This window comes from Micromonospora sp. GCM10011542 (assembly GCF_042650685.1).
In the GTDB taxonomy this organism is placed as follows: Bacteria; Actinomycetota; Actinomycetes; order Mycobacteriales; family Micromonosporaceae; genus Micromonospora.
In genome coordinates, this window is record NZ_JBHSBO010000016.1 from 55,359 (window position 1) to 111,694 (window position 56,336).

The window sequence follows — 56,336 nt, forward strand, 5'->3', positions numbered from 1 at the left end:
GCGCCTGGTCTGCACCGGCACGAGCGTAAGTGGGCCTACGTGTTCGTGTCGATCGCGGCGCCGCTGTTCGCCGCCGGGGCGATGCTGGCATACGTGGTGGTCGACAAGGGTCTCGGGTTCCTGATGGAATCCGGGGTCGGTGGGCTTTCGAATCAGTTCGAGGTGAGCGCCTACATCGCGTTCATCACCAACATGATCCTGCTGTTCGGGGTGGCGTTCGAGTTCCCGCTCATCCTGCTGATGCTCAACTTCACCGGGGTCGCGAGCGCCCGGCGACTGTTGAGTTGGTGGCGGGCGGTGATCTTCATATCTTTCGCCTTCGCCGCCATCGCCACGCCAGATCCGGGCCCCTTCGGGATGACCCTGTTGGCCCTTGCGCTCTCCCTGCTCTACTTCCTCGCCGTCGGGGTCGCGTTCCTCAACGACAAGCGACGTGGGCGCGGCAAGGACATCTACGCCGGCATCGGTGACGACGAGGTGTCGCCGCTGGAGTTCGACGCCGAGCCGGTCGAGGCCGGGCAGCGCGTGGAGGCCACCGCCCCGATCGGGGCACCGGAGCCCATCGCCCGACCCGCGCCGATCGAGCGCCGCTACGACGACATGACCTGACGGCCCCGCGCCGCCCGGTCCGCCGACGCCGTCCCCGATCATCGGGGGCGGCGTCGCCCGTTCCCGGGTCGGACTGGGCGGATCTTCCCAGCGATACTCGTCCGGTGTCCGACGACCTCTCCCCGAACCGCCCCGGCCTCGCGTCCGGGCTGCGCTTCGCCACCGAGCTGATCGCGTGGGTGGCCACCCCCTGGGCCCTGTGGTCGGTGTCCGTGCCGCTGGCGGTCGCGTCGCTGCTCGTCCTGGTCGGGCTGCCGACCCTCTTCGCCACCCGCGGTGACAAGCCGTCGGTGCTGGTGGCGGTGCCCGGTCTGGTCACCATCGCGCTCGTGGTGCTGCTGTTGGTCGCCGCCATGGTGTCGGCCTGGCTGGTGTGGCCGAGCGTGGCGGCGGTGATGGTGACGGTGCTGGCGGTCGCCACGGTGGTCGCGGAGCTGCCGCGCTGGCGCTGGCTCGCCGGCCGGCGCGGCGACGGTGAGCGCTACACCGCGCCCGCCTGACCGCGCCCGCCCGGGTTCACCGTCCGCGCCGTGCCCGCGACCGATCGTGATGCACGCCACCGCAGGTGGGCGGGCCGCGACGGCCCGGTACGGTGCTCGCCGTGACCGCAGATGATCGCGGCGAACCCGGCCCCGTGGCCGTACTCGCCAACCCCACGGCCGGCCGTGGCCGCCACCGTGGTCTGCTGCCCCGGCTGCTGGAGGGACTGGCCACCTCGGGTCGGCGGGTTCAGGTCCTGACGGCGAGCAGTCCGGCCGAGGCCGAGGCGGCCTGCCACGCCGCGGTCGCCGACGGCGTCGGCGCGCTGGTCGCGGTCGGCGGGGACGGCACGGTGCACCGGGCGTTGCAGGCCGTCGCCGGCACGACCGTGCCGTTCGGGCCGGTGCCCGCCGGCACCGGCAACGACTTCGCCGTGGACACCGGCTTCCCCGCCGATCCGCTGCGGGCGGTCGAGGTGATCGCCGAGGCGCTGCGCGCCGGTCGTAGCCGGGCTGTCGACCTCGCCCGGATGAGCGGCGCCGACGGCGTCGACCGCTGGTACGGGGCGGTGCTGGCCGCCGGGTTCGACGCGATCGTCAACGAGCGGGCCAACCGGATGCGCTGGCCGCGTGGCCCGCGCCGCTACGACCTGGCCATCCTGGTCGAGCTGGCCCGGCTGCGGCCGCGCCGCTACACGCTGCGCCTGGACGGCGTGGCGCACGAGTTGGACGCGGTGCTGGTGGCGGTGGCCAACTGCCCCACCTACGGCGGCGGGATGCGGATCTGCCCGGCCGCCGACCCGACCGACGGGCTGCTCGACGTGGTCGTCGGCGGGCGGATCGACCGGCGCACCCTGATCCGGGTCAAGCCGCGCATCTACCAGGGCACCCACGTGACCCACCCGCTGGTGGCCAGCTACCGGGCCCGGACGGTGGAGCTGACCGCCGAGGGCATCACCACGTACGCCGACGGCGAGCGGGCCCTGGACCTGCCGGTGACGATCACCGCCGTGCCGGGCGCGCTGCGGCTGCTGCGCTGACCCGGACCGCCCCGATGCTGGCGACGATGACCAGGACGATGGCCAGGCACTCCAGCACGGTGAGCGCCTGCCCCAGCACCAGCCACCCGGCGAGGGCGGCGATGGCGGGGCCGAGGCTCATCAGCACCGCGAAGGTGGCGGTGGGCATTCGGCGCAACGCCAGCAGCTCCAGCGTGTAGGGCAGCCCGGAGGCGAGCACCGCCAGGGCCGCGCCCAGCGCCAGCACGCCGGGTTCGAGCAGGACGCGACCGCCGTCGAGGATGCCGGCGGGCAGGGTGAGCACGGCGGCGAGGGTCAGCGCGAGCGCCAGCCCGTCCGCGCCCGGGAACCGCCCGCCGACCCGGGCGCTGAGCACGATGTACGCGGCCCACAGGGCGCCCGCGGCGAGCGCGAGGGCCGCGCCGGTCGGGTTCAGCCGGTCGAAGCCGCCCTGCCCGAGCAGCGCCACCCCGGCCAGCGCCAGCCCGGCCCAGCACCAGCTGGCCGCACGCCGGGCGGTGAGCACCGAGAGGGTCAGCGGGCCGAGCACCTCCAGGGTCACCGCCGGGCCCAGGGGGATCCGCTCGATGGCCTGGTAGAACACCGAGTTCATGCCGGCCAGCGCGAGCCCGAACGCGCCCACCGCGACCCAGGCCGCCCGGTCGTGCCCGCGCACCCGGGGTCGGCACACCACGAGCAGCAGCACCGCCGAGATCACCAGTCGCAGGGTCACCGCGCCGGCCACCCCGGCACGCGGGAAGAGCAGGGCGGCCACGGCGGAGCCGACGTGCACGGACAGCGCCCCACCGAGCACCAGCCCCACGGCGACGCCGCCGCCTGCTCGGTCGGTCGGCGCCGCGCCGGGTGCCGGTTGGTCGGGCAGCAGGGTGTCGGTCACCCCGCTGACGCTATGCGGCGGGCCCGCTGGAAGGGAAATGCGGCCCGGCCAGGCATGGGCGGGCGCGCTGGATGCGGCGGGGGTCAGCTGGGCAGGGCGAGGTCGAGCACGGCGCCGAGGCCGTTGTCCCGGCCCGGGTCGGCGGCCGGCAGCACCAGCACGGCACAGCCGGCGGCGACCGCCCCGGCGTCGGCTGGTGTGTCGCCCACCATCAGCGTCTGCTCCGGGTCGACGCCGAGCATCCCGCAGGCGCGCAGGAAGATGCCCGGATCGGGCTTGCAGCGCCCCACCTCGTAGGAGAGCACGAACGCGTCGACCAGCTCGGTCAGCCCCCACGCCGCGAAGTGCGGCCGGATGTCGAAGCCGATGTTGCTGACCACGGCCACCCGCACCCCCGCCTCGCGCAGCGCGGCCAGCGTGGGCGCGGTGTCCGGGTACGGCACCCAGCCCTTGGCGGTCAGCACGCGCTCGTAGAGCGCGTCGGCGAACCCCTCGATGCCCGCGTCGACCGTCTCGGCCAGCCCGGTGTACGCACCCCGGTGGGCGTGCTCGTACAGGTCGCGGTCGGACCACAGCTCGGCCAGCCGCGGCGGCACCCGGGCCGGCAGCGGTCCGCCGGCCCGACCGGCGGTGAGCAGCCGGTCGGCCAGCGCGGTGGCCCGGGCCCGCTCCAGGGTGGCCCCGCAGGCCGCCGCGGCCTCCTGCACCCACTGCCGGGCCTCCTCGACCTGGGCCAGGGTGCCATGGAAGTCGAAGAGCACCGCCTTCACGGGCCGGCGGGACGCCCGCGGGGCAGCGGCGGCGTCGGCGCTGCCCGCGGTGCGGGTCTGGGGCGGTTCGGCATGGTCCGGCACGCCGTGCACCCTACCGACCGCCGCCGACGGTCCCGTCGCACGGCCTTGTCGGGTGCCGTGTCCCCGCACGCACTAATCTTGGAGGCATGTCGAGCCCCGCCGAGCGGTACGCCGCGGCGCGCCGCCGGGCCGCGCAGGCCTCACAGTTCCCGGCGCTGGACGAGTTCGCCCTTGACCTGGGATTCGATCTCGACGACTTCCAACGGGAGGCGTGCCAGTCCTTGGAGCGCGGCAGCGGCGTGCTGGTCTGCGCCCCGACCGGTGCCGGCAAGACCGTGGTCGGGGAGTTCGCCGTACACCTGGCGCTGCGCGGGCGGCCCGACCAGCCGGCGGCTGCCGACGGCGCGGCGCCGGCGCGGCGCAAGTGCTTCTACACCACGCCGATCAAGGCGCTGTCCAACCAGAAGTACCACGACCTGGTCGACCGGTACGGCGCCGAGCAGGTCGGCCTGCTCACCGGCGACAACGCGATCAACGGCGACGCGCCGGTGATCGTGATGACCACCGAGGTGCTGCGCAACATGCTCTACGCCGGCTCCAGCACTCTGGAGGGCCTGGCGTACGTGGTGATGGACGAGGTGCACTACCTCGCCGACCGCTTCCGTGGCGGTGTGTGGGAAGAGGTGATCATCCACCTGCCAGCCTCGGTCACCCTGGTCTCCCTGTCCGCGACGGTCTCCAACGCCGAAGAGTTCGCCGACTGGCTGGTCACCGTGCGCGGCGAGACGGCGGTCGTGGTCAGCGAGCACCGGCCGGTGCCACTGTGGCAGCACATGCTGGTCGGCAAGCGGATGTTCGACCTGTTCCACGACGCCGACGCGGCCCGCAAGCACGACGTGCACCCGGAGCTGCTGCGCTACACCCGCGACACCATGCGCCGGCTGGAGTTGGGCGAGGGGCGCAGCGCCGGCCCCGGTGCCGGTCGACGTGGCCCCCGCTGGCGGGGCCCGATGCGCCCGGACATCGTCGACCGGCTGGACCGCGAGGGGCTGCTGCCGGCGATCCTGTTCATCTTCAGCCGGGCCGGCTGCGCCGCCGCCGTACAGCAGTGCCTCGCCGCCGGTCTGCGGCTCACCTCGCCCGAGGAGCGCGCGGAGATCCGCCAGGTGGTCGAGTCGCGGGTCACCGCGATTCCCGGCGAGGACCTGACCGTGCTGGGCTACTGGGAGTGGCTCGACGGGTTGGAGCGCGGGCTCGCCGCCCACCACGCCGGCATGCTCCCGGTGTTCAAGGAGGTCGTCGAGGAGCTGTTCGTACGCGGCCTGGTCAAGGCGGTCTTCGCCACCGAGACGCTGGCGCTGGGCATCAACATGCCGGCCCGCTGCGTGGTGCTGGAACGGCTGGTCAAGTACAACGGCGAGGCGCACGTCGACCTGACCCCGGGGGAGTACACCCAGCTCACCGGACGGGCCGGCCGCCGGGGCATCGACGTGGAGGGGCACGCCGTGGTGGTGTGGTCCCCGGAGACCGACCCCCGGCACGTCGCCGGGCTGGCCTCCACCCGCACCTATCCGCTGCGCTCCAGCTTCCGGCCCTCGTACAACATGGCGGTGAACCTCGTCGGCACGGTCGGCGCGGAGCCGGCCCGAGCCCTGCTGGAGTCGTCGTTCGCGCAGTTCCAGGCGGACCGGTCGGTGGTCGGCCTGGCCCGGCAGGTGCAGCGCAACACCGAGACCATCGAGGCGTACGGCGCCGAGGCCGCCTGCCACCACGGCGACTTCGACGAGTACTTCGCGCTACGGGTGGCCATCGCCGACCGGGAGCGGGCCATCGCCAAGCAGGGGCAGACCCAGCGCAAGGCGGCGGCGGTGGAGTCGCTGGAGCGGCTGCGGGTGGGCGACGTGATCCGGGTGCCCTCGGGCCGGCGGGCCGGGTTGGCGGTCGTGCTGGACCCGGCGACCGGCGGGTTCGGCGAGCCGCGCCCGCTGGTGCTCACCCAGGACCGGTGGGCCGGGCGGGTCAGCCCCGGCGACTTCACCACCCCGGCCGAGGTGCTGGCCCGCATCCGGGTGCCCAAGCACTTCAACCACCGTTCGCCGGGTGCCCGCCGGGACCTCGCCGCCGAGGTCAGTGGCATGGGCCTGGACCGGCACGGCGGCCGCCGCGGTGGGCGCTCGCGGCAGGCCGTGGGCGAGGACCACTCGCTCACCCAGCTCCGCTCCGAGCTGCGCCGCCACCCGTGCCACGCCTGCCCGGAACGGGAGGAGCACGCCCGCTGGGCCGAGCGGCGCCGGCGGCTGGAACGCGACACCGAGGAACTGCGGCAGCGGGTTTCCGGCCGCACCGGCTCCCTCGCCCGCACCTTCGACCGGATCGTGGCGCTGCTGACCGAGCGGGGCTACCTCACCACCGACGGCACGGTCACCGACGCCGGGCGGATGCTCGGCCGGATCTGGACCGAGGCCGACCTGTTGGTCGCCGAGTGCCTGCGCCGGGGTGTCTGGGACGGGCTCTCCCCGGCCGAGCTGGCCGCCGCGGTGTCGGTCGTGGTCTTCGAGGCGCGCCGGGACGTGGACGAGCGGGCGTCGCTGCCCCGTGGGCCGGTGGCCGACGCGGTGGACGAGACGCTGAAGCTGTGGGGTGAGATCGAGGCCGACGAGGCGGCCCGCGGGCTGACCGTGACCCGGGAGCCGGATCTCGGCTTCGCGTGGCCGGTGTACCGCTGGGCTCGGGGTGAGGCCCTGGCCAAGGTGCTCGGCAGCGGACACGAGATCGACGGCGAGATGCCGGCCGGTGACTTCGTGCGCTGGGCCCGGCAGGTGGTCGACCTGCTCGGTCAGCTGGCCGACTCCGGCGGCGCCTCCGCCGAGCTGCGGTCCACCGCCCGGCAGGCGATCAGCGCGATCAACCGGGGCGTGCTGTCGTACCACACCACCGGCTGATCGTTCACCTCCCGGCGGCCGGCCCGCGGTCCTCGAACGCGTACGTGGTGGTCAGGGCCTCGGGTAGGTCGGGGACTAGGGCGTTGCTGCCGTCGACCACCTGGACGTAACGCCTGCCCTGGAAGATCGAGTAGCTGCCGTCGGCGACCCGATCGATCCGGAAGAGCTGGCTCTGCGCGGCGGGGTCGCACACCCGGGCGCGGACGCTGCCCGGCGCGGCGTCGTGCACGACGGTCATGCAGACCGGGCCGGCCCCGCCCGGCGTGGCCGACATGATCCGGTAGCTGTTCCCCTCGGGGTGCAGGACCCACAGCCGCCGGTCGTCGCTGGTCCGCTCGGTGGTGGCCCGCACCCGGTCGTCGTCGGGGCCGATCGCCAACGCGGCCCCGGCCGCGCCGGGCAGCACGATCAGCACCTGCCGCCGGCCGCCGAGGATCTCCCGCGGTCCCGCCGAGGGGGTGGCGGGCACGTCGATCGACGACGGAACCCCGGCCGCCGGGCCGACAACCCGCTCCGGTGTCTCGACGTGGTCCCGCGCCCGCGCCAGGGTGGTGCCGGCGGTCACCGCCAGCACGGCCAGCCCCGCGGCCGTGGCGACGGTCCGGCGCCGCCGGCGCTTGTCGCTGCGGTGGCGCAACGACTGCGCAGTGGGCAACGTCGTGACTCGCCGGACTCCGTCGGCGATGGTCCTGAGGTCGTCGCGCGGGTCAGCCATGGGAGGCCCCCTCCTGGTGCGTCTCGGCGAGCAGGGCGGCCATCGCTCTCCGACCGCGGGCGAGGTACGTCTTGACGGTCCCGACGGGCGCCTGCATCTCGGCTGCCACCTCGGCGACGCTGAGGTCGTTCAGGTGGTGCAGCACGACGGCACGGCGCTGGTTGGCGCTGAGCCGTTGCAGCGCCTGCAGCAGGGCGACATGGTCCTCGTTGAGCCCGGGCACGCTGCGGTCCACGGCGGCCCGATGGTGTGCGCGTATCCGGTTGAACGTCTTGCGCCAACTGCTCACCGCGGTTCGGGAGGCGACCCGGCGGACCCACGCCTCAGGGCTGTCCGCCTCCCGCACCGTCGGCCAGCGCTGCCAGGCCCGCATGAACGCCTCGGCGACGGCGTCCTCCGCCTCGCTCCGGTTGCCGGTCAACATGTAGACGTGACCCACGATCCGTCCGGCACAGGCGGCGTAGAGGGCGTCGAACTCCTCGTCGTACGCATCTGAGCGGAGCCCTCCGATGCCTGGTCCCGTGGTCACGGGCGAATGCAACCCGGCAGGGACACCGGGCCGCATCGGCGCGGTGCTTGATTGTGGTGAGCGTCACACCGCCAATGATCAACCCGGCGACCGGGTCAGGCGTCATCGTGCCGTCCCCGGGAGAGGCCCGTGGCGGAGAGGACGATGTGCGACGACGGCAACGACGCGCCCTGACGGCCGGAGTGCTCGCGACAGCGCTGGTCGCGGTGGGCCTGACGGCTCCTCCGGCGGACGCGCGGGACAAGCCGGCGCCGACGGCCTCCGGGCCGCGCGGCACCTTCACCCTGGTCACCGGGGACCGGGTGTCGCTGGACGCGGGCGGTCACCCGCAGATCCAGCGGGGACCGGGGCGGGCGGCCATGCGCTTCGTGAGCAGCCGGGAGGGCGGCCACCAGTACGTCGTGCCCGTGGACGCGCTGCCGTTGCTGCGCGACGGGATGCTCGATCGGCGGCTGTTCGACCTCACCGCCCTCGGCGAGTTCGGCTACGACGACCGGGCGGGAGAGCTGCCGCTGCTCGTCGCGTACCCGGAGAACAAGGCGGCGCAGGCGCGGTCCGCCACCGACGGGGCGGCCCGGGTGCGGTCCGACCTGCCCGCCGCCCACGCGCTGGCCGTGCGGGCCGGCCTGGACGACCGGGCCGAGCTCTGGTCGTCGCTGACCCGTGGCACGACGTCGCAGCGCACCCTCGCCGCCGGGATCACCCACGTCTGGCTCGACGGCAAGCGACGGATCTCCCTGGACCACAGCGTGCCGCAGATCGGCGCCCCGGCGGCCTGGCAGGCCGGCTTCGACGGCACCGGCGTCACCGTCGGTGTGCTCGACACCGGCATCGACGCCAACCACCCCGACTTCGCCGGACACCTCACCGAGGTCCGGGACTTCACCGGCGGCGACAACCCCGGGGACGACGTCGGCCACGGCACCCACGTGGCGTCGACCATCATGGGCAGCGGCGCCGCCTCCGGCGGCAGGTACCGCGGCGTGGCGCCGGGCGCGAAGCTGCTCGTCGGCAAGGTCTGCGCCACCTACGAATGCCAGGACTCGGACATCATCACCGCGATGCAGTGGGCGGCCCCGCAGGTCCGGGTTGTCAACCTGAGCGTGGGCGGCACCGACACGCCGGGTCTCGACCCGTTGGAGACGGCGGTCCAGGAGCTCAGCCACCGGTACGGCACGCTCTTCGTGGTCGCCGCCGGCAACGAGGGCAAGCCGAAGTCGGTCTCCTCGCCGGCCACCGCCGACGACGCCCTCGCCGTCGCCGCGGTCGACGCCGACGACGAGCGGGCGTACTTCTCCAGCCGGGGTCCCCGCCTCGGCGACAACCACATCAAGCCGGAGATCAGCGCGCCGGGCGTCGACATCGAGGCGGCGGCTCCCGGCGGCGGCTACGCCACCCTGTCCGGCACCTCGATGGCGACCCCGCACGTGGCCGGCTCGGCAGCGATCCTCGCCGGACAGCACCCGGACTGGTCCGGCCCGCAGCTCAAGGCGGCGCTGATGGACTCGGCCAAGCCGGCCGGCGACCCCAGTCGCTATGAGCAGGGCGCCGGCCGGCTCGACATCGGCCGCGCGGTGGCCCAGCCGGTCATCGCCGACATCGGCGCCATCGACTTCCCGGTACAGCGCTGGCCGCATGCCGACGACACCCCCACCACCCAGGTCGTCGGCTACCGCAACGTCGGCACGGCACCGGTCACCCTGACGCTGGCCGTCGGTCCGACCCCGCCCGGCATGATCACGGTCAGCCCGACCACCCTGGTGGTGCCGGCCGGTGGACGCGCCGAGGCGACGATCACCGTGGACACGCGGGTGGACGCCACCGACGGCGTGTACCACGGCGCGTTGACCGCCACCGGCACCGGCGACCTGCGGGTACGGACGCCGTTCGCGCTCAACCGGGAGATCGAGAGCTACGACATCCGGCTCGACCACACCGGGCGTGACGGCAAGCCGGCCACGGAGTACGAAACCACGGCGGCGAGCCTGAGCACCGGCGAGTTCTACAGCCTGACCGGGCAGCCGGGCGGTGGCACCCTGCGGCTGCCCAAGGACCGCTACGCGCTCTACAGCACCATCCACGAGGGCGACGCGTCGACCCTGCTCGTGCAGCCGGTCCTGGACGTACGCGGCCCGGTCACCGAGGCGGTCGACGCCCGCACGGCCCGGCCGGTCGCGCTGACCGTGCCGCAGCCCGACGCCGCGCCCCTGGCGATCAACGTGAGCGCGAACTGGAACGACGGCCTGCGCTACCCCGGCATCCAGCTCAGCGGGGTGTCGTTCACCGACGTCTTCTTCGGCCGGATCGGGCCCGCGGTCGCCGCCCCCGAGTTCACCGCGATGCTGGGCATCGGGCTCGCCCGACCCGGCCCGGATCGCAGCTTCCGGAACAGCCCCTACACCTACGACCTCGCGTACGTCGCGCAGGGCGACATGTTCACGGGTCTGACCAGGAAGCTCTCGCCGAAGAACCTGGCCACCGTCGAGGCGACCTACCGGAGCCAGTCGACCGCCGCGACCGCCGTCCGCTTCCACCGCGCGGCATCGCCCAACGGGGGCCCGATCGGGTCGAGCGCGTCGTTCGACCTGCCGTTCCATGCCACCGAGTACTACAACACCGACGGTGGAATCATCTGGACCTCCACGTTCATCGAGGGCGACAACCTCACCACGCAGGAGTCGACCTTCCAGCCGGGCCGCACGTACACCCAGACCTGGAACGCGGCGCCCTTCGGGCCCACGGTGGGCGGGGCGCCGGCCCTGGCGCCACTGGGGTACGCGGGCCGCGACGGCGACACCATCTCGATCGCTTCGCTGCCGCTGTTGGGCGATTCGACCGGCCGTCCCGCGGGCCGCGACGACCTGCCGGTCCACGTCCGGCTGTTGCGCGACGGCACGGAGATCGCCACCTCGGACAGCCCGTGGGCGGAATTCCCGGTGCCCGCTGAGAAGGCCGACTACCGCCTGGAGGCGACTCTCACCCGCGGCGCTCCGGACACCCTGTCCACGTCGGTCTCGGTGGCCTGGACCTTCAGCTCGGCGCACACGTCGACCCCGCAACGGCTGCCCCTGACGACCGCCCGGCCGATGCCCGCGCTCGACGACACCAACACGGCCCCGGCGGGCCGGACGATGACCATCCCCGTGGCGCTGGACCGGCAGGCGGGCTCGGACGCCGCGCCGGGGCGGACGCTCGGCGTCTCCGCGTCGTTCGACGACGGCCGGACGTGGGCGGCGTTGCCGGTCGTCCGGGGCGTCGCCCGCATCACCCACCCGCGGCAGCCCGGCTTCGTGTCGCTGCGACTGACCGCCACCGACACTGCCGGCAACACGGTGACGCAGACGATCCAGCGGGCCTACCGGATCGCCTGAACCACGGCCGGGTCCGGGGCGGCGGCACGCGCCGCCCCGGACCACGGGGGCCGCTTGTCGTCCGGTTGCTGGCCCGGTGCCGGGTTCACCGACCGTGACGGTCGTTGCACCGGCCCAACGACCAAGATGTGATCTAGGTACGGGTCGTCGAATCAGGTACCGTCGCCTGTCACACCGTCTTGCACCAACCTGGCTGCCCGCACACGGGGAGCCGAACCGGAGGGACACAGCCGTGAGGTTCCACAGCGCAGCCCGCAAGGCCGGCCTCGTCGTGGCGATCGCCGCCCTGTCGTTGAGCGCGGGATGCGCCAAGAAGGATGACAGCGAGGTCCAGGCGAGCGGGGTCAAGCTGGTCCAGGCGGGCAAGCTGACCGTCTGCACCCACCTGCCGTACGCGCCGTTCCAGTCGAAGGATGACAGCGGCAAGGTGGTCGGGTTCGACGTCGACGTGATGGACCTGGTCGCCAAGGAGCTGGGCGTCGAGCAGACGATCGTCGACACGCCGTTCGAGGGGATCAAGTCCGGCCAGGACCTGAACACCGGCAAGTGCGACGCGGCGGCCGCCGGCATGACGATCACCGAGGAGCGGCAGAAGGTGATGAACTTCTCCGATCCGTACTTCGACGCGACCCAGGCGATGTTGATCAAGACCGGCAAGCCGTACAAGTCGCTCGACGACCTCAAGGGCAAGAAGCTCGGCGTCCAGGCGGCGACCACGGGCCGCGACTACGCCCGGAAGTTCGAGAAGGAGAAGGGCCTCCAGCTCGTCGAGTTCGAGGATCTCGCCGCCCTGCAGCAGGCCGTCTCCAACGGCCAGGTGGAGGCCGCCATCAACGACCTGCCGGTCTGGACCGAGTACCTCAAGGAGAACCCGGGCGGCTTCGTGGTCGCGGCCGAGTTCGACACCGGTGAGCAGTACGGGTTCTCGGTGAAGAAGGACGGCAACCCGGAACTGCTCAAGAAGATCAACGAGGCGCTGGCCAAGGCCAAGCAGGACGGCACGTACGACAAGATCTACGAGAAGTGGATCGGCAAGCTGCCGAACGCCTGATCGACATCGTGACCGGAGGGCGCGCTCCTCGCGCGCCCTCCGCGTAGGCATACTCGCGTAGCAAGGAGCGTCTCGAACCGTGAAGCTGCGACGTCGCCAGCGAGAGCGGCTGTCCCTCTGGCTCCAGTACCTGGCCTTCATCGCCATCATCGCCGTGGTGATCTTCGCCGCGGACTGGGACAGGTTGAGAGAGGCCTTCTTCCGGGTCGACATCATCAAGTCGATGTTCCCGACGATCATCACCGTGGCGCTGCGCAACACGATCCTCTACACGTTGGGCGCGTTCGCCTTCGGCCTCGTGTTCGGCACCATCCTCGCGCTGATGCGGCTGTCCCGGGTGGCTCCGTACCGTTGGGTGGCGACGGCGTACATCGAGCTGTTCCGGGGCCTGCCGGCGCTGCTGGTGCTCTTCCTCGTCGGGTACGGCATTCCCATCGCCTTCCCGGAGCGGGAGATCCCGGGCGGCGTGTTCGGTTCGATCGCGATCGGTCTCGGTTTGACCGCCGCGGCGTACATGGCCGAGACCATCCGGGCCGGCATCCAGGCCGTGCCGAAGGGGCAGATGGAGGCGGCGCGCACCCTCGGCATGTCGCACTTCACCGCGATGCGCACCATCGTCATCCCGCAGGCGTTCCGGATCGTGATCCCGCCGCTGACGAACGAACTCATCCTGCTCACCAAGGACTCGTCGCTCGCCTACGTGCTGGGCGTGACGGCGCAGACCATCGAGGTCACCAAGTTCGGCCGGGACACGCTGAACGACCGGGTGAACGCCACCCCGCTGCTGGTGGCCGGCCTCGCCTACCTGGCGATCACCCTGCCCCTGTCCCAGGTGGTACGACGCCTCGAACTCCGCTACGCCAAGGCTCGGTGACCCACATGACGACGATTCCATCCCGCCCCGCCGTCGAGATCCGCGACCTGCACAAGTCGTTCGGGTCGCTCGAAGTGCTCAAGGGCATCGACTTCGAGGTCGGCCAGGGTGAGGTGGTCTGTGTGATCGGGCCCTCCGGGTCCGGCAAGTCGACTCTGCTGCGGTGCGTCAACCTGCTGGAGGAGCCGACCGCCGGCAAGATCTGGGTGGACGGCATCGAGATGACCGACCCGGACGTCGAGATCGACTCCGTGCGCCGCGGCATCGGCATGGTGTTCCAGTCGTTCAACCTCTTCCCGCACCTGACCGTGCTGGACAACCTCACCATCGCCCAGCGTCGGGTGCTCCGCCGCGGCCGTGGCGAGGCCGAGCGGATCGCGCGGGACAACCTGGAGCGGGTCGGCCTGACCGACAAGGCCGGGGCGTTCCCGGCGCAGCTCTCCGGCGGGCAGCAGCAGCGGGCGGCGATCGCCCGGTCGCTGTCGATGGAGCCCAAGCTGATGCTCTTCGACGAGCCGACCTCCGCCCTCGATCCGGAACTGGTCGGCGACGTGCTCACTGTCATGCGCAAGCTGGCCGAGGACGGCATGACGATGATGGTGGTCACCCACGAGATGGCGTTCGCCCGGGACGTCGCCGACCGGGTCGTCTTCATGGACGGCGGCGTGGTGGTCGAGCAGGGGCCGCCGCAGGAGGTGCTCGGTGCGCCGCAGCACGAACGGACCCGCTCGTTCCTCTCGCGGGTCCTCGACCCGACCCATGTCGCGCAGCTCGGTCAGCCCGACCAGTCTCCCGAGCCGCCGGAGCCGCCTCGCCTGCCGGTCGACGAGCGCCACAACCTGTGACCGCCTCCCGCGGCCACAGCGCGAGGTGGCGCGGGGGCGGTTTCAGCGCAGCGCGGTGACGGTCGAGTCGGCCCGTCCGCCGTCGATCGTGAGGGTGGCTACGAGCCCTGGATGGTCCGTCGCCCCGCGCAGGTCCACCGGCCTGCTGCAACAGATCGTGACGTCGGTTGTCGCGATGATGTGTTGCAGCGCGCCGTCGTCATCGCGCAGGTAGCCCGGCGGCACGCAGGACTGGACGTCGGGGGCGCCGCCGTGCCGGAGGTTGAGGTCGCCGATCAGCACGGTCGGCGCGTACCCGGTGCTCCTGCGGATCGCCGGTACGACCGTGTCGAGCAGGTGACCGCATTGGGCGAGCGCGACGGTGGCGCTGGTGGCCGCCAGGTGGGTGGTGCAGGCGTGCAGCGCCCCGGGGACGTGGACGCAGAGCCAGGCTCGTTCCTCGGGGTCGGTGACGTCCTGCGTCGGGTGGATCCCGCTTCGCACCGTGTGCCCCGCGTGCGGCGCCGGAAGGCGGGCCAGTAACCCGATGCCGTACGGCTGGCCGTCGCGACACCGGGTGACATCGCCGGTGGGGCGGTCACCGGCGGCCGCGAAGGCGGACACGACGGCGCCGCCGCGGTGGACGACCGCGAACGCGGGCTCCAACGCGGCCACGTCGTCCTGGCAGATCTCGTTGAGGGTGACCAGGTCGGGCACCTCGGCGCTGATCAGGACGGCGGCCTCGGTGACCGATCGGCCCGTGTAGCAGCCCGCGCGGCCGCTGTTGCAGAGGTTGAGCTGGAGCGCCCGCACGGTCGTGGGGCCGGTGGCGTCGGCCACCGACGACCCGGCCGGCAACCCGGCGGCGGCGACCAGACACACGACCGCCAGCACTCGGCGCAGACGTCGATACGGACGATCAGCCACGCGGACTCCGGGTGGGGGAGGCGATGGTCTTCGCCGGGGGTGCCCGCGAGTCTACTGCCGGCCACGTGTCGAGGGGCCACGCTCACTACCGCCCACGGGCCACCCGGAGGCCAGTTTCCCGGACCTGCGCCGCCAGGACGTCCGGTCGCGTCATCATGGCCGTTAGTCGCCGCGGAATCGGTCGGAGTGCCGGCGTGGGGAACGGGGGAGCGGACGTGCAGGACGTCGGTGTCGCACCGGTTGTCACTGGCGCCGAGTCGATGGGCCTGGCCGACATGGTGTGGGAGAACGCCCGTCAGGATCCCGAGGCCGTGCAGTTCGTGCGCCCGCATCCGGTTCCCCGGTCCTGGCCGGCGCGGCGGCCGGCACGCGGCGGGTCCGTGCCGGTGACCTGTCAGCGGTTCCGCGACGACGTGCTCATCCTCGCCCGTGGCTTCATCGCCGCCGGGATCAGGCACGGCGACCGGGTCGGGCTGATGAGTCGCACCCGCTACGAGTGGACCCTCGTCGACTATGCGCTGTGGTCGATCGGCGCGGTGACCGTCCCGATCTACGACACCTCCAGCTCCGAGCAGGTGGGCTGGATACTGGCGGACTCCGGCGCGGTGGGGTGCGTGGTCGAGACGGTCGCCCACGGCACGAAGCTCGCCGGCGTGCGCCAGCAGTTGCCGGCGTTGCGCCAGACCTGGGGGATCGACGGCGGGGACCTCATCGCGCTGGCCGGGCAGGGCCGCGCCATCGACGAAGCGTACGTCGAAGCCCGCCGTGCGGCGGTGTCGGGCGGAGACGTGGCGACGATCGTCTACACCAGTGGCACGACGGGACGGCCGAAGGGCTGCGTGCTGACGCACCGCAACATCTACTGCGACATCAGCAACGCCACCGCCGTGCTGCCGGAGCTGTTCCATTCGGGTGCGTCGACGGTGTTGTTCCTGCCCCTGGCGCACGCGTTCGCCCGCCTGGTCCAGGTCGGCATGGTGCAGACCCGCGCGACGATGGTGCACAGCGCCGACATCGCCGGTGTGCTCGATCAACTGCGGAGGTTCCGTCCGACGTTCATCCTCGCGGTGCCGCGGGTGTTCGAGAAGGTGTACGACCGGGCGGGGCGGACGGCCGCCGACGCGCACCGGGGGCGGCTGTTCGGTGCGGCGGATCAGGTGGCGGTGCGGTACAGCCGGGCGCTGGACGGGCCCGGCGGTCCGGGAGTGGTGCTCCGGCTGGCCCGTCTGGTGTTCGACGCACTGGCGTACCGGAAGCTGCGGGCCGCGCTCGGCGGGCGCTGCCGGCTCGCCATCGTCGGGGGCGCGCCGCTGGGCGAGCGGGTGGCGCACTTCTTCCGCGGCGCCGGCATCACCGTGCTGGAGGGGTACGGGCTCACCGAGACCTCGCCCGCGGTGACGTTGAACGTTCCGTCGGCGATGCGGATCGGTACCGTCGGCCGACCGCTACCGGGGGTGGACATCCGTATCGCCGACGACGGGGAGGTCCTGGTGCGCGGCGAGGTGGTCTTCTCCGGCTACTGGAACAACCCCGACGCCACCGGCAAGGCGTTCACTGACGACGGCTGGCTGCGCACCGGCGACCTCGGCAGCCTCGACGACGACGGCTACCTGCGCATCACCGGACGCCGGAAGGAGATCATCGTCACCGCGGCCGGGACCAACCTGGCTCCGGTGCCGATCGAGGAGAAGGTGCGGGAACATCCGCTCGTCAGCCAGTGCATGCTCGTGGGGGACGACCGTCCCTACGTCGCCGCGCTGGTCACCATCGACCCGCAGGCGTGGCAGAGTTGGCGCGCCGACCACGGGCACCCGGGCGCGACGGTGGCGGACCTGCGCGACGACGCGAAGCTGCGCGAGGAGATCCAGGCCGCGGTCGATCGCGCCAACCGCACGGTGTCCAAGGCCGAACAGGTCAAGACCTTCCGCGTCCTGCCCCGGGACCTCACCGAAGCCGACGGTGAGCTCACCCCGACCCTCAAGATCAAACGTGAGGTGGTGCGGGCGCGCTACGCCGCCGACATCGACGAGCTCTACCGTGGCCACTGACGACCTCACGCGTGGTTGCCGGTGCTGATCGGGAGGTCCTCTCCCGTGGAGTGCCGTCAGGCGTCGGCGCGGGCCGCGAGGGCGTCCACCAGGCGACGGACGGAGCCGGCCAGGTTCCACGTGCCGGCGAGTTCGAGCAGCCGGTCCGGGTCGGCGGGTGCGGTGGGCAACGCGGTGGGCAGCTCGGGCAACGGCACGTCCAGCGCGACCCGGACCACCGTCGGCGCCACGGCCAGGTAGTCGCGGGCGGCGACCAGCTTGGTGCGCAGGCCCGGTGCGAAGGACGAGTCGGAGTCGTCGAGGGCGGCCAGGATGCCGGCGATGCTGCCGTAGCGCTCGATCAGCCGGGCGGCGGTCTTCTCGCCGACGCCCGGCACCCCGGGCAGCCCGTCGCTGGGGTCGCCGCGCAGCGCCGCGAAGTCGGCGTACCGGTCGGCCGGGACGCCGTAGCGGGTGCGCACGGCGGTGTCGTCGCAGTCGTCGAGCTTGGCCACGCCACGCCCGATGTAGAGCAACCGGACCTTCCGCGCGTCGTCGACGAGCTGGAACAGGTCCCGGTCGCCGGAGACCACCTCGACGGGCCCGGGCTGGGTCACCGACAGCGTGCCGAGCACGTCGTCGGCCTCGTAGCCGGTCGCGCCGACGGCGGTGATGCCGATCGCCGCCAGCACCTCCAGGATCACCGGCACCTGGGGGGAGAGGGTGTCCGGCACGACCTCACCGCCCTGCGGGGCCACCCGGTGCGCCTTGTAGGACGGCAGCAGCTCCACCCGCCACGCCGGGCGCCAGTCGTAGTCGAGCGCGCAGACCATCCGGTCGGCGCCGCGCCCGCGGATCAGGGTGGCGAGCATGTCGAGGAAGCCGCGCACCGCGTTGACCGGGGTGCCGTCCTCGGCCCGGGCGGCGGATTCCGGGATGCCGAAGTAGGCCCGGAAGTAGAGGCTGGGTGCGTCGATCAGCAGGATCGGGGATCGGGTTGCCACGCCCGACAGCCTGGCACAGCCCTCCGACGATCGGGGGTACGCCCGGCCGCCGCCGGCGTCAGCGCGGCTCGTCGTGCCGGTAGACGGTCTCCCGCCGGGCCACGTACTGCACGACGTAGCTGGCCACCAGCAGCACGATCGCGACCAGCGCCTCGACCCAGGCCGCGACGCCGTCGGCCACGGTAAGGCCGATGAGCAGCAGGACCAGGCCGGCGAGCGCGAGGACCCCGGCCCACAGCTGCCGGCGGCGGCGCGTCGCCGCCCGGTTCGCCTCGTTCGTCGCCACGTCGGTCCCTCCCGTCGGGGCTCACCCCGACCAAGGCTATGACTCCCCGAGCCGCCCGGCCTGCGAAACGGCGGTGCGGGATCGTACCCGGGCGGCGCAGACTGCCGGAGTGGCGTTCCTTCCCGGTCTGACGCTGGCCCGTCGCTACCACGACGAGGCGGTCGCTCCGATCCTGCGTGACCGCTTCCCGGATCTGCGGTACGCGGCCGGGCTGCTGGACGGCGGCTCGGAGCTGCTGGGTCTGGACAGCGCCCGGTCCACCGACCACGACTGGGGGCCGCGCGTGCAGGTGTTCGTCGTGGCCGCCGACGCCGCCCGCATCTCCGGGCTGCGTGCCGCGTTCGACGCCGACCTGCCGACGGAGTTCCTCGGCTGGCCGACCCGATTCACCGCCGGCGACGGCCGGCTGGGCGTCGCCGACCCGGCGGGCACCCGGCACGGGGTCAGCGTCGACGAGCTGGCCGGTTGGTGGCGCGACCGGCTGGGATTCGACCCGGCGGCCGGTGTCACCACGGCGGACTGGCTGGCCACTCCGACGCAGCGGCTGGCGGAGGTGACCGGCGGCGCGGTCTTCCACGACGGGCTCGACGGCGCGCTGACGACCCGGCGGACGGCACTGGCCTGGTATCCGCCGGACGTGTGGCGGCACGTGCTCGCGGCGGCGTGGACCCGGATCGGGCAGGCGGAGCACCTTCCCGGCCGGTGCGCCGAGGTCGGCGACGAGGTGGGCAGCCGGATGGTCGCCGCCGGCCTGGCCCGCGATCTGATGCGGCTCGGCCTGTTGCTGCACCGACGTTGGCCGCCGTACGACAAGTGGCTCGGCACGGTCTTCGGTGAACTGGCCGGCGCGGCGCCGGTGGTCGCGGCGCTGACCGACGCGCTCGGCCCGGGCGACTGGACCCGGCGCCAGGCCGGGCTGATCGCGGCGCTGGAGGCGGTGGCCCGGTGGACCGACGAGACCGGCCTCGCGGCACCGGTGCACGCCCGCGCCCGACCGTTTCACCGGCGCCCGTTCCTGGTGCTGCACGCCGACCGGATCGCCGCCGCGCTGCGCGCCGCCGTGACCGACCCGGCGCTGCGCGACCGGCCGCCGCTGGGCGCGGTCGACCAGTACGTGCACAGCGTCGACGTGCTCACCCACGCCGGTCTGGTCCGCGGGCTGGCCGAGCGCCTCTGGTCGACCGGCGCGGTCCCCGATCCCCGAGGGTGACCGTCGGCGCCGCCGATGTTAGGAGGGGCCCCCTGCTATACCGCAGGCGTTAACAGGGGGCCCTTCCTTCATCCTCAGGCCGGCAGGGTCCAGCGCTGGTTGGCGCCGCCGAAGCAGTCCCAGATCTGCAGTCGGGTGCCGTCGGCGGAGTTGTTGTCGGTGACGTCCAGGCACTTGTTGGCCTGCGGGTTGCGCAGCGTGCCGTTGGACTGCGCCTGCCAGACCTGCGCGCCGGTGCCGTTGCAGTCCCAGAGTTGGACCTTGGCGCCGTTGGCGGTGGAGCCGCTGGTGATGTCGGCGCACTTGCCGAGGGCGCGCAGCGTGCCGTCACCGGCCACGGTCCAGTTCTGCGCGTTGGTGCCGTTGCAGCTGAACAGTTGCACGGCGGTGCCGTTGGCGCTGCTGGCGGCGGCCACGTCGACGCACTTGCCGGCCAGCCCGGTGATCCGGCCGGTACGACCGCTGGGCGGCGGGGTGGTGCCACCCATGATGGTGTCGTACATCGCGCTGACCAGTGAGGTCGAGCCGGTGGTGTCCTGCGACAGTTCCCAGTTCATCACGCCGCCGGCGTTGGCCAGCGCCCACTGCGTCTTGCGCTTGACCGTCGGGATGCCGTTGTAGCACTGCTGCACCCCGCCGACCGTGGTGCAGTCCCGGTTGGCGTTCGCCGGGTCCATGCCCACCAGCGCCGAGTAGGTGTAGTAGCCGGGGCGGCTGTAGAACGGGATGCCGAGCACGGCCTTGCTGGCCGGCAGGCCGCGCGACTTCCACAGGTTGACGCTGGCGATGGACCAGTCGTAGTTGGAGTGTGGGCTGCCGCCGTCGTAGGCCATGATGTTGAGCCAGTCCACCTGGGCGAACACCGAGGTGGGTACGCCCTGCACGTACGTGCCCTCGGAGACGACGGCGGCGGTGAGCAGCTTGCCCCGGCTGTGCAGGGCGCTGCCGAGCTGGGTCATGAGCTGGCTGTAGTTGCTGGCCGAGGTGCCCGGGTCGGGGTACTCCCAGTCCATGTCGACGCCGTCGAGGTTGTACTGGTTGACGAGGTTGACCAGGTTGTTGACGAACGCGGTCCGGCTGCCGGAGTTGGCGGCGAGCGCCTCGAAGGCGGAGTCGTTGCCGTCGTTCCAGCCGCCGACCGCGATGGAGACCTTGACGTTGTTGGCGTGCCCGCGCGAGACCAGCGAGGAGAGCTTGCTGGGGTTGTCCACCGGGCGCAGGCTGCCGTCGTTGTTGGGCAGCACGAACGCGTAGTTGATGTGGGTGAGCTTGCCGTACTGGACGGTGTCGACGCTGCCGGCCCAGGAGGGCAGGTAGCCGACGCTCTTGAAGTTGTTCGGCAGGACCACCGCCTGGGCGGCGGTGGGGACCAGGGTGACGGTGGCGGCGGCGGTGGCCAGCGTGAGCAGGCCGGCGGCGAGGGTGCGGCGCAGTGGTGAGGACATCGGGGGCCTTCCCGTGGGCGGGGGATGACGGCCCGCCGCGCACGGCGGCGCGGACGGGCGGGGTCGCAGGAACGGGTGGGCCTCGAGGCAGCCAAATCTTAAAGAGTGTTAACTATCGACGTCAATCGACGTCGGAGGAGTTTTGACGCGGACCCGGGCGGGTGCTCTGGCGCCCGCGCGAGCGCCTATCCTGCCCGCATGTCGATCACGGATGCTGAGCTCGCCATCGATGCCGCAATGGCCGGGGCCGTCGTGGTGCGCTCCCGCTACGGAATGGCGCTGGAGCGGTTCGAGAAGTCCGCCGGCGACTTCGCCACCGCCGCCGACGTCGAGGCCGAGCAGGCCATCCTGGACCTGCTGCTCGCGGCCCGGCCCGACGACACCGTCTTGGGGGAGGAGAGCGGGCGCACCGGCTCGGACGGCAACGGGCGGACGTGGCTGGTCGACCCGCTGTGCGGGACGCTGAACTACGCCGTACGCAGCATGCTGGTCGCGGTGAACGTCGCCCTGCGAATGGACGGGCGCACGGTCGTGGCCGCCTCGGCCGACCCGTTCACCGAGGAGGTGTTCTGGACCGACGGCGCCGGTGCGTGGGTACGTCGTGCCGGCGCGGACGAGCGCCTCGCGCCGTCGGCCGACTCGCGGCTGGTGGACGTCAACCTCGACCCACCGTTTCCCAACGATCCGGACTTCCGGGCGGTCCGGCTGCTGGCCGAGCGGGAGTTCGCGCGACGGTTCCGTCCGCGGGTGGTCTCCACGACGCTGGCCCTGGCGTGGGTCGCGGCCGGCCGGCGTGCCGCCTACGTGACCGACGGGCACCTGCGCGACAGCGTGCACTTCGCCAGCGGCATCGCGCTGTGCCAGGCCGCCGGCTGCGTGGTGACCGGCATCCAGGGCCAGCCGGTGCACAGCGGCGTGGGCGGGCTCGTCGTGGCGGCCGATCAGGAGACGCACGCCGCCCTGCTGACCGCGATCGGCACCCAACGCCGACGCCGGTAGGCCGTACGGCGGCCATGCCCAAACGAGCGTTAAGCTGAGGGGGTGGGAACCGACGAGCTGCACCCGCCCGGCCGGCTGACCGTCGCGCAGCGCGCCATCGCCGCAGCCGGCCTGGACGCCCTGCTGCTGACCCCCGGCTCCGATCTGCGCTACCTGACCGGCTACGACGCCCACGCCGGGGAGCGGCTGACCTGCCTGGTGCTGCCCGCCCAGGGCGAGCCCACGCTGATCGTGCCGACGCTGGAGCGACCCGCCGCCGAAGCGTCCCCCGCACCGGCGACCGGTGTGCGCCTCGTCGACCACGCCGACGGCACCGACCCGTACCCGCTGGTCGTCGCCGCCCTCGACGGCCCGGTCGCGGCGGTCGGGCTGGCCGACCGGATGTGGGCCGAGCAGGTCCTCGCGCTGCGCGCCGCGCTGCCCGGCGCCACCCAGCGGCTCGCCTCCGAAGTGTTGGCCGAGCTGCGGATCCGCAAGTCCCCGGCCGAGGTGGCGGCGCTCGCGGAGGCCGGCGCGGCCATCGACGCGGTGCACGAGCGGATGGGCCAGTGGCTGCGCCCCGGACGCACCGAGGCCGAGGTGGCCGCCGACATCGCCGCGGCGATCCGGGCCGCCGGGCACGTGAGCGTGGACTTCGTCATCGTGGCCGCCGGGCCGAACGGCGCCAGCCCGCACCACGGCACCTCCGACCGGCCGATCGGCGCCGGTGAGCCGGTGGTGGTCGACATCGGCGGCACCATGCCGTCGGGCTACCGCTCCGACTGCACCCGCACCTACGTCGCGGGCGGGCCGGCACCGGCCGACTTCGTGGAGTACTACGCGGTGCTGCGCGACGCGCAGCGCGCCGCGGTGGCCGCGGTGCGGCCCGGGATCACCGGCGCGGCGGGCGACGCCGCCGCCCGGGAACCCATCGCCGCCGCCGGCTTCGGGCCGGCGTTCCTGCACCGCACCGGCCACGGCATCGGCCTGGACGGGCACGAGGAGCCCTACCTGGTGGCCGGCAACGACCGGCCGCTGGAGGCCGGGATGGCGTTCTCCATCGAACCGGGGATCTATCTGGCGGGCCGGCACGGCGCCCGCATCGAGGACATCGTCGTCTGCACCACGGACGGCGTGCAACGGCTCAACACCACCACCACGGAGCTCATCGCGCTATGACGATCGACCGGATCCTCCCCACCGACGAGGCCCACGACCTGCTGGACCTCGCCACCGAGCTCGCCGACCGCGAGCTCGCGCCGAAGGCCGCCGCCTTCGAGGAGCGCGCCGAGTTCCCCCGCGAGGTGCTGCGCACCCTCGGCCGCGCCGGGCTGCTGGGCCTGCCGTACCCGGAGGAGCACGGCGGGGCCGCCCAGCCGTACGAGGTGTACCTGCAGGTGCTGGAGATCCTCGCCAGCCGCTGGCTCGCGGTGGCCGAGGCGGTCAGCGTGCACACCCTGTCCTGCTACCCGGTGGCCGCGTTCGGCACCGACGAGCAGCGCAAGCTGCTGCCCGACATGATCGGCGGCGAGCTGCTGGGCGCGTACTGCCTGTCCGAGCCGCAGGGTGGCTCGGACGCGGCCTCGCTGACCACCAGGGCCGTCCGTGACGGCGACGCATACCTGGTCAGCGGCACCAAGGCGTGGATCACCCACGCGCGCTCGGCGGACTTCTTCAACGTCTTCTGCCGTACCGGCGGTCCCGGCCCGAAGGGCATCTCCTGCCTGCTCGCCGACGCCGGCACCCCCGGCATCGCGCCGCAGGCGGCGGAACGCACGATGGGCCTCCGCTCCTCCCCGGTGGCGCAGATCGCCTTCGACGAGGCGCGGGTGCCCGCCGACCGGCTGATCGGCGGCGAGGGCAGGGGCTTCACCATCGCGATGTCCGCCCTGGACTCCGGCCGGCTCGGCATCGCCGCCTGCGCGGTGGGGCTGGCCCAGGCCGCACTGGACTACGCGGTGAGCTACGCCCGCGAGCGGCAGCAGTTCGGCCAGGCGATCATCGACTTCCAGGGGCTCGGGTTCCTGCTGGCCGACGCGGCCACCCAGATCTCCGCGGCCCGGGCGCTGATGCTCGCCGCGGCGCGGCTGCGCGACGCCGGCCGGCCGTACTCCATCGAGGCGGCCAAGGCGAAGCTCTTCGCCACCGACGTGGCGATGCGGGTGACCACCGACGCGGTGCAGGTGCTCGGCGGTGCCGGCTACGTGGCCGACCACCCGGTGGAGCGGTACATGCGCGAGGCCAAGGTGTTGCAGATCGTGGAGGGCACCAACCAGATCCAGCGCCTGGTGATCTCCCGGGCGCTCGCGAAGGGCTGACCGCGCCGACGTTGCGTCGCGGTGCGGCTGCGGTGGGTCCACCGTGGCCCACCGGCCGCCCCGCCCGGCGGTCACCTCGTCGCCGTCGGGCGGATTTACCGGTAGGTTGCTCGCCGTGGAGGAGATCGACCGTGCCATCGTCGCCGCGCTGACCGCTGACGGCCGGCTGTCGTACACCGACCTGGCCGAGAAGGTGGGGCTGTCGGTGTCCGCGGTGCACCAGCGGGTGCGCCGGCTGGAGCAGCGCGGCGTGCTCAAGGGGTACGCCGCCCGGGTCTCCTTCGAGGCGCTGGACCTGCCGCTGACCGCGTTCGTGGCGATCCGGCCGTTCGACCCGTCCCAGCCCGACGACGCGCCGGAGCGGCTGGCCCACCTGCCCGAGATCGACTCCTGCTACTCGGTGGCGGGGGAGGACTTCTACCTGCTGCTGGTACGGGTGGCCAGCCCGACCGACCTGGAGCGGGTTCTGCAGGAGATCCGTACGTCGGCGAACGTCACCACCCGCACCACGGTGGTGCTCTCCACCCCGTACGAGAACCGGCCGCCGAAGATCAGTGCCGGCCCGCCGAATCGGGGGCGGTCCCGGGCGCCGGAGGAGCCGGCTGGTTCCACCGCATGATGACCTGCCGGCCGTGCTCGTGACCCAGGGTGCTGACGGTGGCGGTCTCCAGCCAGAGTCGGGCGCCGGCCGACGGGGGCAGCCCGATCCAGCGGGCGCCGAGCACCCGCAGGCTGTGCGCGTGGCCCACCAGGGCCACGGAGCCCCGGTCCAGCAGGGGAGTGACCCGGGCCAGCACCCGGTCGAGGCGGTCACCCACCTCGCTGGGTGACTCTCCGCCGGGGCACCCGTCGGTCCAGAGGTTCCAGTGCGGATCGTCCTCGTGGATGTCGACGGTGGTGCGGCCCTCGTACTCGCCGTAGTTCCACTCGCTGAGGTCCTCGTCGACCGCGTCGACGGTGAGGCCGGCCAGCTGCGCGGTGCGCAGGGCCCGCGAGCGGGGGCTGGACAGTACGCGGATGAACTGCCGTCCGGCCAGGAACGCCGCGAGGGTGCGGGCCTGTCGCTCACCGTCGGGGGTCAGCTCCAGGTCGGTGTACGAGGTGTGCCGTCGAGTGGCGCTCCAGGTGGTCTCGCCGTGCCGGATCAGCAGGAGCTCTCCCATGCGGCCAGTTAACCACCCGGTGGCGCCGCACCACCGGCCGAGCTCGGATGCCGCCGTCCGGTTGGGCACTGGGTGATCGACTCGGGGCCGTGGATGTCCTCTTGCCTATCTTCCTAGGATGCCCTACGCGGTGTGCGGGCCGCGACAAGCGTTTCGGCCCCGGGGACACGGGCAAGCGACGCGGACAATCGGCAGACGGAGGAGGGCGCGATGAGCTTCACCGAGAAGGCACGCACCAAGGCCGAGCAGCTTGCCGGTGCCGCCAAGGAGCGGATCGGCGACGCGACCAACAACGAGCCGATGCGCGGCGACGGCGCCAGCCAGCAGCGCAACGCACGTACCAAGCAGAACGTCACGGAGGCCGGCAGCAAGATCAAGGACGCCTTCAACAAGTGACCCGAGCGGTCGACGGGTCCCCGGCGGGTGCTGCCCGGGGACCCGTCGCGTGCGGCCGGCTAGGGTCGGCGGGTGACGGTGCTGCGTTCGCTGCTGCTGTTCGTGCTGGCCGCGCTGGCCGAGATCGGTGGAGCCTGGTTGGTCTGGCAGGGCTGGCGGGAGCAGCGCGGCCTGTGGTGGATCGCCGCCGGCGTGGTCGCGCTCGGCTGTTACGGCTTCGTCGCCACGTTCCAGCCGGACGCGCACTTCGGGCGGATCCTGGCCGCGTACGGCGGGGTGTTCGTGGCGGGGTCGCTGGGCTGGGCGATGGTGGTGGACGGTTTCCGACCGGACCGGTGGGACGTGGCCGGCGCGGCGATCTGCCTGCTCGGCGTCGCGGTCATCATGTACGCGCCGCGCGGCGCCGCGGGGTGAGCGCCACCGCGTCCTCGAAGCCGGCCATCGGTGCTGCGCCGCCACAGGGGACAGTGAGTCGTCCTCGCGTCTGCCATGAACCGGCGTGCTTCGACCTCGGCCACGTTCGCTGTTCGGTGTGCTGATGGCGGCGGCTGCCGTCGGCGTCGCCGCGTCCGCGGTGGCGCTCTCCACGGCACCGGTGCCGCGCCGGTCGACCGCCGTCGCCGCGCCGACCCGGCCCGCCGCTGATCCCGAGCCGTCGGGTGGTGCCACTGAAGGGCCGAGCGCCCTGGTGGTCGGGGTTCCCGGTGCAACGCCGTTGGGGAGCCGGCCGCCGGTGGTGCGGCACGGACCGCGGGTCGGCAACCGCGTCGCGTTGACCTTCGACGCGGACATGACCGACGGGATGCTGGGCAACCTGCGGTCCGGTCGGGTGAAGTCCTACGCCAACCTGCGCATCCTCGATCTGCTGGAGCGGGAGGATGTTCCGGCGACCTTCTTCCTGACCGGCAAGTGGGTCGAGCGGTACCCGGAGGTCACCCGGCGGCTCGCCGGCAACCCGCGCTTCGAGTTGGCCAACCACACCTACGGGCACGAGGCGTTCACCGACGACTGCTACGACCTGCCCCGGGTGGCGGCGAACGGCATGACCGGCACCGTGGCGAGGACCTTCCAGGCGATGGAACCGTACGGCGGCCGGCAGACCCGGTATTTCCGCTTCCCGGGTCTGTGTCACGACCCGACGGCGTTGGCCGCGCTCGCGCCGCTCGGCGTGACGGTGGTCGACGGGGACGTGGTCAGTGGTGATCCCTTCGCCACCGCGTGGGAGCCGATCGTGCGGGCGGTGCTGGACAACGTGCGCCCGGGTTCGATTGTGATCATGCACGTGACCGAGGCGAACGCCGCGATGACCGACGAGGCGCTGCCGCACATCCTGGCCGGGCTGCGCGAGCGTGGCCTGGTCCCGGCGCCGCTGTCGGAGGTGCTGGCCGCCGCCGGAGCGGCCGGGACGAGCCCTGGGCCGGCGGGGCGATGACCTAACCGGTCGCCGGCCGGGTGCGGTGGCGACGGGGCGAACGGTCGCCGGCGAGGAGCATCAGCACCAGCACTGCGGTGATCGTGACGATCTGCACGGCGCCGGGAAGGGTGACGCCGATGGCGACGGTGGCGAGGACCAGCAGGGCCGCGACGGGTCGACTGGGCGCGATGGGCACGTGCAGCGCGCGGCGGGCGGCGGAGACGCCGGCCAGGTAGAGCGCGACGCCGCCGCTGAGGGCGAGGGCGGCGCCGGGGCTGGCCGGCTCGTCGGGGTGGGCGACGGCGGCGTGCAGGCCGGCGGCGGTGGGGATGACGCCGAGGAGCAGAAGGAAGTGCGGCAGGACGTAGGTGCGGGCGGCCATCCGCGTGCGTTCGGCGGGTTCGGTGTCGGTGAGGGCGGCTGTGGCGGGTCGGCTGTCGGCGAAGTAGGTCCACCACAGGGCGGCGGGCAGGGCGAGGGCGAGCACGACCGTGGCGGCGGTGCCGGCGGTGAGCTGGTCGGTGGGTACGCCGATGCCGATGGCGACGACGGATTCGCCGAGGGCGACGATGACGAGCAGGCCGTGTCGTTCGACGAAGTGATCGGGTCCGAGGTGGAAGGCGGCGGCGACGCCGATCCAGGAGTGGCGGGGGAGCAGGTAGGGCAGGACGGCCTGGGTGAGCACGGCTGCGGTCCAGAGGACGAATACGGCGGGGCCGGTGAACGCGGCGGCGGCGAGCACGAGCAGGGCGGCGGCGACGTTGTAGGGGGCGAGCCGGTGGACGCCGGCGCGGGCGTCGGAGCGCACGAACATGATCAGGTGTACGACGACGACGATCAGGTAGCCGAGGGCGAAGAGCAGGCCGGTGTCGGCGAGCGCGTCGGGTAGGGCGACGGCGGTGAGCAGGAAGCCGGCCATGCCGGCGAAGAGCAGCGCCTTGGCGGTGGCCGTGTGGGGTGGCACGTGGTTGGTGAGCCAGGCGTAGCCGGTGTAGAGGTACCAGAGCAGCCCGAAGATCAGCACGGTGTGGCCGAGGCCGGCCCAGGTGAGGTGGGTTTCGAGGACGTGGGTGAGCTGGGTGATGGTGAGGACGAAGACGACGTCGAAGAAGACCTCGACGGGCGTGACCCGGTCGGCGGGCCGCGGGTGTCCCATGGGGGTGGACGATAGTTGCCCGGCAGCCCCGGGAACCGGTGTTCCCGGGGCTGGGTGGGGTCAGTCGTCGCGGTGTGCGGCCCACCACTGCTGCCCGCTGTCGGGCAGGGTGTCGATCGGGTCGTAGTAGGCGTAGCGCTTGTTGAGCGCCTCCAGGTCGGCCGATTCGATGGAGGTGCGGTAGTTCTTGGTCCAGTAGGAGATGCCGCGCTCACGGTCGTAGTCGGTGAGCATGTGCACCCAGCGCTTGCCGACGAACGGCACGTCGCAGACGATGCGGGGGGTGGCGTAGCCGGGCAGGTAGCCCATGATGTCGTGCTGGAGCTGCTGGGCGTGCCAGACCGGGACCCGCCAGTGTTCGGCGTTGGGGATCATGTCGCACATGTAGAAGTAGTACGGCAGGATGCCAGCTTCGCCCTGTAGGGCGAAGCAGAGGTCGAGCAGGTCGGGGGCGGTGGCGTTGACGCCGCGCATGAGCACGCCCTGGTTGCGGACGTCGCGTACGCCGACGTCGAGGGCGGTCTGGGCGGCCTTCGCGACCAGCGGGGTGAGCGACTGGGCGTGGTTGACGTGGGTGTGGATGGCGAGGTTGACGCCGCGGCGGCCGGCGGTGCGGGCGACGCGCTCCAGGCCCTCGACGACGTCGGGTTGCAGCCAGTGCTGGGGCAGGCCCATGAGGGCCTTGGTGGCGAGCCGGATGTCGCGGACCGTCTCCAGTTCCAGCAGGCGCATGAGGTACGACTCGAGGTTGCGCCAGGGCACGTTGGCCACGTCGCCGCCGGAGACGACGACGTCGCGGACGCCGGGGTGGGCCTTGAGGTAGGCGATGTGGGCGTCGTAGCGGTCGACGGGCTTGAGGGTGAGCTTGAGCTTGTCGACGGCGGGGGTGGAGTTGCCGACGAGGTCCATCCGGGTGCAGTGCCCGCAGTACTGGGGGCAGGTGGAGAGCAGCTCGGCGAGGACCTTGGTGGGGTAGCGGTGGGTGAGGCCCTCGGCGACCCACATGTCGTGCTCGTGCAGCGAGTCACGGCTGGCGTAGGGGTGTGAGGGCCAGTCGGTGCGGCGGTCGGAGGCGACGGGGATCATGTAGCGCCGGATGGGGTCGGCGAGGAACGCCTCGGTGGTCATCGGCGCGAAGGGCACCATCGTGTTGATCATTTGTGGCGGCACCAGCATGGACATGGTGGCCAGGGCCTTCTGGTCGGCCTCGAGGTCGGCGTAGAAGGTGTCGTCGACGAGGTCGCCGAGGACGGCGCGCAGCTGCTTGATGTTCTTGACGCAGTTGACGCGCTGCCACTGGGCGGATTCCCACTGGTCGCGGGTGACGTGACGCCAGCCGGGGAAGCGGGTCCAGTCGGGTTCGACCAGGGGGTTGCGGCGGTACTCGTAGGGCTGCCCGGCGGTCGGCACCGCGACCGGGGCGTGACGAGGTTGAGGGATGGTCTCAACCGGTTGGGTCTGGGTCACGGCCCCTCCTTCGGTCTGCTTCGGTGATCAACGGAACCGAAGGCTACTGGAAAATATCCGGTGAAGAAATTAGTCTGCCGTAAGTTTTCCCGCGACGCGATCCCCCGACCGGGGCTTCGGGCGGCTGGACAGGGGAGGTCGGCGTGACGTCACCGGTGGGTCTGCACCGCGTCGTGCAACCGGCGGGGGTGCTGCCGCAGGCGGCCTGGCGGCTGGACGCGTCCGCCGCGATCGCGCCGAACGAGGTGCGCATCCGGGTGCAGCGGCTCAACCTGGACGCGGCGAGCTTCCGGCAGTTGTCGGAGAAGCACGGCGGCGACGGCGACGCGGTGCGCGCCGAGGTCCTGGAGATCATCACCACCCGGGGGAAGATGCAGAACCCGGTGACCGGCTCCGGCGGCATGCTGATCGGCACGGTCGAGGAGGCCGGGCGGCGGTCCCCGCTGGGGCTCAAGCCGGGCGAGCGGGTGGCCACCCTGGTGTCGCTGACGCTGACCCCCCTGGTGATCACCGATGGGCTCATCCGCTGGGACGGGCGCAGCGAGCAGGTGCCCTGCGACGGGTGGGCGATCCTGTTCGCCCGGTCGATCGCCGCGGTGCTGCCCGACGACGAGGACCCGCAGCTGTCCCTGGCGGTGCTCGACGTGTGCGGGGCGCCGGCGCTGACCGCGCGGGTGGTGTCGCGCTACGTCGACGACCGGCGGCGCGTGGGCGACCCGACGCCGGTGAGCGTGGCGGTGATCGGTGGGGCCGGCAAGAGCGGGTCGCTGTCGCTCGCCGCGGCGCGGCGGGCGGGCGCCGCGCGTACCGTCGGGGTGGTTCCGGTGGCCGCCGAGCGCGACGCGCTGAGCGCCGCCGGCCTGGCCTCGGCGGTCGCGTTGGCCGACGCCCGCGACCCGGTGGCGCTGTCGACGGCGGTGACCACCGCGTTGGGCACGCCGGCGGACGTGACGGTGGTCTGCGTGGACGTGCCCGGCTGCGAGCACGGCGCGGTCCTGGCCACCGCGGACGGCGGCACGGTGATCTTCTTCTCGATGGCGACCAGTTTCTCCGCGGCGGCGCTGGGCGCCGAGGGGCTCGCCGCGGACGTGACCATGCTGGTCGGCAACGGCTACGTGCCGGGGCACGCCGAGCTGGCGTTGGGGCTGCTGCGCTCCGAGCCGGGGGTGCGTCAGCTGTTCACGTCGCGGCTCGCGGCAGACTGAGGACATGACGAACCCCTCGACGTTGTACCGCGGCGGCGTGCTGCACTGCCCCGCCGACCCGAGCGCGACCGCGCTGCTGGTCTCCGATGGGCGGATCGCCTGGCTGGGCGCGGACGGTGACGCGCCGGCCGCGGACCGGGTGGTGGAGCTGGACGGGGCGCTGGTGACACCGGCGTTCGTCGACGCGCACGTGCACGCCACCGACACGGGGCTGGCGCTGTCGGGGCTGGAGTTGTCGCGGGTGCGCTCGGCGGGGCAACTGCTCGACGCGGTGGCGGGGTTCGCCGCCGGCCTGCCGGGCGACGCGGTGGTGCTCGGGCACGGCTGGGACGAGTCGAGCTGGCCGGACGCGACGCTGCCGGACGCGGCGGCGCTGGACCGGGCGGCCGGGGGCCGACGGGTGTACCTGTCGCAGGCGTCGATCCACTCGGCGTTGGTGTCGTCGGCGTTGCTGGCGGCGTGTCCGCAGGCGGCGGCCGCGCCCGGCTACGACCCGTCGGGGTGGCTGCGGCGCGACGCGCACCATGTGGTGCGGGCGGCGGCGCAGGGGTCGGTGACGCGGGCGCAGCGGGTCGCCGCGCAGCGGGTGGCCCTGCAACACGCGGCGTCGTTGGGTATCGCGGCGGTGCACGAGTGCGGTGGCCCGGACATCTCCGACGAGGAGGACTTCACCGGCCTGCTGGGCATCTCCGGTGCCGGGCTGCCCGAGGTGTACGGGTACTGGGGTGAGCTGGGTGGTGCGGCGCGCGCCCGGGAGCTGGGTGCGGTGGGTGCCGGTGGTGACCTGTTCGCCGACGGGGCGCTGGGGTCGCGTACCGCGCACGTGTCGCAGCCCTACGGCGACGGTGACGGGTGCGGGCACGGGTACCTCAGCGTCGAGCAGGTGCGTGACCATCTGCTCGACTGCGCGGCGCACGGCCTGCAGGGCGGCTTCCACGCGATCGGGGACGCGGCGATCGGCACGGTCCTGGACGGTTTCACGGCGGCGGCCGCGACGCTGGGCGTGGAGCGGCTGCGTGCCGCCCGGCACCGCGTCGAACACGCGGAGATCATGAGCAAGCGACTGATCGCCGGGTTCGTGGAGTACGGGATCGTGGCGAGCATGCAGCCGGCGTTCGACCGGTTGTGGGGCGGCGCGGGCCGGATGTACGAGGCCCGGTTGGGTCTGGACCGGTCGTTGGAGTCCAACCCGATGGGTGCCATGCACGGTGTCGGGGTGGCGTTGGCGTTCGGGTCGGACTCGCCGGTGACGCCGCTGGACCCGTGGGGTTCGGTGCGGGCGGCGGCGTCGCACCACAATCCGGCGCAGCGGATGAGCGTGCGGGCGGCGTTCGCCGCGCACAGCCGCGGCGGGTGGCGGGCGGTGCACCTGGACACCGAGGGGGTGTTGGCGCTGGGTGCGCCGGCGACGTTCGCGGTGTGGTCCACGCCGGCGGGCACCGAGCGGGGCCTGCCGGTGCTGCTGGCCGAGGACCCGGAGCTGCGGGGTCCCGACGATCCCACGCCGCTGCCGGTGTGCCGCAGCACGGTGCTGCGCGGTGAGGTCATCTATCAGGAGGGGTCCGCGTGAGCGAGCGGACCGTCGAAACAGCGAGGTGGCGGCGTGACCGGCAAGCTTGACCTTGATCCGGCGCTGGTGGCGCGGGCGCGGGAGTTGGCGCGTCGCGCCGGGCAACCGGTGGTGGACCTGGCGCGCAGCCACACCACCGTGTCGGTGGAACGGGCGGTGCTGCGGCTGGCCGGGGTGACCGGCGCCGACCCCGACGGCATTCCCTGGGTGAACCGTCTCGTCGACGCGGTCGTCGCGGACGTGGGCCTCGGGCACGGGGTGGCGGTGCCGGTGTTCGACGCCCTGGCCCGCGAGCAGATCAGCGACGTGACGTTGCTGGCGCAGAAGGCCGCGGCCGGGTCGGTGCGTTTCACCCAGCCCACTGGCCGGGACGCGACCGCCGCCCGTAAGGCGGCCCGGCGGGCCGTCGGCGCCGGCGTCCGCCGCATCGACCAGCGCCGCGCCGAGCGCGAGCGTCTGATCAAGCGGCACGGTGACCCGAAGCAGCGGCCGTGGATCTACCTGATCGTGGCCACCGGGGACATCTACGAGGACATCCCGCAGGCGCAGGCCGCGGCGCGCGCCGGCGCGGACATGATCGCGGTGATCCGCTCCACCGGGCAGTCGCTGCTGGACTACGTGCCCGAGGGCGCCACCCGGGAGGGTTTCGCCGGCACGTACGCCACGCAGGAGAACTTCCGGTTGATGCGCGCCGCGCTGGACGAGTCGTCGCGGGAGCTGGGCCGCTACGTGCGGCTAACCAACTACGCGTCCGGGTTGTGCATGCCGGAGATGGCGACCCTGGCGGGGCTGGAACGCCTCGACATGATGCTCAACGACTCGATGTACGGCATCCTGTTCCGCGACATCAACCCGATCCGTACGTTCGTCGACCAGCGGTTCTCCCGGCAGGTGCACGCCCGCGCCGGGATCATCATCAACACCGGTGAGGACAACTACCTCACCACCGCTGATGCGGTCGACGAGGCGCACACCGTGACGGTGTCGCAGCTGCTCAACGAGTTCTTCGCGCACGAGGCGGGGCTGGCGGACTGGCAGTTGGGGCTGGGGCACGCCTTCGAGATCAACCCGGACGTGCCGGAGTCGTTCCGGTTGGAGTTGGCGCACGCGCTGCTGGCCCGGGAGTTGTTCCCGGACGCGCCGCTGAAGTGGATGCCGCCGACCAAGCACATGACCGGCGACGTGTTCCGCGGCAACCTGCTCGACGGGTTCTTCAACCTGGCCGGCGCGCTGACCGGGCAGGGCATCCTGCTGGTCGGGATGATGACCGAGGCGGTGGTGACGCCGTGGCTGTCCGACCGTGACATCGCCCTGCAGAACGTGCGCTACGTGCTGGGTGCCGCCGGTGGGCTGCACGAGGACTTCGTGCCCGCGCCCGGCGGGTTCATCCGCCGCCGCGCCGACCAGGTCCTCGGTGAGGCCCTCGATCTGCTGGAGCGCATCGGTGAGCAGTCGTTGCTGACCGCCATCGCCGAGGGCACCTTCGGGATCATGAAGCGGCCGGCGGACCGCGGCAAGGGCCTGGCCGGGGTGGCGGCCCACGACGTCGACTACTACAACCCCGCCACCGAGATCCTGGAGGGGCCGGCCGCATGAGCACCGTCGAGATGGGCGCCGCCGGCGCCGAGAAGAAGATCGTCCGGCCGTACGGGGACACCACCGGCGACGGCATGGTGCAGGTGTCGTTCACGCTGCCGGTGCCGCACGACAAGCGGGCCGAGGGCGCGGCGATCCAGCTGGCCAACCGGATGGGCATCGACCCGGCGATGCTGGTGCACGCCAAACCGATGGGCGACGGGTTCACCTTCTTCGTGGTGTACGGGCGGGTGAACCACCTGGTCGACCTGGCCGCGGTGCAGGTGGTGGAGCGTGACTTCCCGCTGCTGTCGGCCAAGGAGGTCAACGCCGTGATCAGGGCGCGGCTGCGGCGCAAGCTGTCGGTGGTGGGGGCGTGCATCGGCACCGACGCGCACACCGTCGGCATCGACGCGATCCTCAACGTCAAGGGCATCGCCGGTGAGAAGGGCCTGGAGTACTACCGGGAGTTGAAGGTCACCAACCTGGGCGCGCAGGTCAGCGTGCCGGAGCTGGTGGAGGCCGCCCGGGTGGAGAAGGCCGACGCGGTGCTGGTGTCGCAGGTCGTCACCCAGCGCGACGCGCACCTGCACAACACCCGGGAGATGTCCGCGGCGTTCCGGGAGGCGATGCCGGCCGGGAAGCGGCCGCTGCTGATCGTCGGCGGGCCCCGCTTCGACGAGACGATGACCGCGGAGCTGGGCGTGGACCGGATCTTCGGCCGCGGCACCACCCCGGGCGAGGTGGCCAGCTACCTGGTGCACGCCCTGACCACGCAGAAGAAGGCGAAGTGATGAGTGACTCCCGGGTCGGTCTGACCGTCACCCACCGGCGGTACGTGCCGTACGCGCACGCCCACTACGCCGGCAACCTGGTCGACGGCGCGTACGCGCTGGGCCTGTTCGGTGACGTGGCCACGGAGGTGTGCATCCGCACCGACGGCGACGAGGGGCTGTTCGCGTCGTACTCCGACGTGCAGTTCAAGGCGCCGATGAAGGCCGGCGACGTGCTGGAGGTGACCGCCACGGTCACCCGGGTGGGCACCCGCAGCCGCACCATCGACTTCGCGGCGCGGGTGGTGTGCCGGGGCCGGCCGGAGCGCTCCGAGTCCGCCGCCGAGGTGCTGGACCCGCCGATCGTGGCGGTCACCGCGACCGGCACCGTGGTCGTACCCGCCGCGTCGTGACGCTCGCGGTCTGCGCGGACGTCGGCTCCACGTACACCAAGGTCGCGGTGGTGGACCTGGCCGCCGGGGCGCTGGTCGCGGCGGCGTCCGCGCCGACGACCGTGCGAAGCGACGTGCTGCACGGCCTGGACGCCGCGATCGCCGCGGCGACCACCGGGCTCGGCGGACGGGACCTGCCCTGCTACGTCTGCTCGTCCGCCGGCGGGGGGCTGCGGCTGGCCGTGATCGGCTACGAGCCGCTGGTCACCGCCCAGGCCGGCCGCCGCGTCGGGCTGTCCGCCGGCGCGCACGTGGTGCACGTGGCGGCCGGCCGGCTCGGTGCGGCGCAGGTGAGCGCGCTGCGGGCCGCCCGACCCGACGTGGTGCTGCTGGTCGGCGGCACCGACGGCGGTGACGCCGAGACGATCACGCACAACGCCACCCGGCTGGCCCGGGCCCGCTGGCGGGTGCCCGTGGTGCTCGCAGGCAACGCCGACGTCCGCGACGAGCTGGCCGCGCTGCTCGACGCGGCCGGGGTGCCCGTGACCGCCGCGGACAACGTGCTGCCCCGCATCGGGGTGCTCGCCCCCGCCGGAGCGCGGGCGGCGATCCGCGCGGTGTTCCTGCGCCACGTCATCGGCGGTAAACGGCTGTCCCGGGGCACCCGTTTCGCCCGATTGGTCCGCGCGGCCACCCCCGACGCGGTGCTCACCGGCGTGGAGGTGCTCGCCGACACCATCGGCGGGGACCTCGCCGTCGTCGACGTGGGCGGGGCCACCACCGACGTGTACTCGGTGCTGACCCCCGACGAGCGGGCCACCGGGCCGGGCCGGGAGGTCGCCGGCAACCTGTGGCGGGCCCGCACCGTCGAGGGTGACCTGGGCATGCGGTGGAGCGCCCCCGGGGTGGTACGCGCCGCCGCCGAGGAGCGGCTGCTCACCGCCGACGAGCAGGAACACCTCGCCGCGGCGGCGGCCCGACGCGCCGCCGACCCGGCGTTCCTGGCCGACGACGACGCCGAACGGGACACCGACGCCCGCATCGCCACCCTCGCGGCGACGGTCGCGCTGCGCCGGCACGCCCGCGGCGCCGCCACCGGCGAACGCGCCGGGCGGGACCTGCGCGACGTGCGGCTGATCGTCGGCTCCGGCGGGGTACTGCGACACGCGCCGACCGAATCCGCGGAGCGGATCCTCGCCGCCGTGCTCGCCGACCACGCCGGCGGGTGGCCGCTGCCGCGCGCCGCCCGGCCGGTGGTCGACGTCGACTACGTGCTGGCCGCCGGGGGGCTGCTCGCCGAGGAGCACCCGACCGCCGCGCGGGCACTGCTGCGCCACCACCTCTGCACGGATTGAGACACGCCGACCGACACGCCGTGGTACACCACACGACAGGCCGGGGGCGGGTTGACAGCAGCCGGGGTGCAACACGTACCGTCTTTGAGTCCTACTACGGGAAGCGGCTGTTGTTCGCTTCGTCCCTTCGTCCGCTGGCCGAGCGACATCTCAAGCGTCATCGTCGCGGCGGCCAGGTCCAGCGGGCGGGGGTCGGCGGGGCGGCGCGAACCGGTCGCGGTTACCGGTGTACGGGCAGGGTGAGGTGCACGGCCAGTAGACAACGGCCCGGCGGGGGCAGCCAGTCCGCGTCCGGTCGGTCCGAAGGTCGGCGTGCCCCATCCCGCCCCACCGGCCGGGGAGGGCCTGGGAGCATCGGGGCGCGGCGCGAGCCGCGCCCCGATTTCATTCCCGCCGGGTGGTCCGTTCCCGGCTGCCCGGTGCCACCGGCCGATCGCACCGCCGGCCGGGTAGCCTTCGCCACGTGATCGAGGTGAAGCTGCGGTGACGGCCGTGGACCAGGCCCAGAGCCCCGCGCCGGCGGCGCCCACCGCTGACGCCCCAACCCGCCGGCCGCTGCCGCTGCGGGTGGCCGCGCCGATGGCCGTGGTCGCCGGCCTGGCTCTGCTGGCGGCGTTTCCCCCGTACGGGGTGTGGCCGCTCGCGCCGGTGGGCGTGGCACTGCTGGCCGCCGCGGCGCACCGCCGCCGGTTGCGCGCCGGCGCCGGCCTGGGCTTCCTGACCGGGGTGGCGTTCTTCGCCCCGCTGCTGGCCTGGACGAACCTGCACACCGGCTACCTGCCGTGGGTGCTGCTGTCGCTGTTGCAGGCCGGCTACCTGGCGCTGCTCGGCGCGGCCAGCGCCTGGGTGTCGCCGCTGGCCGAGCGCAGCCGCTGGGCCTGGCCGGCGCTGACCGGCCTGCTCTGGGTCGGGCAGGAGGCGCTGCGCGACCGCACCCCGTTCGGCGGTTTCCCGTGGGGCCGGCTGGCCTTCAGCCAGGACTCCTCGCCGCTGCTGCGCCTTGCCGCGCTCGGCGGCGCCCCGCTGGTCACCTTCGCCGTGGCCGTCGCCGGCGGGCTGCTGCTCACCGCCGCCTGGCGACGAACCGGCGACCCACAACCGGGCGGGCCGGCGCGGCGCTGGCTGCCGGTGGCCGTCCCGGCCGCCGCCGCGGTCGCGCTGTGCGCGGCGAGCCTGCTGGTGCCCGTCGCCACCGGCGGCGCCGGCGCCCCGGTCACCGTGGCGATCGTGCAGGGCAACGTGCCGCGCCTGGGCCTGGACTTCAACGCCCAACGGCAGGCGGTGCTCAACAACCACGTCGACGCCACCCTCGAGCTGGCCGCCCGCGTCACCGCCGGCAGCCAGACCCAACCCGACCTGGTGGTGTGGCCGGAGAACTCCAGCGACATCGACCCGCTGCGCAACCCCACCGCCGGCGCCCGGATCTCCCAGGCCGCCGACGCGGTCAAAGCGCCCATCCTGGTCGGCGCCGTACTGCTCGGCCCCGGCGCCGGGCAGGTGCGCAACGCGGGCATCCTGTGGCACCCCGGCACCGGAGCGGACATGGCGCAGCTGTACACCAAGCGCCACCCCGTGCCGTTCGCCGAGTACGTGCCGCTGCGCGACGTCGCACGGATGGTCAGCAAGCAGGTCGACCTGATCCGCTCCGACTTCGTACCCGGCACCACCCCCGGCGTGGTCCGCGCCGGCCCGGCCGTGCTCGGTGACGTGATCTGCTTCGAGGTCGCCTACGACGAGGTGGTCCGCGACACCGTCACCGGCGGCGCGCAACTGCTGGTCGTGCAGACCAACAACGCCACCTTCGACGTGGCGGAGGCCCGCCAGCAGATGGCCATGGTGCGGCTGCGCGCGGTGGAGCACGGCCGACCGGCGTTGATGGCCTCCACGGTCGGGGTGTCCGGGTTCGTGTCCCCGGACGGCCGGGTAAGCGACGCCACCGGGTTCAACACCCGCGAGGTCGTGGTGCGGCAGCTGCGCCTCGACGACGGGCGCACCCTCGCCACCCGCCTGGGCTGGTGGCCGGAGGCGGCGCTGGCCGGTTTGGCCGTCGCGGCCCTGGCCGGCGCGGCGGTGCTGCGCCGCCGCGAGCGCACCACGCCCGGATAGCAGCAGCCGGTACGCCGGCGGGAGCGGAGGAACCGTGATCCAGGCGACCGAGACGACCCGGCCGGCCACCGGGGTGCCCGGAATCGGTCGGGTGCTGGTGGTGATCCCCACCTACAACGAGGTCGACAACGTCGCCGCGATCGTGGACCGGGTCCGGCGGGCCGCACCGCCGGTGGAGGTCCTCATCGCCGACGACAACAGCCCCGACGGCACCGGGGCCCTCGCCGACGCCCTCGCCGACGCCGACGCGCGGGTGCACGTGCTGCACCGTGAGGGCAAACAGGGCCTCGGGGCGGCGTACCTGGCCGGTTTCGCCTGGGCGCGCGAGCGCGGCTACCAGGCGGTGGTGGAGATGGACGCCGACGGGTCACACGCCCCGGAGGACCTGCCGGCGCTGCTGCAGGCCGCCCGCGACGCCGACGTGGTGATCGGCTCCCGGTGGACCAGTGGCGCGCGGCTGGTGAACTGGCCGCTGCGGCGGCTGCTGCTGTCGCGCTGCGGCAACCTGTACGCGCGCCTGGCGTTGGGCATGCCGGTCGCCGACGCCACCGGCGGCTACCGGGTGTACCGGCTCAGCGCCCTGGACGCCATCGACCTGGCGTCGGTGTGCTCGCAGGGTTACTCGTTCCAGGTGGAGCTGTCCCGGCTCGCGCACCGGGCCGGGGTACGCATCGTGGAGGTGCCCATCACCTTCGCCGAACGCGAGCGTGGGGAGAGCAAGATGAGCCCCCGGATCGTGGCCGAGGCGCTGTGGCGGATCACCGCGTGGGGGGTGCAGGACCGGCGGCAGGCGGTGCGCCGCAGCCTGCATGGCACCCCGACCGGTCAGGTGCGGTGGCCGTGAGCGCGGCCGTGTCATGCTGGATGGGCGCGACGTGGGCACGTGCCTGGATGAGCCGATGAGGTGAGATGCGCCGAGGACTGAGGTTCGTACCGCCGGCCATGCTGCTGGCGGTGGTGCTGGAGCTGGCGGTGTTCGTCCTGGTGGGGCGGGCGCTGGGCTTCGGCGCGGCGGTGCTGCTGGTGTTCGCCGCGTCACTGTTGGGGTTGGTGCTGCTGCGCCGCGAGGGAATGCGGGCGTGGCGCGGCTTCCGGGCCGCCGCCGCGGCCGGTCAACCACCCGGACGGCAGGTCACCGACGGTCTGGTGGGCCTGGCCGGTGCCCTGCTGCTGGCGATGCCCGGCCTGGTCAGCGGTCTGATCGGGCTGCTGCTGCTGGTGCCGCCGCTGCGTCGACTGGCCCGGCACGGGGTGCAACGCACCGCGGAGCGCCGGGTGTCGTCGATGGTCGCCGGTGACCTGTTCGGGCCCCGCACGGTGCGGGTGCGTCAGGGCGCCGCGCAACCGACGCCGCGCGCGCAGCCGCAGCAGCCGGTCGTCGACGAAGGCCGCGCCATCGAGGGCGAGATCGTCGAGCCCGGCCGCAGCTGACCCGCACACGACGAACGGCGCCCCCCGGGAGAACCCGGGGGGCGCCGTTCGTCGTGCGGTTGGTGTGGCTCAGGCCCGGCCGCGGCGGGTACGAACCTCCTGGAGCCGCTCTTCCAGGATGTCCTCCAGCTCGGCGATCGAGCGCCGCTCCAGCAGCATGTCCCAGTGGGTGCGCGGCGGCTTGGCCTTCTTCTGCTCCGGCTCATTGCCGTCGACGAGTCGCGCGACGCTGCCGTCGAACTTGCACTCCCAGGTCGTCGGGACCTCGGCGTCGACGGCGAACGGCACCTCGAACTGGTGGCCCTTGGCACAGAGGTACTCGCGGGTCTGACGCGGCGCGAGCTCCGTGTTGCGGTCGGATTCGTAGCTGACCGCGCCCAGGCGGCTTCCGCGCAGCATACGCTCGCCCATGATCGACTTCCCCTCGTTCGTGGTGCTGGTCTTCTGGGTGTAACGGCCTGTCCCCGCCGGGCCATTCCCACCCGAGGGCGCGAGGCACCCACGGGTGAGCCGCCCCAAGGGTAGCCGGCCAGAGCGGACACCCGGCGGGGTCGTCCCCGGCCGGGTCGAAACGGTGGAGTGTTTCGCCTGTCACCGGGGATGTTAACCGCCCGAGTGCAGCGGAGGTTGCGATGGCCCAGGACGTGCCGGTCGAGCGCCGAGACCCCGCCGAGCGGACGTTCTTCGGCCACCCGCGGGCTCTGTCCACGCTCTTCCTCACCGAGATGTGGGAACGGTTCAGCTTCTACGGGATGCGGGCCATCCTCGTGCTGTACCTGACCGCCGAGGTCGCCGACGAGGGGCTGGGCATCGGCGAGTCCAGCGCCAACGCGGTCTACGGCACGTACAACGCGATGGTGTACCTGATGGCGCTGCCCGGCGGGTGGGTCGCCGACCGGCTGATCGGCGCACGGCGCAGCGTGCTGTGGGGCGGCGTGGTGATCGCCGTCGGGCACTACGTGATGGCGGTGCCGGCGCGGTGGAGCGTGTTCGCCGGGATGACCCTCATCGTGCTCGGCACCGGCCTGCTGAAACCGAACATCTCCACCATGGTCGGCGCCCTGTACGACCGGGACTCTCCACGCCGCGACGCCGGCTTCTCGATCTTCTACATGGGCATCAACCTGGGCGCGTTCATCGCTCCGCTGATCACCGGCTTCCTCGGTGAGAAGATCAACTGGCATCTGGGGTTCGGCGCCGCCGCCATCGGCATGACCTTCGGCGTGATCCAGTACGCGCTGGGCCGGCGCAACCTCGGCGACGCCGGTGACCGCCCCGCCGACCCGCTGCTCGGCGCGGACCGCCGCCGCGCGCTGACCCGCGCCGGGGTGGTGGTGGCGGTGCTGGTCCTGGTCGTCGCGGCGTTGGCCGTCTTCGGCCTGTTCACCGTCGACACCGTGGTCAACCTGCTCACCGCGGTCACCGTGCTGGTCACCATCGGCTACTTCGCGCGGATCATGACCGACCGGGAGCTCAGCGCCACCGAACGCAGCCGGATGAAGGCGTACCTGTGGCTGTTCGTCTTCGCCGCCGCGTTCTGGCTGATCTACGACCAGGCCGGATCGGTGCTGAACATCTTCGCCGCCGAGCGCACCGACCGGGACGTGGCCGGCTTCACCTTCCCCGCGTCCTGGCTGCAGTCGGTCAACCCCATCCTGATCATCATCGCGGCGCCGCTGTTCGCGCTGCTCTGGCTGCGCCTGGGCCACCGGGTCTCCACCCCGGTGAAGTTCGCCGTCGGCCTGGTGCTCAACGGCCTGTCGTTCGTGCTGATGGCCGCCGCCGCGCAGGCCGCCGTGGGCGGTGACCTGGTCTCCCCGTGGTGGCTGGTGGCCGTCTTCGCCATCCAGGTCGCCGGCGAGCTGTCCCTGAGCCCGGTCGGCCTGTCCGCCACCACCAAGCTGGCGCCGGTGAAGTACGCCAGCCAGATGATGGGCCTGTGGTTCCTCGCCACCGCCGTCGGCGACGCCATCGGCGGTCAGGTGGCCCGGCTCGCCGAGACCTGGTCGGAGTCGACGTACTTCCTCACCTTCGGCCTGGCGTCGGTGGCCTTCGGGCTGGGCGCGGTGATGTTCGCCCGGCACATCCGCGCCATGATGGCCGGCATCCACTGACCGGCCGTGCTGACCTCAGCTCGACCCGTCGGGCGCCGCGCCGGCAACGTCACCGGCCGGGACCGGACCGAGCCGGGCCAACGCCAGGGCCAGGTCGCTGACCTGGTCGCCGAGCTGCGCCACCCGCCGCTGCGCCAGGTCACGGTCGGTTTCCGCAGCGCTGAGCCGTACCGTCAGCTCGGTGAGCCGGCCCTCGGCGGTGGCCGCGGCCCGCCGGGCGGCGGCCAGGTCGGCCGCGAGGGCGTCGCGCTGGGTCGCCGCGGCGGACAACTCCGCGCGCAGCTGCCCGGCCACGGCGGTGGCCTCCTGCCGGGCGGCGTCGGCCTCCTGGGCCGCGACCTGCGCGCGTTCCCGGAACCGCTCGGCCTGCTCCCGCGCCCGCACGGCGTCGGCCGCCTCGGCGCGGGCCCGGGCGGCGTCGGTGCGCGCCTGCTCGATCTGGCGCCGCACGTCCTGCACCTCGACGCGCCACCGCTCCGCCCGCTCGGTGGCCTCGGCGGCGGCGCGGGCGGCCCGGTCGGCGTCGGCGCGCACGGCGTCGCGTTCGACGCCGAGGTCGCTGACCCGCTGCCGCTGCGTGTCCAGCTCGGCGCGCAACTCCCGCAGCTCGTGCCGGGCCGCGTCGCGGTCCCGCTCGGCCTGGGTACGCAGAGCCTCGGCGGCGCTGACCTCGCGCCGCGCCTGGTCCCGGGCCGCCTCGGCGCGCTGGACCCGCTCGTCGGCCCCGGCGGCCCGCTGCTCGGCGCGCTCGGCCCGCTCCCGCGCCTGCTGCGCGTCGGCGAGCGCGGCGCGGGCCTCCTCGCGCGCCCGCGCGGCGTCGGCCGCCGCGTCCTCGGCCTCGTGGCGGGCCTCGTCGCGTTCGCCCTGCGCCGCCGCGACCTCGCTGGCCGCCTCGGCGCGGGCCTGGGCCAGCTGCCGTTCCACGCCGACCGGGGACAGCTCGGCGTGCAGCGCCTCGCTCAGCGTCTCCACGATCTGGTCGAGACGGTCCACCGCCTCCCAGGTACGGGCCACCTGACCGGTCAGGCCGGGGGCGTTGCGGTGACGCATCCGGCTGTTGCGCGAGGCGCGCTGGCAGGCGCCGTCATTGTCCCGGCAGTAGCGGAAGGGCCGGCCCGCGCCGACGCGCTGCGGCACCGCCCGTCCACAGTGGGCGCAGGGGCGGGTCTCGGTGGGGGTGGGCTGGGCGTCCATCGAGGGCGAAGTCTAGTCAGCGACCGAGGCGCCGGTCACCGGCCCGTCGGCCGCCCGCCCGGCGCCTCAGGGCGTGGCGATCGCGGCGCGGGAGCGGTCGGCGGCGATGCGGACGGCCAGCCCCGCCAGCGCCGTGCCCGTCACCCACCGCTGCACCCGCAGCCACGCCGGCCGGTGGGCGAAGAACCCGGCCAGCGCGCCGGCGCTGAGCACGATCAGCGCGTTCACGCTCAGGGCGACGGCGATCTGGGTCAGGCCGAGCAGGAGGCTCTGCGCCGCGAGGTGCCCCCGTGCCGGGTCGATGAACTGCGGCAGCAGCGAGACGTAGAGGATGGCGATCTTCGGGTTCAGCAGGTTCGTGACCAGGCCCATGGTGAACAGCCGCCGCGCCGGATCCGGCGGCAGCGGCGCCGGCGCGAACGGTGACCGCCCGCCCGGGCGCAGCGTCCGCCAGGCCAGCCAGAGCAGGTAGCCCGCCCCGGCCAGCTTCACCACCGCGTACAGCGCCGGCACCAGGACGAAGACGGCCGCGAGACCGGCCACCGCGGCGGCCAGGTAGACCCCGAACCCGGCGGCCACCCCGAGCAGCGAGATCAACCCGGCCCGGCGGCCCTGCGCCACCGACCGGGAGATCAGGTAGACCATGTTCGGGCCGGGCGTGAGCACCAGCCCCAACGCCACCAGTGCCATGCCCAGCACCGCACCCGCAGTGACCATCTCCGACCCCCACGTCCCCGATTTTGTGATCACCTCGACGCTACGGGCGCAGCGGTGCCCGGTGGAGGGCCAACCGCACGGTGGTGGCCCCCGGCCCCCGGACGGGTACGCCCGGCGGCGCGAAGAGCGAAGCCGGTCACACGGGCGGCACGAGACGAGCCACCCGGGGAATGCTCCGCCCGGCGGGCGCGCTGTGCGTCGGGATCGGCGGGTTACGGTGGGCCAGGGGAGGTGCCGGCAGGTGACCGAAGCATGGGAAGCGGCCGTGGAGGCGCAGATCCACGGTGCCGTGCAGCGCGGCGAGTTCGACAACCTGCCGGGCATGGGCAAACCGATCCCAGGCCGGGGCATGCCCTACGACGAGTCGTGGTGGATCAAGAGTTTCCTGGAGCGTGAGGCGCTGCCCAGCGACCTGCTGCTGCCCACGCCGCTGCAACTGCGCCGCCGCATCGAGCAGGTCCCCGACGAGGTCCGTGACCTGCCCACCGAGCAGTCCGTACGGGACTTCGTCGGCGCGCTGAACGCGCAGATCGTCGCCTGGCTGCGCAACCCCACCGGCCCGCAGGTGGTGGTACGCCCGGTGAACGCCGACGAAGTGGTCCGCCGCTGGCGCGACGAGCGCCGCCCCTCCGGCGACCCGTCCGGCAGGCCCGCCGCCACACCGGCCCCGCCGTCGAGCACCACACGCCGGCCACGCCGTGGCTGGCGGCTGCCGTGGCGCCGCCACCGGCAGGACTGACCCGACCGCCCGACCGGCCCGCGGCGGCGAAAGGGACACTGGGTAGATGATCGACCTACGCGCGCCGGCCACGCCCTCGGCACCGGAACTGGTGCTGCGGCCCTGGCGCGAAGACGACCTGGACGCCCTGCTGGAGGCCTACCGGGACCCGGTGCTGCGGCGGTGGACCCGCCAACCGGTCACGGATCCGGCGCAGGCCCGGCAGTGGCTGGACCGGGCCCGGCAGGACTGGGACAGCGGACGCCGGCTCAGTTTCGCTGTGCTGACCGATGACGACGACGGTCCGCGGCTGGTGGCGAACGTGGCGCTGAAGAAGGTCGCGCCGGGACGACCCGCCGCCGAGGTCGGCTACTGGACCGCGGCGCCCGCACGCGGTCGGGGCGTCGCCCCGCGGGCGGTGACGGCGGTCAGCCGGTGGGCTTTCGACCGGTTCGCCGCCGACGGGCTGCGCCGGCTGGAACTGCTGCACCAGGTGGACAACCCGGCCTCCTGCCGGGTGGCGGAGAAGTCCGGCTACCGGTTCCAGGAGGTGCTGCCGGCGCAGCCGCCGTACCCTCGCGACGGCCACCTGCACGTGCTCACCCTCGCCCAGGTGTGACAGCCGAGCTGGCGACGAAGCGGTCCCGCTGGGCGTGCAGCATCTGCTGACGCCTGCCGTCCCTGACCCACCAGGTGCGCTTACCGGGTCTGCGGGCCTCGTACGCCAGCTGCCAGACGATGGCCCTGCAGATGAACTCCTTGAGCTTCGCGCCCGGGCGTCCGCCGAGACCGAGGCTCACCGCGGTGTCGTTCCTGCGGGCGAACTGGAACAGACCGTGACGGCGACCCAGGCTGAGGCACTGGCCGGCGAACCCGACGCTGACCGGCGCCGGCTGCCGACCCGCGAGCCGGCTGAGCACCGTCTCGGCGGCCTGCGGGCCCAGTTGCATCGCGGCCTGACAGCTCATCCGGTACGGCAGGCCAGAAGGCGCCGCCGAGTCGCCGGCCGCCACGACGCGCACGTCGTCGACGCTCGTCAACGTCTCGTCGGTGAGCAGGCGGCCCAGGGCGTCGGTGCGCAGCCCGCTGCGCTCGGCCAGGTCCGGCACGCCGAACCCGGCGGTCCAGATGGTCACCGCGCTGGGCAGCTCACGGCCGTCACCGAGCCGCACGGCGTCGCCGGTCACCGCCGTCACCGTCGCGTCGGGGCCGTCGACCACGGTGACGCCGAGGTCGGCCAGCCGCCTGGCGAGCCCGCGTCGGCCCCGCGGGTGCAGGTACGGACCGAGTACCTCCCCGCACACCAGCGTCACGGTACGACCCGCCTCCGCCAGCTCGGCGGCCGTCTCGATGCCGGTCGGACCCGCCCCGACCACCGTCACCGGGGCCGTGTCGGGGGCGGCGTCGAGCACGGGCCGCAACCGCGCCGCCTCCTCGATGGTGGCGATCGGGTAGGCGAACTCGGCCGCTCCGGGGACGCGCGGGTCGGCGCTGCCGCTGCCCACCGCGTAGACCAGGTAGTCGTAGTCGGCCGTGCCGCCCGCCGCGAGGCTCACGCGCCGTTCGGCGGCGTCGATGCGTGTCACGGTGTCGACGACCAGCCGAACGCGTTCGGCCAGGACGTTGGAGTAGTCGACCACCGCGTCGTCGGTCCCGCCCAACAGTTGGTGCAGGCGGATCCGCTCGACGAAGGTCGGACGCGGGTTGATCAGGGTCACGGTCACGTCGTCGCGCTGGGTCAGGCGATTGGCCGCCATGACGCCGGCGTATCCGCCGCCGATCACGACGACATCGGTGTTCCCGGTCATGGTGTCTCCTTCGCTTGCGGTATGCGAGGAAGACACCGCAGCACCGGTCGTTGTGACGTGAGACGGCTCACTCCACACGGGAGTCGGTGCGCGCCCGGCTGTGGCGGCTCAGTTCGGTGCCGGGTGCCAACTCCACGAGGTACGCCGCGTGCGTCCGGGCAGCTCACCGCGTCCGGTCATCCAGAGCAGCACCTCGGGTGCGCCGCCGGGCGGGGCCTCCGGGAAGAGCCGCCGCAGCACGAGGGCGCTCAACCGCGGCGGCGGCAGCCACGGCACGCCCAGGCCGAGGGTGATGTCGTGCGAGTGCAGCACGATCTCCGCCACGCCCATCGCGGCGAAGCCGGCCGGGTCGCACGGCCCGAAGTGCCAGGCCCGCGCCTGCGGTGGCGCGGCGTCGACCGCGGCGGCGAGCAGCCCGGCGCAGGCGCGCACCACGCTGAGCACCTGCGTGGGGCTGGCGGTGGGGGAGACCCGCAGGTCGTAGGGCAGATAGGCATCGTCGGGCCGGCCGGTGACCTGACCGGCGTACGCCAGCAGGTCGTGCGCCACGTGCGCGGCGGTGGTCCAGCAGCTCCAGGTCAGCGCACCGGCCGGCACCGACCAGTCCTCATCGCCGTGGGGGCGCAGCGCCCGGGTCATCTCATCGGCCGCGTGTGTCACGTCGGCGCCTTCCGCGGCGGGCATCCGTCGACCCTGGCAGCGACGGCCGGGCCACGCAACCGTGTTGGCGGTCGTTCAGGACGCGCGGATCTGCTCGCGGAGCCACTTGCGGTCGGGGTTGACGAACGCCTGCCCCGCGATCACGACGGTGGGCACGGTTTCGTTGCCGTCGGCGACTGCTCGCACGGTGGCGGCGCCCGCCGGGTCGCGCCAGATGTCCACCCAGTGCAGCCGGCGCGCGTCATGGCCGAGGTGGATGCGCAGCTGCAGGCAGTAGCGGCAGCCGGGGCGCCAGTAGACGATCGGCCGGCCGTCGCGCAGGCTCGCCGCGTGTGCCTGCGCGGCGCTCACCGAGCGCGGCAGCGCCCACGGCGACATCAGAAGTGCCAGCGCCAGGAAGGCCAGCAGTCCGGTAACGCCGTCGCCGACGGATCCCCTGGCCACCTGCGCCGCCGCGAGGAGGACACCACAGACCGCCATCAGGATTGCCGTATTCCACCGACGCAGCACGAGGCGGAACGCTACCGCATCCGGGCACGGGGTCGAGGAAGAGCGGTACGGCGGTGAGCGCTGAGAATGATCTTGCGAACTGCTTGACGTCGACGGCGTCGTCAACGCGTTTGGACTCGCTGTCGCTTCTGTCCAAGACGGCCGCCGCGGCCGCGATCTAGCGTGGACCCAGCAGCCCGCCCGAGCATGAGGAGACAGCACAATGCGTAACCTGGTCTACACCGGCTTCATGTCGCTCGACGGCGTCGTGGACTCTCCCGGCGGCGGGCCGGGGGAGGGGCACCGCAGCGGCGGGTGGGTGTTCAAGGACCTCGAGTTCGTCCCAGAAGCCTGGTCGCTGAAGGGCGAGGAACTCACCGACACGACGGCGCTGATGTTCGGCCGCCGCAGCTACGAGGCGTTCGCACCGGTATGGCCCGGCTCGGAGGACCACGCCGACTACAAGCTGCTGCCCAAGTACGTGGTGTCGAGCACGCTGCATGACGACGCCCTTGTCGACGGGTGGGGGCCGACGACGATCCTGCGCTCGACCGAAGACGTCGCTGCACTCAAGGACAGCGAGGGCGGCGCGATCTTCATCCACGGAAGCGCGGAGCTGGCCCGGCGGCTCTCGGAAGCGGGCCTGATCGACCAGTACAACCTGCTCGTCTTCCCCGTGCTGCTGGGTGCCGGGAAGAGCCTGTTCGGCCGAGCCGACCGAGACAAGGACATGCTGACGTTGCGGGAGTCGGAGAGCTACTCGAACGGGATCCTGAAGCTGATCTACGACGTCAAGCGCTGATCCAGATCAAAGCGCGACCAAGGAGTACGGGGCGCTGCGCCGCACCGTCTACGCCGCCCGCTATCTCGCTGATGAGACGTACCGGCGGCGCATCTCCCGGCAGCTGAACAAGGGCGAGAACCTGCACGCCCTGCGCCGATCCCTTGCGTACGCCGGCGAGGGAGCGCTGCGGCGCCGGCACCACGAGCAGCAGACCGAGCAGATGTGGTGCCTCACGTTGGCCATTAACGCGATCGTCTGCTGGACCACCGAGTACCACCGTCTCGGCGTGGCTGCCCTGCGCCGCGACGGTCGCAACGTCGACGACGAGGTCCTGGCGCACATCTGGCCCACCCACCACGAGAACGTGCACCTCTACGGCACCCACTCCGTTGACATCGACGGCGAGCTCGCCCAGCTCGACACCGACGGCTACCGGCCGCTGCGGCTGGCCCAGGCCCCAGCCTAGGGCTTCGAACGGTCCTGACTCAGGCGTGTCAGCAGCGTGCGCAGCTGCGCGGACTCGGCGTCGTCGAGTTCGGAGAGGAGCTGCCGTTCGGCCTCGGCCGTTGAGGAACATCGGTACGGGACGTAACGCTAAGGATGATCTTGACGACTGCGTCGGGGTCGGCTGTAGTTCCAGCTCGAAACAACTCCAAGCAGGGGACAGCGCGAAGCCCTCAGCCACGCTTCCTTTGTGAAGGCAATGGCTGAAGGCTTCCGCCGTGTCAGGCCGCGGCGTGGCCGGTTATCGCAGCGGCTTGGGATCGCGATGGGTGCTTCGCGGGTACGGCGAGCGGGAGCAGACCCGTACCGATCATCTGCGGGAGGTGGCCGGCTACGCCGGCTGGCGGTCGGTGGACACCGGCAAGTGGAAGGACCTGTGCGTATCTCAGACCGGTGTTACACGGCGACGGTGTCGCTGGTCGAGTGCGATCCGGGTGCCGGTGCGGTGGGCACGGCCCGTTGAGGGCCCCGGGCCAGGACGTAGACGAACAGGATGGTCATGACGGCGACTCCTGCCCACATGGCTTGTTGCCAGCCGTCGACGAATGACTCCTGGGCGGCGTGGATGAGGGCGGGTGCCTGGCTGCCGGCGGTGTCGGCGGTGGCGATGGCGTTGGCGATGCCTTCGCGGGCGGTGTCGGCGGTGTCGGCGGGGATCGTGTCGAGGCGACTGTTGATGGCGCTGCGGTAGCCGGCGGTCAGGACGGCTCCGAGCAGCGCGACGCCGAGGGCGGTGCCGAATTCTCGGGTGACGTCGTTGAGGGCGGACGCGACGCCTTGACGTTCGCGGGGCAGGGCGGAGGTGATGGCTCCGGTGGAAGGGGTTTGGGTCAGGCCCATGCCGAGTCCCATGGCGAGCATGCCGGGCAGGATCTCCAGGTAGCCGCCGTCGACGGAGACGAGGGTGGCCATCAGTGCCAGGCCGGCGCCGCCGAGCAGGATTCCGGCTGCCATCGTCGCGCGGGCTCCGGCGCGGGCGGCCACGAGCGGGGCGAGTCCGGAGGCGAGCATCATCATGGCTGCCATGGGCATGAGCGCGAGGGTGGAGCGCAGTCCGGACCAGCCGAGCACAGCCTGGAAGTAGGGGAACAGCACGACGAAGATCCCGGCTTGGACGCCGAACAGTGCCAGCAGTGCCAGCGAGCCGCTGGCGAGGCGCCGGTCGCGGAACAGGCGCACGTCGAGCAGGGGTGCCGCCCGGCATAGTTCCCAGGCCACGAATCCGATGGCGGCGATGACGCCGACGAGCAGGCTGGCCAGGGTGATAGGTGAGGTCCAGCCGTTGACCGGGCCTTCGTGCAGGAGGTAGATGAGCGCGATTACGGCGATCACCGACGTCAGTGATCCGACCAGGTCGAAACTGTGTTGTGACTTCTCGCGGGAGTTCGGGACGGCTCGCAGGGCCATGGCGGTGGCCGCGGCGACGAGCACGACCGGCAGCAGGAACAGCCACCGCCAGTTCGCCCAGTCGACGAGCACCGCGGACAGGTACATGCCGAGGATGCCGCCGCCGCCGGCGACACCGGTCCAGATACCGATCGCTTTGGAGCGCTGCTCGTCCGGGAACGTCGAGGTGATCACGGCCAGGGTGACCGGCATGATCATCGCGGCGCCGACGCCGGCGAGCAGCCGGGCGGCGATCATCATCTCCGATGAAGTGGCCAGGCCCGCTGCCGCACTGGCTACGCCGAACAGGGCCAGGCCGGCGAGCAGCATCGGTTTGCGGCCCCACCGGTCACCGAGGGCGCCGAGCGGCAGCAGCAGCGCGGCCAGACTGAGGGTGTAGACGTTGATCATCCAGAGGACGGTGCTCTGCGAGGCGTCGAACGCGACGGCCACCTGCGGCTGGGCGACGTTGAGCCCGGAGACCGAGGCGATGACCGCCATCAGGGCGATACACACCGCGATCAGGATTGCACGGCGCTGGCGCGGGTCGTGGATCGTCGCGTCGGGGACGCTCACGCTCGGGGAGCTGTCGGGGGCGGGCATGCGCGGGGTTCCTTCCAAAGGGCGCGATGGGGTACGGCGCCGGGGGTAGACCTCGGTCCCGGCGTCGCAGAGAGGTGGGTTCAGCGGCGGCGGGTGGCGCGCACGACGACGTCGTGCAGCGAGACCGTCTGGCCGCCGGGGCCGGGAACCGGGCGCTGGTGCTCCTCGGCGGTGACGATCTGCCAGTCGGCCGTATCGAGGCCGGCGGTGATGTCGGCGAGGGTGACCGTCGCCTCCGCGGGATGGTGGTGCCCGAGCCCGAGCCCGAGCCCGTGGTCGGTGTGTAGGTGCCCGACGATGAGCAGGATGCCGCCGGGCGTCACCCAGTCGCCGATGCGCTGGTAGAAGGCGAGTTGCGGCATCGCGGGGTGCGCGTAGTGGGTGGTGACCAGGTCGAAGCGCATGCCGGGTTCCCAGGCGGTCAGGTCCGCCTCCACCCACCGGATGGACTCCGCCAGCCCGCTGGCGGTGGCGCGGTCGGCGGCGCGGGTGAGGGCGTCGGCGGAGATGTCGGCGGCGGTGACCTGCCAGCCGTGGGAGGCCAGCCAGATCGCCTCGGCGCCCGCGCCGCACCCGGCGTCCAGGGCGGTGCCTGGTGCCAGGCCGGCGGTTTCCTGGGCCAGGTAGGGGTTCGGTGGGTTGCCGGCCATGGAGCCGGGCCGGTCGCCGTGGGTCTGCTGCCAGTGCTGCTGCCAGTAGGCCTTGTCGAAGCTGTGCGTCATCGCAGGCTCTCCGCGTTCGTCAGGCGGGCGACCGCCCGGTCGGTGTCCTCGGCGACGAGGTCGGCGTTGAGATGCGCTGCGGCGCGGGCGCCGTCCGCGGCGGCCGCACCGACCTGGGCGGCCAGATCGGTGGCGTTACCGGCCACCCAGACCCCGGGCACCGAGGTCCGGCCGGTCTCATCAGCAGCGATGAAGGAACCCACCGGGTGCTGCGTGGCGGTGATGCCGATACCGGCCAACACTTCGGCACGGGCGACCATCCGCGACGCCGCCGCCACCGTCTCGACGGGCACGACCCGGTCGTCATCGAGGCGGACACCGGCCAGGCGGTCCTCGACGATCTCCAGCCCAGCGACGCCGCCAGCGATCACCGCGATGCCGAGCGCCTGCAGCTTGACCCGGTCCTGGTCGCTGAGGTCCTGGTCGCGGGTGAAGTACCGCACGTCGTTGCTCAGCTGCCGAAACAGCAGCGCCTGGTGCACCGACATCGGCCCCGTAGCGAGCACACCGATCGCGTGGTCGCGGACCTCCCACCCGTGGTGGTATGGGCAGTGCAGCACGTCGCGGCCCCACCGTTGCCGCAATCCGGCGATGTCCGGCAGCTCGTCGACCAGGCCGGTGGCGATCAGCAACCGGCACGCGTGCACAACAGCACCGTCGCGCATCATCACCGCAAACCCCAGCGACGTGCACGACACGTCAGCAACCTCCGCGGAGATGATCTCGCCGCCGTAACGGGTGACCTCGTCACGGCCCCGCTCGAGCACTTCAAGCGGGCTCAGCCCGTCCAGCGCCAGCAGACCGTGCACCGCCTGCGCCGGCGCGTTACGCCGCGCACCGGCGTCCACGACCGTCACCCGCCGCCGCGAACGCGCCAGGATCAGCGCCGCGCTCAACCCGGCCGCGCCGCCACCGACCACGACCACGTCCCGCACGATCTCTGCCTGCTCCACCATCTAACCTGCCCTTTCACCCTCGTCGCCGGTCATGACTCGATCCTGAGCGGCCTGGCGAAAATGTGCAAAGATCTTTGCCGAATGGCAAAATGGGGGTGTGGACGAGAACCTGGACCGCACCCTCGACGCGGTCGGCCCGCGGCTGAAGCAGTTGCGGCAGCGCCGCAACATCACCCTCACCGATCTGGCCGAGGAGACCGGCATCTCCGTCAGCACCCTCTCGCGACTCGAAGCGGGCCTGCGGCGCCCGACGCTCGAGCAGTTGCTCCCGCTCGCTCGCGCCCACAGCGTCACCATCGACGAACTCGTCGACGCTCCGTTGACCGGCGATCCGCGGATCAACCTGCGCCCTATCGCCGCCGGCGACGGAGTGACGATCCTCCCGCTGACCCGCAGACCCGGCGGTATCCAGGCCTACAAGTTCGTCCTGCCCACCGGTGACGACAACCGCGTACCCGACCTGCGCACCCATGAGGGCTACGACTGGGTCTACGTCCTCAACGGCACCCTGCGCCTGGTCCTCGGCGACGACGACCTCACCCTGCACCCCGGCGAAGCCGCCGAGTTCGACACCCGCATCCCCCACTGGTTCGGCGCCACCAGTGCCGGGCCCGTCGAGTTCCTCAGCCTGATTGGCAGACAAGGCGAACGCGCACACGTACGCGCCACACCAAAATCAGGCACGTCCCAATGAGCAGCAGAACTGCCGCCCACCTCCCCTCCAGACTCCGGCAAGTGGCACGCCCTGCTCTCACATAGACCCTGCCGACCAATGAGATGAAACGCCTCGGCCGCGACGCCGCCGAACTCACCGCCCTCGCCGACCACCTCGTCGCACACGGCCTGGTCCTGGAGATGCTCGCCGGACCCCTGCCCGGCATCTACGACCCGACCGGGCCGGGCCGGATCCTGTTCGCCTTCTTCGCCGCCCTCGCCGAGACCGAACGCGACAACATCCGCGAAGGCACCCTCGAAGGCCTCGACGCTGCCGCCCGGCAAGGCAAACACGGCGGCCGGCCGCCGGTGATCACCGAAGACATGCTGCACACCGTGCTGCGTCGACGGGCCGCCGGCGAGACCGTCGAGCAGATCCAACCGGACCTGATCATCCCGACCGGCAAACGCAAAGGCCGCAGCCCTAGCGTCGCCAGCATCTACCGCGCGCTCGCCGCGCACGAGAAGGCCCAGGCGTACCCGGGCGCGGTCGAGCAAGCCCAAGCCCAGCATGCGGAGCGCGCCAGCGACGGCCTTCCAACGATCGTGCGCCCCCGACCTGCCCGCGTCCTCGACCCGATCAACACCGAGCCGGCCGCCCGAATCCAAGGCCGCCCCCTCGACCGGCCCGAGTAGCCCGCTCTTCGCACATCCCACATACCGGAAGCACGGGAACACCACGAAGAGCTCTCCGGCCGGCTGCCCCCGTGAGGCACTTGCCGCAGGTACAGGCCTAGATCAACTGCTTAGCGTTGTTTTTGGTCCGGAAACTACGGACGGGCCACTTCGACGTCGAGCCCGAACATCGTTGGCAGCTGATTATCGGATTACCGGTAACTACAATCCGATAATTCACGCCACAAAACGGGCATACCGGCACTGCATCATAATGACAGTTCTTGGGTATCAGCAGAAAGGACTATTGTTGTGAGATGGTCAAGATGTGCCTCCGCTGTTACCAGGAACGCCCCCTGGACAGCTTTCGGAAGGGTGACCGCGAACTGGTCTCCTGTGCGCCCTGCCGGGAGTACGCCCGCGGCAACAGCTACAAGAACCGCCGAGCTCAACCAAGCAAGGTTCGGGCGGACAATCTCTGGGCCCTGTATCGCATCCGGCCTGAGGAGTACGACGCGCTGCGCGAGGCCCAGGCCTACCGGTGCGCCATCTGTGGGATCCACGAAAGCGAGATCACTGTGGGCTCACGAGGGCGGCCGCGCCTGGACGGCACGCCAAACGCCGAACCGTTCCGACTGGTCGTCGACCACTATCACGCTTCCAAGAGGGTTCGTGGACTACTGTGCGGCCCCTGCAACGCCGGCCTCGGCGGATTCCGCGACGATCCGGCGCTGCTGACAGCGGCGGCGCGTTACCTGCTCAATTAGGAGAGATCGACGCCTGCGGGCGGATGGCAGGGCACCCTCGACGCCGCCCCTGGTGAGATGAGCATCGAATTGACGCGAAGGACTTCGCTGGCTGTCACGCCGGCGGTCGGGCGGGTCGATGAGTTACCAGACCCGACCTTCCTCAACCCAGAGCAAGTCGTCCGCGGCGCGCGGACCGGTCGATCCCATCGTCCGGCACCGATAGGGTGATCGCGTGGAACAGGACGAACGGCTCCGGCACGCTTCGTCGTTCGGCGCGGCGGCTACCGCGTACGCCGAGCACCGTCCGGACTATGCGCAGGCCGCGGTGCGCTGGGCGCTCGAACCCGCGCCCGGCTTGCGAGTGCTCGACCTTGGCGCCGGAACCGGCAAACTCACCGCCACGCTGGTCGCGGTGGGCGCCGACGTCACCGCGGTCGAGCCCGACCGGGCGATGCTGACCGAATTGCGCCGCGCGCTGCCGACGGTCCGTGCCCTGCCGGGTAGCGCCGAGGCGATACCGCTGCTGGACGCGTCCGTCGATGCCGTGCTGGCCGGCAACGCCATGCACTGGTTCGACATGGCCGTCGCGGGACCCGAGATCGCCAGGGTGCTCGCACCCGGCGGCATCCTGGCCGGCCTGTGGAACGTCATGGACGACCGGGCCGACTGGGTTGCCGGGCTCGCGCGGGTCAGCGGGAGCGCGGCCATCGGCCCGCGTGACACGCCTACCAGCTGGCGCGCCCAGACGGCAGACATGCACCTTCCGAAGACCGGTGTGGCCGCCCGGTTCGGCTCGCCGGAGCAGGCCGAGTTTCCGCACGGACAGCGCCGCACCGCCGACTCCCTCGTGGCGACACTTGCCACCAGGGCGGGGATGCTGGTCATGCCGGAACCGGAACGCGAGGCCACGCTCGGTCGCATCCGCGCCTTCCTCGCGAGCAGGCCGGAGACCGCGGACGGCGAGTTCACCCTCCCGATGCTGACCTGCGTGCTGCGCGTCCGGCGGCTGTGAGAGGCACCCGCAGCGAAACGTCTTGACCTGCCCGGGCGATCGCGTCCCGTCACGACCCCGCACTCGCGGTGGACCGGTGCGGGAGCGCGACGAGGGACGGCGTTGAGCTTCGACGCGTCGGTGGCGCCGCCGCCAAACTGCGCGACCAGATCAGCCAGGTGGCCCGTCTGGCGGCGTCGCCACCGTGCGCGGTGTCGTCTCTGATCGGCTCATCGCAACTGCCGCAGACCGTCGTCGACGGGAACCTCGGGTCGGCCCGGCACCGGCGCCGTGGTCGCGTAGAGGGTG

The 56,336-nt window shown here is 72.7% G+C and carries 55 protein-coding genes and 2 pseudogenes (2 of these 57 cut by a window edge); 36 read left to right on the forward strand and 21 right to left on the reverse strand.

Going from position 1 to position 56,336, the window contains the following annotated elements; genetic code table 11:
• The 3 genes from tatC to ACFOW4_RS05170 all read left to right on the forward strand — a co-directional run.
• Positions 1-609 carry the 3' portion of a twin-arginine translocase subunit TatC gene (gene tatC / locus ACFOW4_RS05160; RefSeq protein WP_377524987.1) on the forward strand. The gene continues 345 nt to the left of window position 1, outside the view, so the window shows 609 of its 954 coding nt (coding positions 346-954); its start codon lies off the left edge, out of view; its stop codon occupies positions 607-609.
• A gap of 104 nt (positions 610-713) precedes the next feature.
• Entirely contained in the window at positions 714-1,109 is a 396-nt protein-coding gene (locus ACFOW4_RS05165) for a hypothetical protein (RefSeq protein ID WP_377524989.1), read from the forward strand.
• 101 nt (positions 1,110-1,210) lie between these two features.
• Positions 1,211-2,128 carry a diacylglycerol kinase family protein gene (locus ACFOW4_RS05170; protein ID WP_377524990.1) on the forward strand — a complete coding sequence of 306 codons (918 nt, stop codon included), beginning with the start codon at positions 1,211-1,213 and terminating at the stop codon, positions 2,126-2,128.
• On the opposite strand, the gene ACFOW4_RS05175 is transcribed toward ACFOW4_RS05170, so the two are convergent.
• On the reverse strand, positions 2,091-3,005 hold the full coding sequence (locus ACFOW4_RS05175) for a DMT family transporter (protein ID WP_377524992.1): 915 nt from the start codon (positions 3,003-3,005) through the stop codon (positions 2,091-2,093). The genes ACFOW4_RS05170 and ACFOW4_RS05175 overlap by 38 nt on opposite strands.
• A gap of 83 nt (positions 3,006-3,088) precedes the next feature.
• A complete protein-coding gene (locus ACFOW4_RS05180; RefSeq protein WP_377524993.1) occupies positions 3,089-3,859 on the reverse strand; it encodes an HAD family hydrolase in 771 nt (256 codons plus the stop codon).
• A gap of 86 nt (positions 3,860-3,945) precedes the next feature.
• Between ACFOW4_RS05180 and ACFOW4_RS05185 the strand changes: the two genes are divergently transcribed.
• On the forward strand, positions 3,946-6,741 hold the full coding sequence (locus ACFOW4_RS05185) for a DEAD/DEAH box helicase (RefSeq protein ID WP_377524995.1): 2,796 nt from the start codon (positions 3,946-3,948) through the stop codon (positions 6,739-6,741).
• 4 nt (positions 6,742-6,745) lie between these two features.
• Here the strand turns inward: ACFOW4_RS05185 and ACFOW4_RS05190 are convergent, their stop codons facing one another.
• Positions 6,746-7,456, reverse strand: a complete 711-nt coding sequence (locus ACFOW4_RS05190) for an RICIN domain-containing protein (protein ID WP_377524996.1) — start codon at positions 7,454-7,456, stop codon at positions 6,746-6,748.
• Entirely contained in the window at positions 7,449-7,985 is a 537-nt protein-coding gene (locus ACFOW4_RS05195) for a SigE family RNA polymerase sigma factor (protein WP_377524999.1), read from the reverse strand. The genes ACFOW4_RS05190 and ACFOW4_RS05195 overlap by 8 nt, the downstream gene beginning before the upstream one ends.
• Before the next feature lie 182 nt (positions 7,986-8,167).
• On the opposite strand from ACFOW4_RS05195, the gene ACFOW4_RS05200 reads away from it, so the two are divergent.
• From ACFOW4_RS05200 to ACFOW4_RS05215, 4 genes are all read left to right on the forward strand, one after another.
• On the forward strand, positions 8,168-11,356 hold the full coding sequence (locus ACFOW4_RS05200; protein ID WP_377525000.1) for a S8 family serine peptidase: 3,189 nt from the start codon (positions 8,168-8,170) through the stop codon (positions 11,354-11,356).
• A 232-nt stretch (positions 11,357-11,588) separates the two neighbouring features.
• Positions 11,589-12,407, forward strand: coding sequence for a basic amino acid ABC transporter substrate-binding protein (locus tag ACFOW4_RS05205; RefSeq protein WP_377525002.1), 819 nt, complete (start codon positions 11,589-11,591; stop codon positions 12,405-12,407).
• A gap of 79 nt (positions 12,408-12,486) precedes the next feature.
• Positions 12,487-13,281, forward strand: coding sequence for an amino acid ABC transporter permease (locus ACFOW4_RS05210; protein ID WP_377525004.1), 795 nt, complete (start codon positions 12,487-12,489; stop codon positions 13,279-13,281).
• A gap of 5 nt (positions 13,282-13,286) precedes the next feature.
• Positions 13,287-14,126, forward strand: a complete 840-nt coding sequence (locus ACFOW4_RS05215) for an amino acid ABC transporter ATP-binding protein (protein ID WP_377525006.1) — start codon at positions 13,287-13,289, stop codon at positions 14,124-14,126.
• Between the two features lie 42 nt (positions 14,127-14,168).
• On the opposite strand, the gene ACFOW4_RS05220 is transcribed toward ACFOW4_RS05215, so the two are convergent.
• A complete protein-coding gene (locus ACFOW4_RS05220) occupies positions 14,169-15,032 on the reverse strand; it encodes an endonuclease/exonuclease/phosphatase family protein (RefSeq protein ID WP_377525008.1) in 864 nt (287 codons plus the stop codon).
• 155 nt (positions 15,033-15,187) lie between these two features.
• Here ACFOW4_RS05220 and ACFOW4_RS05225 point away from each other — a divergent pair, with 155 nt between their 5' ends.
• A complete protein-coding gene (locus ACFOW4_RS05225; protein WP_377525009.1) occupies positions 15,188-17,080 on the forward strand; it encodes an AMP-dependent synthetase/ligase in 1,893 nt (630 codons plus the stop codon).
• A 56-nt stretch (positions 17,081-17,136) separates the two neighbouring features.
• Here ACFOW4_RS05225 and ACFOW4_RS05230 read toward each other — a convergent pair whose 3' ends face one another.
• Positions 17,137-18,063, reverse strand: a complete 927-nt coding sequence (locus ACFOW4_RS05230; RefSeq protein WP_377525011.1) for a 5'-3' exonuclease H3TH domain-containing protein — start codon at positions 18,061-18,063, stop codon at positions 17,137-17,139.
• Positions 18,064-18,121: 58 nt separating this feature from the next.
• The gene (locus ACFOW4_RS05235) at positions 18,122-18,349 is read right to left on the reverse strand and encodes a hypothetical protein (RefSeq protein ID WP_377525012.1); all 228 of its coding nucleotides are present in this window, start codon (positions 18,347-18,349) and stop codon (positions 18,122-18,124) included.
• 109 nt (positions 18,350-18,458) lie between these two features.
• Between ACFOW4_RS05235 and ACFOW4_RS05240 the strand changes: the two genes are divergently transcribed.
• Positions 18,459-19,559 carry a DUF4037 domain-containing protein gene (locus tag ACFOW4_RS05240; protein WP_377525015.1) on the forward strand — a complete coding sequence of 367 codons (1,101 nt, stop codon included), beginning with the start codon at positions 18,459-18,461 and terminating at the stop codon, positions 19,557-19,559.
• Between the two features lie 74 nt (positions 19,560-19,633).
• On the opposite strand, the gene ACFOW4_RS05245 is transcribed toward ACFOW4_RS05240, so the two are convergent.
• The gene (locus tag ACFOW4_RS05245; protein WP_377525016.1) at positions 19,634-21,004 is read right to left on the reverse strand and encodes a glycosyl hydrolase family 18 protein; all 1,371 of its coding nucleotides are present in this window, start codon (positions 21,002-21,004) and stop codon (positions 19,634-19,636) included.
• Between the two features lie 198 nt (positions 21,005-21,202).
• Between ACFOW4_RS05245 and ACFOW4_RS05250 the strand changes: the two genes are divergently transcribed.
• From ACFOW4_RS05250 to ACFOW4_RS05265, 4 genes are all read left to right on the forward strand, one after another.
• Positions 21,203-22,003, forward strand: coding sequence for an inositol monophosphatase family protein (locus tag ACFOW4_RS05250; protein ID WP_377525018.1), 801 nt, complete (start codon positions 21,203-21,205; stop codon positions 22,001-22,003).
• A gap of 42 nt (positions 22,004-22,045) precedes the next feature.
• Positions 22,046-23,161 (forward strand): M24 family metallopeptidase, encoded by a 1,116-nt coding sequence (locus ACFOW4_RS05255; protein ID WP_377525019.1) that lies wholly within the window; start codon positions 22,046-22,048, stop codon positions 23,159-23,161.
• Positions 23,158-24,300, forward strand: a complete 1,143-nt coding sequence (locus ACFOW4_RS05260; protein ID WP_377525021.1) for an acyl-CoA dehydrogenase family protein — start codon at positions 23,158-23,160, stop codon at positions 24,298-24,300. The genes ACFOW4_RS05255 and ACFOW4_RS05260 overlap by 4 nt, the downstream gene beginning before the upstream one ends.
• Before the next feature lie 115 nt (positions 24,301-24,415).
• The gene (locus tag ACFOW4_RS05265; RefSeq protein WP_377525022.1) at positions 24,416-24,919 is read left to right on the forward strand and encodes an Lrp/AsnC family transcriptional regulator; all 504 of its coding nucleotides are present in this window, start codon (positions 24,416-24,418) and stop codon (positions 24,917-24,919) included.
• On the opposite strand, the gene ACFOW4_RS05270 is transcribed toward ACFOW4_RS05265, so the two are convergent.
• Entirely contained in the window at positions 24,852-25,463 is a 612-nt protein-coding gene (locus ACFOW4_RS05270) for a histidine phosphatase family protein (RefSeq protein ID WP_377525024.1), read from the reverse strand. The genes ACFOW4_RS05265 and ACFOW4_RS05270 overlap by 68 nt on opposite strands.
• A gap of 210 nt (positions 25,464-25,673) precedes the next feature.
• Here ACFOW4_RS05270 and ACFOW4_RS05275 point away from each other — a divergent pair, with 210 nt between their 5' ends.
• The 3 genes from ACFOW4_RS05275 (at position 25,674) to ACFOW4_RS05285 (ending at position 27,291) form a co-directional block, all read left to right on the forward strand.
• Positions 25,674-25,859 (forward strand): CsbD family protein, encoded by a 186-nt coding sequence (locus tag ACFOW4_RS05275; protein ID WP_377525025.1) that lies wholly within the window; start codon positions 25,674-25,676, stop codon positions 25,857-25,859.
• A 72-nt stretch (positions 25,860-25,931) separates the two neighbouring features.
• A complete protein-coding gene (locus tag ACFOW4_RS05280) occupies positions 25,932-26,273 on the forward strand; it encodes a YnfA family protein (protein ID WP_377525026.1) in 342 nt (113 codons plus the stop codon).
• A gap of 124 nt (positions 26,274-26,397) precedes the next feature.
• Entirely contained in the window at positions 26,398-27,291 is an 894-nt protein-coding gene (locus ACFOW4_RS05285; protein WP_377525028.1) for a polysaccharide deacetylase family protein, read from the forward strand.
• Between the two features lies 1 nt (position 27,292).
• On the opposite strand, the gene ACFOW4_RS05290 is transcribed toward ACFOW4_RS05285, so the two are convergent.
• Together ACFOW4_RS05290 and ACFOW4_RS05295 are read right to left on the reverse strand one after the other, a co-directional pair.
• Complete coding sequence (locus ACFOW4_RS05290; protein WP_377525029.1) at positions 27,293-28,429, reverse strand: low temperature requirement protein A; 1,137 nt, start codon at positions 28,427-28,429, stop codon at positions 27,293-27,295.
• Between the two features lie 60 nt (positions 28,430-28,489).
• On the reverse strand, positions 28,490-29,896 hold the full coding sequence (locus ACFOW4_RS05295) for a KamA family radical SAM protein (protein WP_377525031.1): 1,407 nt from the start codon (positions 29,894-29,896) through the stop codon (positions 28,490-28,492).
• A gap of 155 nt (positions 29,897-30,051) precedes the next feature.
• Here ACFOW4_RS05295 and ACFOW4_RS05300 point away from each other — a divergent pair, with 155 nt between their 5' ends.
• From ACFOW4_RS05300 to ACFOW4_RS05340, 9 genes are all read left to right on the forward strand, one after another.
• Positions 30,052-31,101, forward strand: coding sequence for a zinc-binding alcohol dehydrogenase (locus tag ACFOW4_RS05300; protein WP_377525216.1), 1,050 nt, complete (start codon positions 30,052-30,054; stop codon positions 31,099-31,101).
• 4 nt (positions 31,102-31,105) lie between these two features.
• Positions 31,106-32,671 (forward strand): amidohydrolase, encoded by a 1,566-nt coding sequence (locus ACFOW4_RS05305; RefSeq protein WP_377525032.1) that lies wholly within the window; start codon positions 31,106-31,108, stop codon positions 32,669-32,671.
• Positions 32,672-32,704: 33 nt separating this feature from the next.
• Positions 32,705-34,267 (forward strand): lysine 5,6-aminomutase subunit alpha, encoded by a 1,563-nt coding sequence (locus ACFOW4_RS05310; RefSeq protein ID WP_377525034.1) that lies wholly within the window; start codon positions 32,705-32,707, stop codon positions 34,265-34,267.
• On the forward strand, positions 34,264-35,040 hold the full coding sequence (locus ACFOW4_RS05315) for an OAM dimerization domain-containing protein (RefSeq protein ID WP_377525035.1): 777 nt from the start codon (positions 34,264-34,266) through the stop codon (positions 35,038-35,040). Before ACFOW4_RS05310 ends, ACFOW4_RS05315 begins: the two co-directional genes overlap by 4 nt.
• Entirely contained in the window at positions 35,040-35,432 is a 393-nt protein-coding gene (locus tag ACFOW4_RS05320; RefSeq protein ID WP_377525036.1) for a hotdog domain-containing protein, read from the forward strand. Before ACFOW4_RS05315 ends, ACFOW4_RS05320 begins: the two co-directional genes overlap by 1 nt.
• A complete protein-coding gene (locus ACFOW4_RS05325) occupies positions 35,429-36,766 on the forward strand; it encodes a glutamate mutase L (protein ID WP_377525038.1) in 1,338 nt (445 codons plus the stop codon). Before ACFOW4_RS05320 ends, ACFOW4_RS05325 begins: the two co-directional genes overlap by 4 nt.
• A gap of 579 nt (positions 36,767-37,345) precedes the next feature.
• Positions 37,346-38,872, forward strand: a complete 1,527-nt coding sequence (gene lnt, locus ACFOW4_RS05330) for an apolipoprotein N-acyltransferase (RefSeq protein WP_377525218.1) — start codon at positions 37,346-37,348, stop codon at positions 38,870-38,872.
• Between the two features lie 34 nt (positions 38,873-38,906).
• Positions 38,907-39,716: a polyprenol monophosphomannose synthase gene (locus ACFOW4_RS05335; RefSeq protein WP_377525039.1), complete on the forward strand. Its 810-nt coding sequence runs from the start codon at positions 38,907-38,909 to the stop codon at positions 39,714-39,716.
• A 65-nt stretch (positions 39,717-39,781) separates the two neighbouring features.
• A complete protein-coding gene (locus tag ACFOW4_RS05340) occupies positions 39,782-40,303 on the forward strand; it encodes an FxsA family protein (protein ID WP_377525041.1) in 522 nt (173 codons plus the stop codon).
• Positions 40,304-40,372: 69 nt separating this feature from the next.
• Here ACFOW4_RS05340 and ACFOW4_RS05345 read toward each other — a convergent pair whose 3' ends face one another.
• Positions 40,373-40,714, reverse strand: coding sequence for an RNA polymerase-binding protein RbpA (locus ACFOW4_RS05345; RefSeq protein ID WP_091398247.1), 342 nt, complete (start codon positions 40,712-40,714; stop codon positions 40,373-40,375).
• Positions 40,715-40,935: 221 nt separating this feature from the next.
• On the opposite strand from ACFOW4_RS05345, the gene ACFOW4_RS05350 reads away from it, so the two are divergent.
• Positions 40,936-42,417 (forward strand): peptide MFS transporter, encoded by a 1,482-nt coding sequence (locus ACFOW4_RS05350; protein WP_377525042.1) that lies wholly within the window; start codon positions 40,936-40,938, stop codon positions 42,415-42,417.
• 15 nt (positions 42,418-42,432) lie between these two features.
• Here ACFOW4_RS05350 and ACFOW4_RS05355 read toward each other — a convergent pair whose 3' ends face one another.
• On the reverse strand, positions 42,433-43,611 hold the full coding sequence (locus tag ACFOW4_RS05355) for a hypothetical protein (protein ID WP_377525044.1): 1,179 nt from the start codon (positions 43,609-43,611) through the stop codon (positions 42,433-42,435).
• A gap of 66 nt (positions 43,612-43,677) precedes the next feature.
• Positions 43,678-44,328 (reverse strand): LysE family translocator, encoded by a 651-nt coding sequence (locus ACFOW4_RS05360; RefSeq protein WP_377525045.1) that lies wholly within the window; start codon positions 44,326-44,328, stop codon positions 43,678-43,680.
• 241 nt (positions 44,329-44,569) lie between these two features.
• On the opposite strand from ACFOW4_RS05360, the gene ACFOW4_RS05365 reads away from it, so the two are divergent.
• Complete coding sequence (locus tag ACFOW4_RS05365) at positions 44,570-45,067, forward strand: DUF1992 domain-containing protein (RefSeq protein ID WP_377525047.1); 498 nt, start codon at positions 44,570-44,572, stop codon at positions 45,065-45,067.
• A 46-nt stretch (positions 45,068-45,113) separates the two neighbouring features.
• A complete protein-coding gene (locus tag ACFOW4_RS05370) occupies positions 45,114-45,665 on the forward strand; it encodes a GNAT family N-acetyltransferase (protein ID WP_377525049.1) in 552 nt (183 codons plus the stop codon).
• On the opposite strand, the gene ACFOW4_RS05375 is transcribed toward ACFOW4_RS05370, so the two are convergent.
• The 3 genes from ACFOW4_RS05375 to ACFOW4_RS05385 all read right to left on the reverse strand — a co-directional run bounded on the left by ACFOW4_RS05375 (position 45,646) and on the right by ACFOW4_RS05385 (position 48,024).
• Entirely contained in the window at positions 45,646-46,854 is a 1,209-nt protein-coding gene (locus ACFOW4_RS05375) for an NAD(P)/FAD-dependent oxidoreductase (RefSeq protein WP_377525052.1), read from the reverse strand. The two genes, ACFOW4_RS05370 and ACFOW4_RS05375, sit on opposite strands and share 20 nt — an antisense overlap.
• Before the next feature lie 108 nt (positions 46,855-46,962).
• Complete coding sequence (locus tag ACFOW4_RS05380; protein WP_377525054.1) at positions 46,963-47,538, reverse strand: maleylpyruvate isomerase N-terminal domain-containing protein; 576 nt, start codon at positions 47,536-47,538, stop codon at positions 46,963-46,965.
• Between the two features lie 51 nt (positions 47,539-47,589).
• On the reverse strand, positions 47,590-48,024 hold the full coding sequence (locus ACFOW4_RS05385) for a glutaredoxin domain-containing protein (RefSeq protein WP_377525056.1): 435 nt from the start codon (positions 48,022-48,024) through the stop codon (positions 47,590-47,592).
• Between the two features lie 202 nt (positions 48,025-48,226).
• On the opposite strand from ACFOW4_RS05385, the gene ACFOW4_RS05390 reads away from it, so the two are divergent.
• The 3 genes and pseudogenes from ACFOW4_RS05390 to ACFOW4_RS05400 all read left to right on the forward strand — a co-directional run.
• Positions 48,227-48,805 (forward strand): dihydrofolate reductase family protein, encoded by a 579-nt coding sequence (locus ACFOW4_RS05390; RefSeq protein ID WP_377525058.1) that lies wholly within the window; start codon positions 48,227-48,229, stop codon positions 48,803-48,805.
• A 10-nt stretch (positions 48,806-48,815) separates the two neighbouring features.
• Positions 48,816-49,253 (forward strand): annotated as a pseudogene (locus ACFOW4_RS05395) (Tn3 family transposase); the annotation flags it as partial.
• Between the two features lie 273 nt (positions 49,254-49,526).
• Positions 49,527-49,668 (forward strand): annotated as a pseudogene (locus tag ACFOW4_RS05400) (DUF4158 domain-containing protein); the annotation flags it as partial.
• Positions 49,669-49,687: 19 nt separating this feature from the next.
• Here ACFOW4_RS05400 and ACFOW4_RS05405 read toward each other — a convergent pair.
• From ACFOW4_RS05405 to ACFOW4_RS05415, 3 genes are all read right to left on the reverse strand, one after another.
• Complete coding sequence (locus tag ACFOW4_RS05405; protein WP_377525060.1) at positions 49,688-51,280, reverse strand: MFS transporter; 1,593 nt, start codon at positions 51,278-51,280, stop codon at positions 49,688-49,690.
• Between the two features lie 80 nt (positions 51,281-51,360).
• On the reverse strand, positions 51,361-52,002 hold the full coding sequence (locus tag ACFOW4_RS05410; RefSeq protein ID WP_377525061.1) for a class I SAM-dependent methyltransferase: 642 nt from the start codon (positions 52,000-52,002) through the stop codon (positions 51,361-51,363).
• Positions 51,999-52,958 carry an NAD(P)/FAD-dependent oxidoreductase gene (locus ACFOW4_RS05415; RefSeq protein ID WP_377525063.1) on the reverse strand — a complete coding sequence of 320 codons (960 nt, stop codon included), beginning with the start codon at positions 52,956-52,958 and terminating at the stop codon, positions 51,999-52,001. Before ACFOW4_RS05415 ends, ACFOW4_RS05410 begins: the two co-directional genes overlap by 4 nt.
• Before the next feature lie 97 nt (positions 52,959-53,055).
• Between ACFOW4_RS05415 and ACFOW4_RS05420 the strand changes: the two genes are divergently transcribed.
• The 4 genes from ACFOW4_RS05420 to ACFOW4_RS05435 all read left to right on the forward strand — a co-directional run bounded on the left by ACFOW4_RS05420 (position 53,056) and on the right by ACFOW4_RS05435 (position 56,048).
• A complete protein-coding gene (locus ACFOW4_RS05420; RefSeq protein ID WP_377525064.1) occupies positions 53,056-53,652 on the forward strand; it encodes a helix-turn-helix domain-containing protein in 597 nt (198 codons plus the stop codon).
• An 83-nt stretch (positions 53,653-53,735) separates the two neighbouring features.
• The gene (locus ACFOW4_RS05425; protein ID WP_377525066.1) at positions 53,736-54,308 is read left to right on the forward strand and encodes a recombinase family protein; all 573 of its coding nucleotides are present in this window, start codon (positions 53,736-53,738) and stop codon (positions 54,306-54,308) included.
• Positions 54,309-54,604: 296 nt separating this feature from the next.
• Positions 54,605-55,054: an endonuclease VII domain-containing protein gene (locus ACFOW4_RS05430; protein ID WP_377525068.1), complete on the forward strand. Its 450-nt coding sequence runs from the start codon at positions 54,605-54,607 to the stop codon at positions 55,052-55,054.
• Positions 55,055-55,268: 214 nt separating this feature from the next.
• Positions 55,269-56,048: a class I SAM-dependent methyltransferase gene (locus ACFOW4_RS05435; protein WP_377525071.1), complete on the forward strand. Its 780-nt coding sequence runs from the start codon at positions 55,269-55,271 to the stop codon at positions 56,046-56,048.
• A gap of 209 nt (positions 56,049-56,257) precedes the next feature.
• On the opposite strand, the gene ACFOW4_RS05440 is transcribed toward ACFOW4_RS05435, so the two are convergent.
• Positions 56,258-56,336, reverse strand: partial view of a hypothetical protein gene (locus ACFOW4_RS05440; protein ID WP_377525072.1) — the 3' portion only. The gene runs 407 nt beyond the window's last position; the window shows 79 of its 486 coding nt (coding positions 408-486); its start codon lies off the right edge, out of view; it ends in the stop codon at positions 56,258-56,260.

Bases quoted from the DNA above. Each gene is read 5' to 3' on its own strand.
- ACFOW4_RS05390 (WP_377525058.1), top strand. From the start codon at position 48,227: ATGCGTAACCTGGTCTACACCGGCTTCATGTCGCTCGACGGCGTCGTG.
- ACFOW4_RS05215 (WP_377525006.1), top strand. From the start codon at position 13,287: ATGACGACGATTCCATCCCGCCCCGCCGTCGAGATCCGCGACCTGCAC.
- lnt (WP_377525218.1), top strand. From the start codon at position 37,346: ATGGCCGTGGTCGCCGGCCTGGCTCTGCTGGCGGCGTTTCCCCCGTAC.
- ACFOW4_RS05375 (WP_377525052.1), bottom strand. From the start codon at position 46,854: ATGACCGGGAACACCGATGTCGTCGTGATCGGCGGCGGATACGCCGGC.
- ACFOW4_RS05410 (WP_377525061.1), bottom strand. From the start codon at position 52,002: ATGACGCACAGCTTCGACAAGGCCTACTGGCAGCAGCACTGGCAGCAG.
- ACFOW4_RS05290 (WP_377525029.1), bottom strand. From the start codon at position 28,429: ATGGGACACCCGCGGCCCGCCGACCGGGTCACGCCCGTCGAGGTCTTC.
- ACFOW4_RS05360 (WP_377525045.1), bottom strand. From the start codon at position 44,328: ATGGTCACTGCGGGTGCGGTGCTGGGCATGGCACTGGTGGCGTTGGGG.
- ACFOW4_RS05185 (WP_377524995.1), top strand. From the start codon at position 3,946: ATGTCGAGCCCCGCCGAGCGGTACGCCGCGGCGCGCCGCCGGGCCGCG.
- ACFOW4_RS05340 (WP_377525041.1), top strand. From the start codon at position 39,782: ATGCGCCGAGGACTGAGGTTCGTACCGCCGGCCATGCTGCTGGCGGTG.
- ACFOW4_RS05350 (WP_377525042.1), top strand. From the start codon at position 40,936: ATGGCCCAGGACGTGCCGGTCGAGCGCCGAGACCCCGCCGAGCGGACG.
- ACFOW4_RS05250 (WP_377525018.1), top strand. From the start codon at position 21,203: ATGTCGATCACGGATGCTGAGCTCGCCATCGATGCCGCAATGGCCGGG.
- ACFOW4_RS05405 (WP_377525060.1), bottom strand. From the start codon at position 51,280: ATGCCCGCCCCCGACAGCTCCCCGAGCGTGAGCGTCCCCGACGCGACG.
- ACFOW4_RS05315 (WP_377525035.1), top strand. From the start codon at position 34,264: ATGAGCACCGTCGAGATGGGCGCCGCCGGCGCCGAGAAGAAGATCGTC.
- ACFOW4_RS05370 (WP_377525049.1), top strand. From the start codon at position 45,114: ATGATCGACCTACGCGCGCCGGCCACGCCCTCGGCACCGGAACTGGTG.
- ACFOW4_RS05380 (WP_377525054.1), bottom strand. From the start codon at position 47,538: ATGCCCGCCGCGGAAGGCGCCGACGTGACACACGCGGCCGATGAGATG.
- ACFOW4_RS05425 (WP_377525066.1), top strand. From the start codon at position 53,736: ATGAAACGCCTCGGCCGCGACGCCGCCGAACTCACCGCCCTCGCCGAC.
- ACFOW4_RS05270 (WP_377525024.1), bottom strand. From the start codon at position 25,463: ATGGGAGAGCTCCTGCTGATCCGGCACGGCGAGACCACCTGGAGCGCC.
- ACFOW4_RS05320 (WP_377525036.1), top strand. From the start codon at position 35,040: ATGAGTGACTCCCGGGTCGGTCTGACCGTCACCCACCGGCGGTACGTG.
- ACFOW4_RS05355 (WP_377525044.1), bottom strand. From the start codon at position 43,611: ATGGACGCCCAGCCCACCCCCACCGAGACCCGCCCCTGCGCCCACTGT.
- ACFOW4_RS05415 (WP_377525063.1), bottom strand. From the start codon at position 52,958: ATGGTGGAGCAGGCAGAGATCGTGCGGGACGTGGTCGTGGTCGGTGGC.
- ACFOW4_RS05260 (WP_377525021.1), top strand. From the start codon at position 23,158: ATGACGATCGACCGGATCCTCCCCACCGACGAGGCCCACGACCTGCTG.
- ACFOW4_RS05245 (WP_377525016.1), bottom strand. From the start codon at position 21,004: ATGTCCTCACCACTGCGCCGCACCCTCGCCGCCGGCCTGCTCACGCTG.
- ACFOW4_RS05430 (WP_377525068.1), top strand. From the start codon at position 54,605: ATGGTCAAGATGTGCCTCCGCTGTTACCAGGAACGCCCCCTGGACAGC.
- ACFOW4_RS05305 (WP_377525032.1), top strand. From the start codon at position 31,106: ATGACGAACCCCTCGACGTTGTACCGCGGCGGCGTGCTGCACTGCCCC.
- ACFOW4_RS05275 (WP_377525025.1), top strand. From the start codon at position 25,674: ATGAGCTTCACCGAGAAGGCACGCACCAAGGCCGAGCAGCTTGCCGGT.
- ACFOW4_RS05345 (WP_091398247.1), bottom strand. From the start codon at position 40,714: ATGGGCGAGCGTATGCTGCGCGGAAGCCGCCTGGGCGCGGTCAGCTAC.
- ACFOW4_RS05285 (WP_377525028.1), top strand. From the start codon at position 26,398: ATGGCGGCGGCTGCCGTCGGCGTCGCCGCGTCCGCGGTGGCGCTCTCC.
- ACFOW4_RS05190 (WP_377524996.1), bottom strand. From the start codon at position 7,456: ATGGCTGACCCGCGCGACGACCTCAGGACCATCGCCGACGGAGTCCGG.
- ACFOW4_RS05225 (WP_377525009.1), top strand. From the start codon at position 15,188: ATGGCCGTTAGTCGCCGCGGAATCGGTCGGAGTGCCGGCGTGGGGAAC.